The organism is Enterococcus mundtii, from assembly GCF_002947535.1.
Taxonomy (GTDB): Bacteria; Bacillota; Bacilli; order Lactobacillales; family Enterococcaceae; genus Enterococcus_B; species Enterococcus_B mundtii_B.
The window spans coordinates 1-57,671 of record NZ_PUAP01000016.1 but is presented as its reverse complement, the minus strand read 5'-3'; the positions used below and the strand labels follow the sequence as shown (position 1 = coordinate 57,671).

Here is a 57,671-nt window from a genome sequence, read left to right as displayed (position 1 = left end):
CAATGTAGATGAATTAATTGATTTTGTCGATGAAAAAACAGATCTTGTTATAGTAAACCACGGTTCAAACGTAACTGGTCAAGTACAACCAATCGCCGAGATTTGTAAGCGCGTAAAACAAAAAGGAGATATTCCTATTTTGATTGACATGTCTCAAACCTTAGGGCATATAGAAATTGATAATAATAATCTTGAAGCAGATTTTATCGTTTTTACTGGTCACAAAGCTTTGAAAGCGCTAACTGGTATTGGTGGGTTTTATATCAATCCTAAGCATACTAGTATTTCTCCTTTGAAAGTTGGCGGCACCGGTGTTTTATCAGAACTTCTTAGTCAGCCAAGGACTCTTCCATATTATTTTGAATCAGGTACATTGAACTATCCAGGAATTTTTTCTTTGTATTGTAGTTTATCAGAAATGTCTATAGAGACTTTAAAAAATAAAAAAGAATACATATATACTCTGACGGATTATTTAATAAATAAATTAACTGATATGCATGATATTGATGTTTATAGCAATGCCAATGTATTAGGAATCATTACCTTTAATATTAAAGGAATGATTCCTGCACGAGTTTCTAGCTTACTTCAAAAAGAACATATTAAGACACGCTCAGGTTTGTTATGCGCACCATTTATACACCATTATGTTCATGACAATGTATATGGTTGTGTGAGAATTAGTTTATGTGAATTAAATACAAAGGAAGAGGTGGACAAATTAATACATGTTTTGAGAGGGATTTGTCACAACGTGGAAGAATATCAAAATATTAGGCTTCCAAAAGTTTATGAATTACCCATTCCAGAGAGGAAGTATTTCAATGCAAAATAAAATGATTGATTTTTGTACATTTTGTTCCCAAGAAGAGGATAAAATTTATATCAAAACTGAAAATTTTACAGTGTGGTTATCTATCGGTCAAATTGTTGAAGGTTATTCACTAATCATGCCTAATGATCATTATCATTGTATTGGTGCTATGCCGGATATTTTCCAAAAAGAATATCTTCAATTAAAGGAAAAAGTACGAAATTTATTAACTAAGTATTATGGGGCGTGTATTTTTTATGAACATGGACGTGTAGGCTATTGTAATGTCCAACCTGGCGAACAATTATGTTACCATGGGCACTTGCATGCGGTACCTATTGCAATTGACTTATTAGAAAGTTTCAAAGCGGATGGATTATTTCCTATTGAATTAGAAGATGATCGTGAATTTTTCAAGGCGTATATGGAGTATGGTCATTATTTATATTATGAAGATGTAACTTCAAGGAAGTTTCTTGTACCGATAACACAACCTTTGCAAAGACAGTATTTAAGATTTTTAACTGCAATAAAAATTGGAAGACCAGAATTAGCAAACTGGCAAGAATATCCTGAGTGGAATAAATTTTATTCAGCGAAGAAAAAGTTAACTATAGGTGAAAATGATGAATAAACTAATTAGAACCAAATTAAGAGAAAAAATACTTGAAACTGATCCAAACGCTAAGTTCATTGAATTGACATCAGTTGAAGTAGAAATTGAACTTGAAAAGAAACTATTAGAGGAGGTACAAGAATTTATTGATGCTAAAAGTGTGTATGAAAAAAATGAAGAGATGGCAGATATTCTAGAAGTGATAGATGCATTTTATCGTTTTGACTTATTAAAAAAAGAACAAGTATTGCACGCTAAAACTAAAAAGTACGAAGAACGAGGTGGGTTTAATGAAGGAATATATTGGAAACAGTAATATTCATTCCTTTGTAACTGTAGCAATGAACAAATCTAAAGAATTGAATAGATTATTGGAATATATCGAGAAGATCATTTGCCCTGATTTATACCAATTTGAATGGATTATTGTAACAAATGACTTAATTTCAACTAGTTCTATTCCAAATGTATCTATTTATGAACATGCACAAGGAAATATTTCTCAATTAAGAAATTATGGAGCAAATTTTGCAAAAGGAGAATTTATAACTTTTCTAGACGTAGATATGATATTCAAGAAAGATTTTTTAGAAGAAATTATTCTGAAATTGAAAAAAGTTACAAAAAAAACTGTGCTTTTACACTATATTTATGCATTTAATGTAGAAGATACCATACCTAATCGATCTATTTTTAAAAAAATATCTCCGATGAATTTGGGCCAGTTCTTAAAAATATATGAGGACGTCTGGAGTGATTACAGAAAAGATGTTTTTCAACTGTACAAAAATGATTTATCAACGATGAGAGCTCCCTGGGTATATGGATGGAGTGGTGCTTTCACATGTAATAAATTCGAATTTAAAAAAGTGAATGGATTTGATGAATCGTTTAGTGGCTGGGGAGCAGAAGATACAGATTTGTCCTATCGGTTATTTCTAAATAATAATAATTTTGTGATTTCTGAAAAATCTCCTGTTGTTCATTATCCGCATCCAAGTAAGTCAAAAAACATTTCCAAGGAGTATTTTAATAATAGGTGCAAACTTTTTATGAAGAATCCAGCAATAGAAAGTGAACTATATCAATACGTTACAGGGATAAATTTGAATAACGTCCTCAATAAATTAGAAGTAACTGTTATTTGTTCGATGTCACCAGTTTATGCACACCATGACTTGAGTGCTATCAAGTCAAAAATGAAAAGCAATAATTTATTCATAGGGACTGACTCACTTGGTATATTAAAACATTTATTGCCCCAAGAAATACTAGTATGGTCCGATAGGTTTGAGCAAGTTGTGAATAATCATCTTTCGACGATCAAGACGACTAAATATTTTGGTGTTTCTACTAATTACAAGGATAACTATTTTGATTGCGTATTTCTTTTTGACGCAGGAATTTCTATACTTCCAACTTTGAAAAAAAGAATTTTTATGGAAGCATCTAGAATTGGAACAGAAGTGTATCTTGTTAAAGATCCTTTGTTTTATCCATTGGAAGAATTTAAATTAGAAACAACTGAATTTCTAAATAACGAAATAATTAATATTGAAATTTGAGGAGGCCTTTGGATGAGCTTAGCATTATGTTTAATGATGAAAAATGAAGAAGAATTTTTAGATGATTTTTTTCGAAACTGCTTTGCTGATAATATTTACGTACTTGATACGGGATCAACTGATAAATCAATTCAAATTGCTGAAAGTTATACATCTAATATTTATAGTAAGCCTTTTAATAATGATTTCTCAGCTATGAGAAATTATTTGCTAGAGAAGGTAGAAGAAGATTGGATATTATTCTTGGATGCAGATGAGTTACTATTGAAATCGGATTGGTACACAATTAGACATTTTATAAAAAGTAATAGTGATGATAGTAATATTGGTGGCTACAGATTTTTAAGGTATAACTTTTTTGGAACAGGTGGGTGGTACTCTGACTCAATGGTGAAATTGTTTCGGAATCATTGTGGATTTAAATATTATAAAAAAGCCACCGAAAAAATAGAACCATCAATTAAATATAATGGGTTTAGTGTAGACGATATTCCTATTATACTCAATCATTTAGGCCACCTAAGACCCTTCAAAGAACGTCAAAGGAAAAATGAAAAGTATATTCAAATAATGAATGAGCAAATTTTGAATAACCCAAAAGAGACACTAGCAAAATCTTATTTGGCAATCATTCAAAGAAATGCAGGAAAACTAAAATTAGCAAAAAAGAATGCGCAAGAAGCAGCAGAAGCTAATCCAAATAGTGAAATTGCTCAACTCTTTTTAGGATATATTTTTAGAAGCGAAAATGATATTCATCGATCAAAAGACCAATTTCAAAAAGTACTGATCATTAATCCTAAGAATACTAGGGCTCTAAATTCATTAGGAATAACAGAACTCTGTTGTGGAAATTATGAAACTGCTAGGAAATTTTTCGAGAAAGCATTTAAAATTTCACCTCTGTGTATACACATATATATAAATATAGGGCTAACCTACTTTTTTTCCGAGAACTATTTTCAAGCACTCTCATTTTTCAAGCATGTGCTTGAGATCAATCCTTATTTTGGTATCGCTACGACGCAAGGAATTTTAGAGATGGACATTTACAAGTCGCATTATTATGAAACAATTCCCAATTATTGGGGAGTGAGAACGTATATTACAATTTGTGAAAAGGAGTTAAGGAATGATGGATTCTCTTTTTTTTATAAGTGACATCGATGGAACGATCTATAGAGAGAAAAAAGTAACAGAAGAGGAATTGCTCTTTTTAAATTCTGTCTCTAAAAGGCATCCAATTGTTTTGGCTACAGGAAGAAATTACGCAATGTTCCATCGTTTTATACAAGAATATAACGTTGAATATGAGTATTGTATACTTAATAATGGTGCTTTAGTAATGAATAAACACGGTTCCATACTTTTAAGTTTAACTATGAAAACTAATATGATATTACCGATAGTTCAAGAAATCTTATTAAAAAATAAGACCATTGTCAATATTACATTTAGCTATCTTCAACAGAATATTTTTTTAGAAGGAATCCATAGTAATAATTTTTTGAAAAGAGTATCCAATATCCCTTTAATAACAAACTCTGTTACTTTAGAAATAAATGGTTATAAAGAATTATTCAATGAAATAGATATTTTCACAAAAGCTATAGAGCGGACAGGATTTCAGGTGAATAAAAATAAAAAATATATTGATATTTCACCACTTGGGAGTGGAAAGGCTAGTTCCGTTATTTGTTTAGGAAATTTAGTCGACGCTGATGTCAGCAACTCAATCATTGTTGGAGATGAATTAAATGATAGAGAGATGCTTATGCTTACCGAAAAGTCATATTGCATGGTTAATGGAAATAGTGAATTATTTACTGTAGCAAATAATATTATTAGTTCACTCACAGAAATCTCCTTAAAAAAGGAAGAACAAAATGAATAAAGTATACAGTACGATTGAAAATAATTTACTTTTAAAAATATTGCGAAATAGTTTTATTTCATTGATGCCAATTACGATTATCAGTTCTTTTTTTATTCTGATAGTGAATTTTCCTATCCCAACTTTTACTAAATTTATGGAAAAAAATTTCGATTTATTATGGACGACTGCCCTTCCTTCAATTCCCAATGCTTTTAATAATCTGATAGGTTTGTTTATTTTAATATCAATTGCCTATAATTATTGTAAAATAAAAGAGAAAGATTATATACTGTACATCACATCGACAATATTCGCTTATTTTATTTTTTTACCGCTTGAATCCCCAGATCAATTGATCGATTCACTTGGATCACAAGGTATATTCTTTTCGATGCTTTGTGCTCTTATGACATGCGGTATATTAACTGTAAGTTTTAAAAAGAAAAAAAAGATAAATCTACATTCTTCTGTTCCAAGAGAAGTAGCAGAAAGCTTTGAATATTTGTTACCATTGCTTACGACCACGGTAGTATTATTTTTGATAAAATTAGTGTTAGTAACTTTAAAAATAGACAATCCATCTAGTATGATCAATGGATTAATCCAAGTACCGATTACGAATTTAGGTAGTACTCTTCCAGCAGTTATCATCATAAATCTAGGAATTACGTTGTTATGGTTTTTTGGATTTAATGGGAGTTATCTATTCAATTCAATAATGAATCCGATTTATTTTTCATTAAATATGGAAAATCTTTTGAGTATAACCAAAGGAGAAGTTCCTCAAAATATTATTACTGGAACATTCCAATCTTTATTTATTAATTTTGGAGGAAGTGGCAGTACCTTCGCATTAATTCTAGCAATACTATTCTTCTCAAAGAATAGCGACAAAAAAAGTATAGCAAAAGTGTCATTTATACCAGGTTTATTTAACATAAACGAGCCTATAATTTATGGCCTTCCGATTTTACTAAACTTTAGAGTATTTATCCCATTTATTCTTTGTCCAGTAGTCAACACAGTCATAGCTTATTTTTCTATGAGTGTAGGAATTGTAGCGAAAACAAATGGCATCCAAATTCCATGGACGACACCACCTATTATTTCTGGATTCCTATCCTCTGGAGTTTCTGGAGCCTTTCTGCAAATGGCTTTGATTGCATTGAACATCATGATATATGCACCGTTCGTAACGACTAAAAAGGAAGGAACTTTTATTGGATAGGTACGATAGATTTGTTGTACTTTCATTCGTTTTAAACTAGAACTATCATAAAATATCCAAATGTCTTGTTTGATTCAAAATACTTCTCTCATCGGCTTATTGAATAACATATCTTCTTTACATGGCCATGCAAGACAGCATAAATTGAACATTGATAAAAAGCGTTGAAAATGAGGTCGGGATAGAAGTGTTCAGCCTCGACAAAGAAGGCGCCATCCACGAAAATTGTTCTTCAAATTTTTGTGGATGGCGCCTTCTTACTGAAGAGATTACTCCTGTTCCCGTCGTTTATCCGTTTTCAGGGGGGCAAGAAGACTAATGTCCCAGACACTTTTTAACGCTTTTTATGCGCACTTGAATACATCTAAGGAATAAGAGATAGAGGTAATAGGAAGCCTGATTCTTTAAATTCTATACTCGTGTTTTTTTATCATACAGTTTTAAATAACGTTTCAAATTATGATTTTTACATATTTTTGACTGGATATTCACTGGATGTTTACTGGAAATTGACAAATGATTATTATAATAGATTTGTAACATGTGAAAATAAAAAGCTAAGAGGTGTGAGATGAGAAATTTGTTAAAGATGACGATCAAAAATTGGATGATGCCAGCTTTACTTTTTACGATAGGAATCAGTGCCCTGACTTTTTTTTCTGAAGATGTCGCTTCTGCTTCACGAGAATCAACGGTGGATACAGAGGTGAAATTTTTACTTGAGCCTAGGCTCGTTTTAGATGAGGATGGTAATTTATCTTCTTCTTTTTTGCAAACACTTGATTTGACCGTCAATCGCCAGCGTCGGATCGACATGCAATTCATGGATACATTGGAGCAACGATTCAATGATCAAGGATGGATTCATCGAATCAGACAACGAAATTGGCAAAATAATTGGCAATTGACTTATAGAAAAAGATTTCCTCTTGTTTGGCCTGTGACGGAAGATAGTATCCAGACAGCCGTAAAAATAGCGGAAAATGAAGGATTTACGGAAGAGGATTGGGAATTTGAAATCGATTGGAGCTATGATTCAGCGGTACTTAGTGTCTCTTCGACAAGAGCAGTCGACTTGCCTCTTGGGGTACGTCCTGGGACCTTACCTGATACTTCCCTTGTACAGCGTTTGCTGATCGCTAATCAGCCAGCATTAGTTCCCTTTACTGACTACAACCAGATGATCAACCAGACATTGACCCATGGTCCAGTGTACTTTGATCGTTATGAGTTTACTGTACCAGAACTGGGTGGTAGTAATGCGTTAAGAATCGAAGTTTTATCTATAAAAACGGAAGACGGACAAGGAATCGAATACATTGTAGAAGCCTCTTTCGTTGGAGAAAACCAAGAATTAGCTGCAACAGAAAAACAACGAAACTATTTGTTCGACCGTCTTTCGACTATGGAAAATCTAGTCGTGCCAAAGAGTGGTTTACGAACTTCGACGATTTTACAAAGATATAAGCATACACAAAATGCCTGAAACATCGCAAATTTAGGGGGAGCAAGCGTGAGGATCACCATAAAAAATTTAAAAAAATCATTTGGCACTGCGGTTGTCACAAATATGGAAGAACTGACCTTTGAACAGGGAAAGATCACTACGATGCTTGGGCCTTCTGGTAGTGGCAAAACGACCCTTCTCAGGATGATCGCTGGTTTGGAAACACCGGATTACGGAGAAATCTGGTTCGACGAACAATGTGTTTTTTCATCAGAACAAAAGATCGATCTTTCGCCAGACAAACGAGAGTTGGGCTTTGTTTTCCAAGATTTTGCGCTATGGCCTCACTTAACAGTATTTGAAAATGTCGCCTTTGGTTTACGAGCGCGTAAACAAAAAGAGGAGTTAAAAGAGCGAGTGATGCAAGCGCTAGAGACTGTACAATTGGCTGGTTTTGAGTCCAGATATCCTCATCAATTATCTGGTGGGCAACAGCAACGTGTGGCATTTGCACGAGCGATCGTAGTAGAACCGAACTGTTTGCTCTTTGATGAACCAATGTCAGCCTTGGATGCGGTATTGCGTAACGAGATGCGGATCGAATTGAGAAATTTAGTGAACCAAATCGGTATCACTGCGATCTTTGTCACACATGACCAAGTAGATGCGATGAGCATGAGTGATGAAGTGATCGTGTTAAATGAAGGGGTTTTGCAACAAAAAGGCACACCGGAAGAGATTTATAATCGTCCGAAAAATGAATTTGTTGCACGATTTATTGGACGCTCGAATTGGCTTGACACAAAGCAAATGTTTCGCCCTGAGTCGGTCAGCTTAACTCCTGATCCGGTGGCTGAGAAGTATCAAGTTTCTGTGATTTCTAGCCAGTTTATCGGTCAAGGATATGAACTATGTTTAGAAAAGGACGATCAACGTTGGTACGCAGTATCGACACAGAAACCGCAAACAACAAATCTAGATATTTACGTAAAGAAAGAGCATATATTACAAATAATATAGAAGAATGAGGGAATTAGACGATGAAAAAATGGTTAGTTGCAGGAGTGGGTATTCTATCGATCATTTTAGCTGGCTGTGGTTCAGCAAATGGAGACACGTCAGAAAATAGTTCAAATGCTGCATCGAGTAGTGAGTCGAAAGAGGAAACAGGATCAACGGAATTATCAGGGGAAGTATATGTTTACTTACCAAGTCCGGCAAATCTTGGAGACCAACTAGCAGCAGACTTTGAAGAACAAACAGGCGTTAGAGTCAACGTTTTTCAAGGAACAACGGGAGAAATCTTAGCTCGTCTTGAGGCAGAATCGGCGAATCCAGTAGCCGATGTCATCATGCTCGCTTCTTGGAGTGATGGGCTTGGTTTGAAAGCCGATGATGCACTGATGCCTTATCTGCCAGAAGGAGCGGACAACCTTCATGAAGGGTGGGCTGATGCGGACAATATGCTCTTTGGCGCAAGTGGTTCAGCAGTCGGAGTCATCTATAATACTACGCTATTTCCAGAGTTGGATGCGGACTGGGATGAACTAGCTTCTGAAGAGTATCAAGGGGAATTAGCCTTTCCCGATCCTGAAAAATCTGGTTCTGCTAAAGACTTCTTAGCAGGTTTTATCAATAATAAAGGGGAGGAAGCTGGTTGGCAGACTTGGAAGGATCTAGCGGCTAATGGGATGACGATCCCTGGCGCGAATGCAGCAGCACTTGAAGAAGTTACTACAGGTGCGAAAGGGATTCTTGTAGGTGGTGTCGATTGGAATGCTTATGATTCGATCAGTAAAGGAGAAGCGTTAGAAATCTACTACCCTGAAGGTGGAACTGTCGTGAATCCTCGTACGGCGATGATCCTCAATTCAAGTCGAAACGTCGATAATGCCAAAGCATTTATGGACTATCTGCTATCTGATCGTGCCCAACAGCTGATCAGTGAAGCTTACTTGATTCCTGGTAGAAGTGACATCACGAGTACGCAACGTGAAAACTTATCAGATATCAACACACTTGATGTTGATTGGGACTGGATGATGGAACACGCTTCTGATATCACGAGTGAGTTCTTGTCAGTCATGGAGTCCTCTCAATGAAGATACATGCTAAAAAGTGGACATATGGGGCAGTAATCCCCATATGTCTTCTCTTATTCATACTGACAGGCATTCCTATCGGTGTCATTTTTTATCGAGCTTTAGTCTATGAAGGATCACTGGATGTCGGACAAACGATCCAAACGATCATGAATCCAGATAATCTACAAACGATCACAAATACTTTGTTTTTAGGGATTGCGGTCGTGATCTGTTCGACTGTGCTTGCTTTACCATTAGCTTTTTTGACAGTCAGAACAAAGATCGCAGAGAAAAAATGGCTAGATATCGTTTTGCTGATCCCCTTTATGACACCGCCATATATTGCTTCGATGGGCTGGATCTTATTTACGCAACGTCGTGGACTGTTTCAGCAGATGTTTCCTTTTACAGGAGATTTTTCCGAAAACTTTTTTTCATTTTGGGGTCTTGTGTTAACAATGAGTTTTCATCTATTTCCTTTTATTTTGACGATTTTAAAAAATGCGCTATTGAATATCGGAGCAAGTCTAGACGAAAGTGCAGTAATCTTTGGCGGTGGCTTTTTTTATCGTTTACGCCGAGTGACTTTACCGTTGATCACAGGAAATTATGCCATTGGGGCTTTGCTTGTGTTTGTCAAAGCAGTTTCAGAATATGGCACACCGGCAACGATCGGCCAACGTATCGGCTTTTCTGTCTTTGTTACGGCAATCCATCATCATGCAACGATTGCACCGATCAACTTCAACGCAGCAGCTAGTTTATCAAGTTTACTGATTTTCATCTGTTTTTGTATTTGGTTTATACAAAATTATGTAACGGCAAAGAAATCTTATAAATTAGTCGAAGGAAAAGGTACGAAGCGCGTGGTCAAAAAGCTAGCTCTTCACCAAAAAATCGCTGCTTGGGGCTATATCATTGCTTTATTAGTAGTAGCAATCGGCATTCCATATTTTTCAGTTGTGATGACATCTTTGATTCGGTTGAGAGGACAAGGAATGGTCAGTGGAAACTTTACCCTTGCTCATTATAGCCAACTGTTGACTGAAAATCCTCGAGCGTTACAAGCATTTAAGAATAGTCTGTTTTTGGCATTTTTTTCTGCGACGATTGCGGCAGTTTTAGGTACCATCTGCGCGTCGATCATTTACTTTAGTCAAACCAAATTTCGAAAGGTGCTACACGTGATGAGTTTGTTGCCAGACATGTTGCCGAGTATCGTTTTCAGTATCGGCATCATGATATTTTGGAATAGTATTTTCCATATCATTCCACTGTATAATCATATCGGGATCATGCTGTTGGCTTATGTGACTCTTTTCCTTCCTTTTTCGATACAGTATGTGACCTCTTCGTATACCCAGATCGCTGATTCGTTGATCTGGGCAGGTAGTGTCTTTGGTGGAAAACCTTTCTATGTGTTTCGCCGGATCATCTTTCCTTTGCTGTTGCGTGGAATTTTCGTTGGCTGGATGATGACCTTTATCATTTCATTTCGTGAATTGGTCACTGCAAGTATTCTGTCCCCGCCGAATACATTAGTCGTGTCCACTTTTATCATGCGGGAGTTCGAACAAGGCAGTGTTTCAGTTGGGATGGCGATGGCTGTATTGACTGTTCTATTTACTACAGGTACGTTGATCGTCATCAATTCTTTTTTAAGACGGGAGGAAGTATGATTGAAAGCTCTGATCGTTAGTGATAGCCATGGGGCGACAGAAGAACTGCAATTACTTCGCCAAAGATATGAAGGGATCGTTGATGTCATGCTTCATTGTGGTGATTCTGAATTACCGGAAGATCATCCAGCTTTACAGGGATTTCAAGTAGTAAACGGTAATCGAGATCTCTATGGATCGACCTTTCAAGAGGAATATCTGAATGAGATCAAAGGGACAACGATTTACATGGTCCACGGACACTGGCATGGAATCAAATATTCGTTCAAGAAAGTGGCAAACCGAGCGAAGGAACTAAATGCTACGATCGTATGTTTTGGCCATTCACACGTCCGAGAAGCATCAATGGTTGATCAAGTACTTTGTATCAATCCAGGAAGTTTCCGTTTCCCTAAGCGCTACCTTGAGAAAAGCTATGTGATCTTGACCTGTGATGAACATACAAACATCGTACGTTTTTATGATGAAAAGCATAAAGAAATCAATAAGTTTGAAATTTCTAAGTAAAAATGTGGTACAATAGCGAAGTGTTTATCACAGTAGCGAAAAAGTGAATAGAGTAAAAGAGGGAAACAGATGAATTCAAAAGAGAAAATGCTTGAAATAATCAAAAAGAAGCAAGGTGGCGGTCGAGTTGAAAAGATGGCTACGCCAAAGAATGATCGTAGTAACATGAGAAAAGGACCTAAAATCTATAATAAATAATGAACGACTGATAAATATCAGCTGAATTGTTTGTTGTTATAAACTAACACTAGTGAGTAATCGCTGGTGTTTTTTTTGTCTGAAAATGAAGAAATAGGACCCTAGTAACATAAAAATCCAAACAAATATAAAGGATTATTGGGTACAAAATCAGAAAAAAATTCTGTTTGATAAAAATACGTAAGCTATTTTTATTTTTATAAAATCACGTTAAAAAGAATATTATAAAACGATAGTTATTGTTATTTTATTATGCGGTAGTTTTTAGATTAAAATAAGGATCAATTGAAAAATACATGTAAAAGCTTTTTAAATAATGTTTTTATGCATATATGTATAGTTTTTTTATAAAAAATTCAGTTTGAAGAAAAAAATGTATTTGAAAATCAGTTATTTAATGTTAAGGTGTTGATGAAGATAGCTACGAGTAAATATAACGTAATCCTTTTTTGTTTTATGATTGGTTATCTTTTTTTTAAAAAAAATTATTTGATGATAATGCAATAGGAGGGGGAAAAATGGAAAAACATTTCTTAACGATTCCTGACGAATTAAATGAGAAAACCGGGCTGGGAGAGAGGCAAGTAGAAGAAAGGATCTTAAAAAATCAAACAAATGAATTGAATACCCGATCTGCTGGAAAAACGACAAAAGAAATTATTATGAAGAATTGCATGACCTTGTTTAATTTTTTAAATGTTTTATTGTTCATTACAGTTGTATCTATCGGATCCTTTAGAAATAGTTTTTTTATGGTTTCGATTTTAGTCAATACATCTATGGGGATTTACCAAGAAATCAAAGCGAAAAGGACGATAGAAAGACTTAGTGTTTTAAAGCAAGATCATGTGACTGTTTTGCGAGAAGGAAAAGAAGCAACGATAAAAAAAGAAGAAATCGTCTTAGATGATGTTCTTTTTTTAGCAAAAGGGATGCAAGTGCCAGTAGATGTTTGTGCGCTTTCTCAAGGGGTGTTCGTTGATGAATCGATGATTACAGGAGAATCAGACTTAGTAGAAAAGAAAAGGGGAGACACGATTTATTCTGGTAGTTTGGTGATGCAGGGGAAAATAAAATCAATCGTTACCCAAGTCGGTGAAGAAACATACATAGCAAAATTAACGAAGGAAGCCAAATCGTTCAAACCGATGCGCTCAAACATACAATTAGCCATCGATCGCATTTTGAGAGTGATCGCGGTAGGCATTATCCCTATTGCACTACTTGTGTTGATCAATCAATTTATTCTTAGTGCCATGGATCTATCCTTAGTTGAGTCCAGGAAATTAGCGATTATTGGTAGTACGACAGCGATTTCTAGTTTGATTCCAGAAGGGTTAGTATTATTGACTTCTGTCGCTTTAGCTGCGGGGGTGATCAAACTTTCTAAAATCAAGGTCTTAGCTCAAAGTTTACCAGCTATCGAGACACTTGCTCGAGTCGATGTATTGTGTCTCGATAAAACAGGCACAATCACAGAAGGAAAAATGAGTGTCGAAGAAGTGATTTATTATCATAAAACAAAAGAAGAAGTAGACGCAACCGTTGCTTTTTTACTCAAACAAGATACGGAATCGAATATGTCAACAGAAGCATTAAAGAAAGTATTTCATGAAGATACTTCTTATCGATTTGAAAAAGACAACTATGTGCCTTTTTCTTCTGAGAGTAAATCACAAGCGATTGAAATAAAAGGTCAAGGAACCTATGTACTTGGTGCTTTCGACTTGATTGTAAATAATATCGAAACATCAATAAAATTAGAGATCGAAAGTGCGTTGAAAGCTGGTTATCGTATCCTTGCCTTGGCGCATACGCCTTCTTCTATACTGGATAACCAAGTACCGAAAGATGGGCAGATCATTGCCTTGATATTCATCAAAGACAAAGCAAAACCAGATGCAAAAAAAATACTTTCCTATTTCAAAGAACAAGGAATCAAAGTAAAAATCATTTCTGGAGATCATCCTGATACCGTTGCCGGTATTGCACGAGATGTAGGGATCAAAGGAAAAGCGATCAGTTCAAAAGAGTTACCTGACACAAAAGATGCATTGCGAGACATCGTAGAAGAAACGAGTATTTTTGGGCGAATCACACCGGATCAAAAGAGGGATTTGGTTCAGGCGTTACAGGACAACGGACATACAGTAGCGATGGTGGGGGATGGGATCAATGATATCTTGGCACTGAAAAAATCAGATTGTGGCATCACTTTTGGAATAGCAAGTGAGGCGGTCAAATCAGTGACTCATTTTATTCTACTAGAAGGGAATTTCTCAGTTTTGCCACAAGTTGTCAGAGAAGGAAGAAAAGTGATCAATAATATCAATCGTGTAGCTGGGATGAATATCTTACGTGTGATCTATGCGTTAACACTGATCGTATTATTGACCTTTTCTAGACAACTGTTTCCGATTGAATCAATCAATCTTGCTCTAGTTAGTTCTTTAGCGATCGGCGTGCCTTGTGGGTTGTTGATTTTGGAAAATGACGATCAGAAAATCAAAGATGATTTCTTCGAACGAATCAAAATCTATGTTATTCCAGCAGGCGTGACGATTGGTTTGGCCATCATGGCTATGTATATGATTACATATTATGCGCCTATCTACTCAAAATTTGTCGGAAATATCGAAGTGCAATTGTATGTAGATTTTGTCGTAGATGCCACTTTGATCATTGGGTTGACCCAATTTTATTTGTTGTACTTGCTTTATCGCCCATTAACGAGTTATCGAATCAAAATCTTGTGTTTTTCTCTGGTTTTATTTTTTATTAGCTACTTTATTCCTTTTGTGAATGAATTTTTTGGTTTGACACCGGTGCATTCTTTCAGATTTTTGGTTCCTGTCGTATTAACGATTGTTTTATTGACGATCATTAGCCGTATCGTGAGAGATCGTAAACAATGGAAAAGTCCAACTGTTTTATTACTAACATTCTTTTTTGTCACCGCTGCTACAGGCGTCGGGCTATACTTACAGCAACTACACAAAGATAGCGTTGATTCAACTATTTATTGGGGGATAATCCCTCAAACGATTGAACCACTTAATGCGCCGATTGTCGACAAGGACAAGAAAACAGTACTCCAACCGCTGACCGATAAATTAGAAGGGGGGACAAACCAAACTGTTTCGATTTCTTATGAAGAAGAGGACTTAGCAACATTAGAAATCCTTCCTAATATCAGAATGTTCGATGAGCAAGGTGCTGAACGGAGATTGAATTTACCGTTATTTGAAGAAAACATAGCTAAGACACTGCATCCTGGAGTATACGTAAAAGCGAAGGCAAGCAACGTTTCTCTTCATGATTGGGTGATCGTAGATTCAAGAGATGTACCTACAGAAGTGAAAAAGAAACTTGCTGAATAATTAAAAAAGTTGAAAGGGGGTGATGCGTATGGAGTGATTAATACCTTTATCGGTCGATCCATTTAAACCTTTAGTAAAGGGGCAAGAAAGATGAGAAAAATATGTTTATTGATCAGTAGTGCATTGATGATTCTGTTTGTTGGTTACCACGAGGTGAAAAAGCAACACTTGTCTGTTTGGACTGATAAAAGTGCTGATTTTTCAGGGATCATTGATGCCGCAGACCTGCCTTCTTTAGAGTATTGGAGGGATGAAGTCATTCATGGTAAGGGGGTGAGAGATCTTGAACTCAAATTGAAGTTACAGGACATCAAAAAAAATAAGCATTGTACTTTCTTGAAACAATTGACAGAAAATGATGTGATCATCAATGTAAATGGTGATAGATGGTTTCCTGATACGGTAAGTAATAGTCGCAAAGTTTATGTCTATTTGACAAAAGAACGGAGATTTGTAGGAAGTGGTCCGACTAAAGAATTACCGATCGAATCTATTCAAGCGATACGATTCGGACAGACAAAAAATTCATATTAAAAGGAATGGTGCAAAATGATGGAAAATTCAATTCAAAAATTAGCAGGAATCTCTGCAATGTTGTTTAGTCTAGTTTTACTGGTAGGTAGAATGTTTCGGGTCATTGTTGATGGGCAAACGAATAATGCTGTCTCGATTATCTTGAACGTGATAAATGTCATGGTCATATGCTTGGTGATTTATGCTTGGCGTAAAATAAAACAACAAAATAAATCGACCCTGCCACATCTTCTTACGCTCATTGGACTTGGTGTTGCACAATCGGTGATCATCATCAATCAAGTCAATATCGTAACAAATTATGCTGGGATCTTCGTCTTATTAGTTGGGGGCTTTTTAGTATATAGCAGTGGTATCGTATATTTAGCGAAACGATGAAGAAGAATAGAATACTACAAAAAGACAATGCCACAACTAAGTAATTTATCTGGCGGAAAAGTACAAGAGTTGTCGCATTGCTAATAATTAAGTATAGCTAGATAACAGACATGAGTCAAGAATGTTCATTGAAACAATTCTTTCGTTCTTGACTCATGGCATATTCATAGGATGAAATCGACAGATGATAGGGGTGATGTTATGAAATTACTATTCCTGATACCATTGTTTATTTTTTGTGGCTGTACTGTAGAAAATCAACCGTCTTTAAAAGATCTTTATCCTAATAAAGGGGCTGAAACAACCTATCATGAGATGGTCGATTATTTTAATTCACATGTCACATACTACAAAGAATGTTGGCAATACGGAGAGCAACAAACGAATGAAGAGTATCATTACGTCACTGAGAATTTAAACAAAAATGGACACTTTCAACGGTCGAGTGTAGAACAAAATCAAGAAAATAAGGTCTATTATCGTGGGTTTATTGATGGAGATTTGATTTCTGAATCGATTTTAGATGAATCAACCAATGCGTTTCAATTCAATGAGCGCTTTTTATTGCATACCGGAACATTTATGGAAAATCTACTGAAGAACCAAGAGGACTGGACGATCTTGAAAAGTCAGCGCCAGGACCACAATGAGAAGATTGAGTTGATTTTTGATTTCAAGATAGATGAATCACTCTATCTAAAGATGTCTTTTACAATTGGAGAATCAGGTTTTTTAAAAGAAATAAGAACTCGTTATTTTGATCGCCAAGATGCGTTAGCTACCAATCAATTTATTTACTATGAAGATGTTCAAATCAACAGTATCAATGAAAAAAAAGAATTACCTGTGGAACAAATTCGACAAGAAATCATCTTTGCAGATGAGTCATATCAGACATTAATGAAAGAACTAACGGATACGAATGAGCTGACGTTAGCCGCTTTTGATGAATTTGTGACACAAAAAGAGTATCCGATCGGTTCGAATATCTACACACAGTTATTGATGATGGCTGAAGGCGATGCAAAGGAAAAATTGACGTTGCTTCTTGAACAGTTAGGTGCAACAATCGATGAATTTAATATGCTTCAATTAAATGAATTCCGTCGATTTGACGAGTTTATAGCCCCACATAGTTTCTTTTTGCACTATCTCGCAGAATTAGTGCAAGAAGCCTTTCCAAATGGTTTACTTGAAGCTTATGAAGATGGAGAACATTTCTTTGCTCGATCCGTCCATCAACTAAGGATGTACCTTGATAAATTAAATTTGTCGTATGTACGTATTCATTTTAAGAAAAACGGAATGACCGACGAAGAAGCTTTAGCTGAATATGGGAAACGATGGGGAGTTGAACAGCAGTATTCACCCGCGCGATTTCACAATAAATACCCTAAAAACAAAACATTCAAAGAAAGTATCATTGGCAGAGAAAACCGAAAAATACTGGTTAACAGGAGATTTCACTCTGAATTTATCTTGAATCCTGAAGGGGACTTTGTGAGTAGCTGGAATGTATTAAAAATGGAAAATGGTCGAGTAGATAGCAATCCAGAAAACTATTCATTTCATTTTGATTTGAGAAAAGAATTACTCGATGGAGAATCGTTTAATTATGCCAGCAAAAATGATCGACTGCATAAACTTTTAGATAGTTCCCCCTCTAAAAAGCTCGATCATCAGATTCGCCAACAAGCAAAAAAAGGTTGGATCAGTGCGAGCATGACGGAATACTTCAATCGGCACCCAAATGTCTATCCAATGATCCTTGGCTTGTTATTCTTTTTGGCGTTTCATTTTTTTGTTCTTTTTTATCATAGAAGAAAGAGCGATGAATAAAACAATCATGTGAAAGGAGAGAACCTTCTATGCAGACGAGAACAAATAAGCAGATCGATGTATTTGTTGTAATACTTGTGATCACCATTTTAAGTGTTTATCTCATACGGAATCACAGGGATGATTTATTTCAAGTGTTTCGCTATCTTTGTGTATTTTAAAAAGACTATTACATTAGGTTTTCATGCTATTCTTTCCTTGGCTGTAGTCAATAGCCCAATAAATCCATCGACAGATCAAGTAATAGCAAACATTAGACTTAGCGAAAACATTTTAGAAATCTTTCACTAAGTCTAAAGAAAAAAACGAATTGAACCTTGCGACTATGAATGATTAGAAGCACGTTCAATCAAATGTAGCTTCAAGTCGCTCCACTCCTCATGCGTCGGTATTTGAGCCATTTGGATCACTTCACAGGTCATTTTCTCCGTAAAATCGTAATTACTGACGAGGAGACAAGCGCCTAACTCATCCATTTTTGTCTGGGTGATCGGTTGATCGAAAAGAAAGAGGGGGTGATACGTTTCAGGTAGCCATTTTTGGATCATAGCCATCAAAAAACTATCGTAACCAGCATCTCCATGAAAAGAAAAAACGATCATTTGCTTGGGCTTACTTTGTGATTTCTGATAGGAAGATTGGATCATACTTAAAGATAGTGCAACTTCTTTTATGCAGGTCAATGGTAGAATTTCTTGCCACTTAAGTTGTTGCAATCGGTTTTGCCAGGAGCAATAGAGTGTTTCAAAGAATGGATCGACTAAATGATCAATCGACAATAAATGACTCTCAAAGCCATCGGTGATTTTACTTAGCAAGCGAAGGTTAGCTAAATAAGCACTCATTTGCTCAATGCCTTCCTTCGTTGTACCTTCAATAAGTGCTTCTTCTATTAGGAATTGCTTGATCCATTTCTTGGCTTGTACTTCTTCTTGATAATGTGTGGCTTTATGGGATATCATCTCTTGATAGTTAGATGAACTATAGGAAATACAGTGTAAAGCAATCAAGTAAGCCCAAGCTAGTTCATTAACTGACAGCTGTTGGATACCAAGAATCTCCTTTAAAAAAGGGATGATTTTTTTTGAGAATCTTTTGAAGCTTTTTCTGGACTGGATGATAGTCAATGTTTCTGATGGGATTTCACCTTGTTTACGACGCAACCATCGTTCCTTTAAGATAGATAACCATAACGTAGCACGAAAATTACTAATATGTAAATGAGACTGAAAGGCTTGCTGTAATTCAGCAAACATGACTCTGTATGTTTCTTGAGAGAATAGATAGGTATGATCTGTAATGATCGTTCGCCGAAAGCTTGCATAAAAGTGAAAAAAGAAAAAACGAATATCATTTTCTTTTCCAACAAGATCGCCATTTTTAGGAGAGAGTTGTATTCGATAGTTTTTTAGTTCATGGTTCATGTGTTGAATGATCTTACGCAAAGCTGAACTAGATAAATGATACTCTAAGCGCATGGCTTCGAAGGATTGAAGATTGCCGCGAAGGCTACGGTCAATGAGCTTATAAGTAATCGTTTCTCTAACAAGAGACAAAAGAGAAGTATCCAATGTTTCTCCTTCTGTTATTTTTAAGCGGTAACCGATCATTTTGATTGATTGTAACTGGATCGATGGTGGTAATTTGGTACGCAATGCCTGGATATCTGAACGTAGAGTAGGTGGTGTACAGCCTATTTCTTGGACTAGTTCAGTGATCGAAGTGATATCATTTCGTTTTCTCAAATAAGTAAGAATCTTGATTTGACGATGTAATTGTTTATTTTCATGTAGTTTGAAAAAAGGTTCCATCCGTTGCTCCTTTCATTACTTGACGCTCATTTGCTTGCTTTATTTTATCTTTCTCGTTTAACAAACACAAACCTATTTCCAAATATTTTTTTCAAAAAAAAAAAAATAAAAAATTTTCTTTCACGGATTACGGTAAAATTTAGTTGGATGTTTTTTTATCTTTCTATAATTTGAGGAGTTGAATAAACAATGGACCACAGAAAAATAGTAAAAGTGACAGCTTCAATGTTATTACTCATGAACGCATCCCAACAGAGTATCATGACGTTTGCTGATCACTTAGACAGTGGACAGATGACAGAAGAGCTAGTAAGTTCGACCATCGAAGAACCAACAGAGAACAGCGTGATGGAAACAGCAGAAAACGAAGCGATGGATGAGCAGCAAATAAGCGAAACACCAGAATCCTCAGCGACTGTTCCATCAGAAGCACCCACAGAACCTACCACAGAAACAACGGCAGATGTAAATGCTGAGGTAGAGCAATCTACTGGCGATTCGACAATCCCCACCACTGTGGAACAAGAAGTGACGGATATTTCAAGTGACCCAGTTATTCCAGATCCAAATGCCAAGACGGAATGTTTTGAGATACAAGGAACAGAAGACCAATTGGCATCTGGTGTGTTTGGTAGCAGTCCCTGGCGGATCGACCAAGAAGGTGTTTTGTACATAGATGCAGGGATATTAGGAGAAACAACGTCGGCGGCTCGTGCACCTTGGTTTCCTCACCGTTCACTTATCAAAAAAGTAGTTCTTACTGGCCCCGTGGTAGCAAATGCTGAATCATTAGGATTATTTTTTGATATGAATCAGCTAACGACGATCGAGAATTTATCCAATTTAGATACAAGTCAAGTCACGAATATGGATTATTTCTTTGCATGGTGTTCTCAGTTGACGTCATTAGACCTATCTACTTTCGACACTCAGAATGTTCGCTCCATGAATTATATGTTCAATGGGGTGTCTTCTGTCAGCACGCTCGATCTAAGCAACTTCAACACAGCGAATGTCACTGAAATGAGCCATATATTTTATGGGATGAGCGGATTGACTTCATTAGATCTATCCAGTTTTAACACGATGAACGTGTCGAACATGAGCTACATGTTTTATGATTGCTCTGCCTTGACGACATTGGATGTAACTGGTTTTCAAACAGCTAACGTGACGAATTTCAGTCATATGTTCCGCGGTTGTTCCGGATTGGCTCAACTGGATCTTTCTAGTTTTGTAACGAGTCAAGCAACAGAAATGTCCTTCATGTTCCATGGCTGTTCGGGATTACAAGCGTTAGATGTGACTCATTTTGATACGAGCAATGTTATGTTCATGCATTATATGTTCCATGGTTGTTCCGGTTTGACAGAACTCGATGTTACTCGCTTTGATACGACAAACGTGACTTCCATGTTCTATATGTTCTTCGGTTGTTCAAGTCTGACAGAGTTAGATGTTACGAATTTTTCAACAACTAATGTAACAACGATGAGTTTTATGTTTGCTGATTGCATCAATTTGAATACGATCGATGTCAGTGGTTTCGATACAGAAAATATCCGCTTCATGCGAGGGATGTTTAGAAATTGTCAAAATATCACTGAATTAGATCTATCCCATTTTAAAACTGGTAAGGTGCAGTTGCAGCAAGAGATGTTTGCTGGTACAACCTCCTTATCCAAAATTTCTTTAGGTATCCAGTTCTATTCTTTGACCGATACCAATATTCCTGAGTTGCTCGCTACAGAAGAGCATACGGGGTATTGGCAAAATGTGGGATCTGGTACAGAAGAGATCCCTCTTGGTGAGCATGTATTGAGTTCTTCGTCACTGATGACGACTTATCAAAACAGTATGGCGGATACCTATGTTTGGCAACCGATTGCCAGTGAGTCGATCCACGCAATCGATTCAACGATCTATGTTGGCGATAGTTGGGAACCGATCGACAATTTTGTCTTAGCGACCGATCCAAATGGAGAATCAATTCCTTTTGATGAAAGTATGGTCAGTGGTACAGTGGATACTACGACAGCAGGAGTCTATCCAGTGACTTATACCAATGGTTCTGCGAGTCAACAGATCAATGTCACCGTCGAAGAAAGCCAAGAATCCCTTCAAGTCATCGATTCGACGATTATTGTAGGTGATACATGGACGCCAAGTGATAATTTTGTTTCAGCGACTGATCAAACGGGTGAAGCTGTGCCATTTGATGAAAACATGGTCAGTGGCGAAGTTGATACGACACAGGTAGGCGAGTACAAAATCACCTATACCGTTGGGACGCTCAGTCGTGAGATCACAGTGACAGTCGTTGCTAGTCAAGAAGCGATCAAGGCAACCGATTCAAGGATCCATACAGGTGATGTTTGGCATCCTCGTGATAATTTTGTCTCAGCGACGAACAGAGCAGGTGAGAATTTGCCATTTGATGAAAGTATGGTGTCAGGTACCGTTGACACTGGGCGAACAGGAAACTTCATCATTACTTATACAAATGGTGAAGCTACTCAACGAATCACAGTGACCGTCGTTGAAAATAAAGAAACGATCCAAGCGCAAAATGGTAGTCTTTATGTCGGGGATAAATGGTCCCCAGGCGATCAATTTGTGTCTGCCACTAATAAAGACGGTGAGATGATCGCTTTTGATGAAAGCATGGTGAGTGGGACAGTGGATACCACAAAAGCTGGAGATTATCCGGTTACTTATACCAACGGTCGAGCGACAGAGGAAGTGATGGTCGTTGTAAAAGAAAACGGAGAAACAATGGTGACAAAAGATCTCCAGTTATATGTCGGTGATACATGGAAGCCGATCGATGGTTTCGTATCTGCGACAAATCGTGCAGGATTCACCCTTGCATTTGATGAAAGCATGGTATCAGGAACCGTTGATACCAACAAAGAAGGAACGTACACGATCACTTATACGAATGGTTCAGCTTCAGAAATAAGTCAAGTGACAGTAAGTAAACGAGGAACTGCAGGAGGGAATGCAAACACAGGCGGAGGGAATACTCAGCAAAAGAAAACAGGCAATACCCCTGCGATACAACAAAAACAAGCCCAAGGAAATGCAGCAAAAAACTTGCCAAAAACGGGTGAGATCCAATCTAGTGCAGCAGTTCTTGGTTTAGCCCTAGTTGGTGGAGCAATCGGAACTTATATCTACAATAAAAAGAAAAATCGTAAAGATTGATTCTATAAGATCAAAAAGCCAACTTAGTTTCGGAATGAACCTAGACTAAGTTGGCTTTTTGTGACTCAACTATTTTGAAATTGGCTGTTGTATAAGCTTGCGTAAAGTGTTGGTTGTTGTAATAGTTCTGTATGTGTTCCTGTTTCAATGATATCTCCGTTTTGCATCACTACGATCATATCCGCATGTTCAATCGTAGAAAGGCGGTGGGCAATCACGAAACTTGTCCGGTTTTTAGTCAAAGCATTCATTGCTTCTTGGATCAACGCTTCCGTACGTGTATCAACACTCGATGTTGCTTCATCTAATATTACGACTGCTGGATTAGCTAGAATGACCCGTGCAATCGTCAAGAGCTGTTGTTGCCCTTGGGATATTGCTCCATTTTCGCTTGAGATGATGGTGTCATAGCCTTGAGGCAATGTGCGGATAAAATGATCACATTGGGCAATTTTTGCTGCTTGAATGACTTCATCTCTGGTTGCCTCTTTTTTACCATATGCAATATTTTCTGCAACAGTTCCTTCAAAGAGCCAAGTATTTTGTAGCACCATCCCGAATAGATTCCGCAATTCATGTCGCGGAAAATCAGTGATATCATGACCATCGAATAAAATCTGTCCGTCATTGATTTCATAAAAGCGCATCAAAAGATTCACAAGGGTTGTTTTTCCGGCGCCAGTTGGGCCTACGATAGCAACTGTTTGTTTTGGTTTGACTGAGAAGTTAACATCCTTCATCAACGGTTTTTCTGGTGTATAACCAAAGCGGACATGTTTGAATTCAATAGCTCCTTGTGGTGTGATGATTGGATTTTCGACTGCCTGATCAATGGCTTCTTCTGGCTCATCCATGATCTCGAAAATCCGTTCGATGGAAGCCATTGCTGATTGTACCGAGTTGATGACATAAGAAGCGGTAGAGATTGGTTCCGAGATTTGGTTGATGTACTGCAAATAGGCTTGCAAGAAACCAATCGTGATACCACCAGATAAAACAGATATTGCGCCAATGATCCCACTAGCGATAAACGCTAATTGATTGATCAAACGAATCGCTGGATAGATCGCAAAATTCATGAATTGCGCTTTTTTGAAAGCTTGCGATTGTTTTTCATTCACTTTATTGACTTCTTCAATCGCTAATGCTTGTTGGTTGAAGGCTTTGATCACCAAATTGCCAGTCAAATATTCTTCCGCTTTATTATTCAAATCTCCCAGTTCTTCTTGGTTATGATCAGAAATTTGTTTATTCTTGTTGGCGAATTTTGTCGTGACAACCGCGCTGACAATAATCAAAACAAGGACGAGCAACGTTAATTTCATGTCGATATAAAACAACATGATACCAGCTAAGAGGATCGTTACTAGAGAAGTGAAAAATTGGTTGATCCCAGTTAACAATACTTGTGACAATTGATTCAAGCCAGTAGTTGTGCGACTAATGATATCGCCGACTTGATGGCGGTCATAAAAAGCCATCGGTAAAGCTTTGAATTTTTTCGTAACTTCTTTTCGAACACGCAATGTTACTCGTTCACTCAATGAAGCCATTGCTCGTTCCTGGATAAAAGAAGTGACGCTACTCAGTAAAGAAAAGAGTATCAGCAGGATAACGGGTAAAAGCAATGTTTCTTTCACATCAGTCGCAGTCATTTGGGGCAAGCCAACAGCTTGGATACGGGCGAGTAGTTGGTCGATCCCGATCCCCATGATCAGAGGCATTGCAACGACTAATGTATTCCCGACCAAGCTACAAAGTAATGAACCATAGAAGATTTTATGTTCAGGCTGGATCATTTTCCAGAAGCGTTTCAAACTTTGTTTTTTTATCGTTGTTTTAGTCATTTCCATCGACTCCCTCCTTCAACATACCTTGTGATTTCGCAAATTCCTGATACGAGCGATTGGTTTTCAATAGCGCTTCATGCGTGCCTTGTCCGACGATCCGTCCTTCATCCAAAACAATAATATTATCAGCATTCATGATGGTACTTAAACGTTGTGCCACGATGATCAGTGTTTTATCTGCCATTTCTCGATGCAACGCACGGCGTAATTTAGCATCTGTCCGATAGTCCAATGCAGAGAAACTATCGTCAAAGACATAGATTTCAGCAGGTTTAACTAACGCTCTAGCGATACACATCCTTTGTTTTTGTCCGCCAGAATAATTATCTCCCCCTTGAGCCACAAAGCTGTCCAATTGATCCGGTAGATTTTCTAAGACTTCATTCAATTGTGCGACGCGAACTGCTTTGGTTAGTTCTTCATCTGTCGCATGTTCATTCCCCATCAATAGATTACTTCGAATCGTTCCACTAAATAAAAAAGCTTTTTGAGGAACATAACTAATATAGCTTCGAAGGGTTTCTTGGTTCATTTCTGTGATCGGGGTGCCTGCGAATTTGATTTGCCCACATGAGACATCGTTTAGACGTAGCAGTAATTTTGCAATGGTACTTTTTCCGGAACCTGTTCCACCAACAATAGCTGTGGTTTTTCCTTTTGGGACGGCAAAATCAATGTTTTCCAACACAGGATCAGCGGTTTCGTTATAACGAAATGTGACATTCTCAAAGGATAAGAAAGTTTCATCTACTGAATCGAAGGATAAAGTTTCTGGTTGGTCGGGATCTTTGATTTCGATTTCAGCGTGTAATACTTCTTCAATCCGTTTAAGACAAGAAATTGATTTTGGCACGATAACAAGAACCATTGCGGCAATCATCAAATAGGCAAGTGTCAACATCGAATATTCTACAATGGCAGTCACTGTACCGATTTGTAAGCTACCATTAGCCACCAAACCGCCACCAAACCACAAAATAGAAGCATAAACGATGCCCATCAATAAAAAGGCGATGGGTGTGACCCAAGCAAAGATCCGATTGACACGAATCATTTGTTGCGCGTAGTTTTCAAAGGTCTTATTTGTTCTTTTTTCTTCATAGTCTTGATTATTAAAGGCACGGATCATATTGACACCTGTAAAAAATTCACGCAGCGTTGTCGTGACACGATCCATTTTCGGTTGGATACTCAAAGATAAAGGCGTTCCTTTTTTCATTAAATAATACGTGACTAGAGCATAGACGAAGATCGAGCCCAAAGTGATCAATGTCAACTTGACGGAATGCTCCAACATCATCAGAATCGTAAATAGCGAAATGATCGGTGCTGGGACGATCATCTGACAGAACATGACGATCATTTGTTGGACATTATCTACGTCATTGGTCATTCTAGTCAAAAGAGAACCGGTGTTAAATTGATCAACATCTTTCATTGATAATTGTTGGAATTTTTTAAAAAAGCTTGCTCGTGTCTGATAGCCAAATCGAGCGGCTAACAAAGCAGAATAGTAGCTTGAGGCAACTGCGGCAAAAGATCCTAATAAGGCAACGATCAACATTTGAATTCCGATTTGTTGGATTTGTTTCACTTCGCCACTTGCAATCCCTGTGTCTATGAGATCAGCTACTAACTTTGGCACACCAAGGGTTCCTAGAAGTTGTAAACAGATAAATAAAAGAGTAAGTAGAGCAATTCCTTTATTGTTTTTTATAGATTTTTTTAATAATGTCATTGTGTTTCCTCCTTTTCCCGACAAATACGCATTCTACACCTTAAAGTTACTTGAAGGTCAAGGAAAAAAAGCATAAACTATGCTTGAGGTGAAATCTATGAAAACATTGTATTCAATTGGGGAAGTAGCAGAGTTATTGGATATCCCTAGATCAACGATTCGCTATTGGGATGCAGAAGGGTTGATCCATGCAGCTCGAGAAGAGGAAAATGGGTATCGATTGTTTGATATTGATGCGATTTTTCAAGTATATGACATCAATTTTTATCGAAAACTAGATATTCCCATGAAGCAAATGAAAAATCTATATAGTAAATCATTAAATGAGATGTACGATATTTTAGCTGAAACGGAACAGCGCTTAGATCATGAGAAAAAAATCTTGGAACAAAAGCATAAAGAAGTTTTATCAAGAAAAAATCAGCTAAAAGAAATGATCGATAGTCCACCAAATGAATTTCCTGAAGAAGGAATTCCCTTCCAAAAAATCGTTGTGGCAGCATCTGATGATATCTTATATTCAAAAGAATATCTAAAAAATTATTCAAGTTTTGTGATATTTTTTCCAGAAAATACGCAGAACGGTATTTACGGGTTCTGTACGGACGAACACACGAAAGAACTCCCAGGCTCACAGACGATCTGGCAGAACGATCCTACGAAAAAATACGTACGATTTCTATTAAAAGTGCAAGTGGATCATACAAAAAATAATAATTTATTAGAAGTAAAAGAAAAGTTGTATGAGCAAGGTTATCACTCGGGACGAGCCATTGGTCAATACTTGTTGACCCATACGACAAAAGAAAATATCTCCTTTGAATATTATCGAGCATGGATCGAAGTGAGTGAGGGTGAGTAGGATTAATTGACATTCTAAAGTAAACATGGGATAGTAATTGACAATATCAAAGCGTAGAAGAGAAGAGTAACTAATGGCGAACGGTAAAAAGAGACTCCGGTGGGTGAAAAAGGAGACCAGAAACCTTAGTGAAGATGAACTTGGAGCTTGTTTTACTAGTAAATGAGTAAAACCGGACTGCGACCGTTAACTCGCCAGATATCTATTGGTATCGTTGAGGCATTATTTGTAAGGATAATGTAAATAAGGGTGGTAACACGAGGCATTCGTCCCTTTTGTCAAAAATTGGCAAAAGGGATGAGTGTTTTTTTGTTTTCATCAGGTCTTCATCTACTACGTAATCTAAGGAGGAATTTTTTAATGACTATTCGTACAACATCCCCATTTCGTTATGATATCGTAGGGAGCTTTTTGCGCCCAGAGAAATTAAAGCAGGCACGAAAAGCGTATAATGAATCGCTGATTTCTGCGACTGACTTGAAAGAAGTAGAAGATGAAGCCATCATCGATTTGATCAAAAAACAGGAAGCTGTTGGGTTACATGCGGTGACAGATGGTGAGTTTCGTCGGAGTTGGTGGCATTTGGACTTTTTCTTTGGCTTACAAGGTGTCGAGTTTTTTGTACCTGAACGAGGTTATCAGTTTCACGGAGAAGAGACACGTCCAGGAACGGTCATTGTAACAGAAAAAATCACAGGAGAGAGCCATCCTTTTGTGGACCATTTTCGGTTTACACGTGCCCATACGAGCGAGGGAATCGAAGTAAAGCAAACCATCCCAGCCCCAGCTCAGCTGTTAGTGGAGTTGTTGCGTCCAAATATCTTACCACATGTTCGTGCCATCTATCCGACAAACGAAGAACTTTTTCAAGATATCGTAACAGCTTACCGTCAAGTGATCGCGGATCTATATGAAGAAGGCGCTAGAACGATCCAATTGGATGACTGTACGTGGGGCGTACTCGTTGCACCATTACCAGAAGGGTTCTTGGCTGAGAATGGAAAAGAAGAAAGTGAGATTCGGCAAGACTTGGCGCAGATCTATGTTCAAATCAATAATGCTGTTCTTGAAGGACAACCGCAGGACCTGATTTTGAATACGCATGTCTGTCGTGGTAATTATCACTCCACTTGGGCGGCAGCCGGAGGATATGAAGCAGTAGCTGAGCCATTATTTACAGAAGAAAATGTTCATGCTTATTATTTAGAATATGACAATGATCGTTCAGGCGGTTTTGAACCACTTGCGAAAGTTAGTGAAGGAAAACTCGTAGTATTAGGATTGATAACCTCAAAATCTGGCGAACTTGAGGATCGTCAAAAAATCATCGAACGTATTTATGAAGCTACTCGCTATTTACCTTTAGATCAGCTATGTTTAAGTCCACAATGCGGATTTGCCTCCACCGAAGAGGGGAATATTTTGACGGAAGAAGCACAATGGGAAAAAATCGCACTGATCAAAAGTATTGCAGAAGAGGTCTGGAATTAAGGAATAGTCGAATAACATAGCCTTCAGAGAAGAGAGTGGGACATTAGTTCTCTCCCACCACCTAAAACCGAATAAACGGCGGGAGCAGAAGTAACCTCTTCGGAAATAAGGCGCCATCCACAAAAATTTGAAGAACAATTTTCGTGGATGGCGCCTTATTTCTCGAGGCTGAACACTTCTGTCCCGACCTCTTCTCTGCTTTTCAGTCTACCTGCTCGGAGCTGAACGGCTTTCTCACGACCTCTGATAAACGGTGTTCAATGAGCTAACCTTCAACACTAAGCTAAAAAATCGAAAAATATGAGGAGCTATTTTCCGATTTTCTATCTTACTGTTCAGGTCAGAACGCGCCTTTCACGACCTCCGATAAACGGTATTCGAAAGCCAACTCCTACGACATTAAGTCGGAACTTGAAAAAATATGAGAAGCTATTTTCCCAATTTCCGCCTTACTGCTCGGAGCAGAACGGCTTTCTCACGACCTCCGATAAACGGTGTTCAAGGCGCAACACTTCGGACATAAGCCAAAAAAATAAAAAATGAAAGAGCCATTTTCTATTTTTTTTTATCTTATGCCTCAGTGCTGAACGCGCCTTTCACGACCTCTTGGGTACAAAGCTTTCTCTTACCACTAATCGGGTGGGGTAGGTCAAAATAATGGGTTCGTCGCGGATTTGGTCGATTCTTTCGACGGCTAAGCGAACGGCGGCTTTTCCAATGGATTTGGCATTGATTTGAACGGTGGTCAAGCCAGGGGTTAGTTTACTGGCTGCTTCAATGTTGTCGAAGCTGGCGATCATCAGGTCTTTACCGATGGTCACATGGTGTTTTTTCATTGTGCGATAGACGCCGATTGCCATTGGATCGCTTCCTACTAGTAGAGCGGTTGGAAGTGGAGCTGTGCTTTGGATGAGTTCTTCTGCTAGGCGTTCACCTTCTTCTTCGGTCCAATTTCCGAGATAGTGCGCACTGTAGTCTTGTAACTGATGATCGGACATAAAATGCAGATAGGCACGTACGCGTTTTTCGTCTGGATTGATCGTCTTGCCTCCTCGTTCATCCATGTCGACTTGGTAGCCGCCGATATAGGCGATCCGTTGATGGCCATTCTCTAAAAATAACTCTAACACAGCTTTGGTCATTCGCTCTAAATCTCCATAAACCATATCGACTTCTTGTTGGATATCCGGGTTATCGACGACGATCAAATGCTGATTTTGTGCTAATAGATCAGTGATCGACTGTTTCGTCACTGTTCCAACTACGATGATCGCTCCTAATTGATCTAAATCTTTCCATTCCTTGGGATTGTCTGAGAGATTGTAGATCCGATTCATGCCAATATGGAGGCGGTTCGCTTCTTCTTCTAAACCCGTGCGTAATTCCTTATAATAGACATCCTGTGCTTCACTCGCCTTACTGATCGTCGAGATCACACCGATCGATGGCATTCGTTTTTTGATATATTTCCGTTTATTGATATCATAGTTCAGTTTTTCAGCGACTTCAAAAATTCGTTTCTTTGTTTCTGGTGCGACATGGATCGTCTTATCTTGATTCAACACGCGTGAAACAGTTGCAGGAGAGACATTCGCTTTTCGAGCGACATCACGAATCCCTACCATAAAATCACCCCTTTAAAAAATATAAAAAAAGTTATTGACAAATATGTTTAGTAAACAGTATACAGGAGTTAGTTAAAAAGTAAACGGTTTCTAAAAATTTGTGAGGTGAAGAAATGAAAAGAAAATCACTGATTGTATTCGATTCAGAAACAAATGTTTTTCATTTGTCGAATCCATTGATTTCTTATGTGATGAAAATCGAAGAATCTGGTGTGTTGACGCATGTCCATTTTGGTAAGAAAGTGAGCAATTATACGGATAACAAAAAATATCCAAGAAGAGATCGCGGTTTTTCAGGAAATGTTCCTTTGCATGATGAGCGAGCATTTTCAAAAGATACTCTGCCACAAGAATTTTCAGGACACGGAAGTATGGATTATCGCATACCTGCCACGATCATCACACGTGAGAATGGGTCTAGCTTGCTTGATTTAAGATATGAAACGTATCAAATCATCCAAGGTAAACCAAAGCTTTCCGGTTTACCACAAACCTATGTATTGGAGGAACAGGAAGCACAAACGTTGTGTATCACATTAAAAGATCGGGAGTTGCCGATCTACGTGGATCTCTTTTATACGATCTACGAAAAACGTGGTGCGATCATCCGTTCTGTGAAATATCGTAATCAAACTAACCAAACGATCTGGTTAGATAAAGCAGCTTCTTTTCAATTAGATTTGACGAATTCAGGCAGATTTACTGAAGTGATTGCCTTACCTGGAGCCCACGCTAGAGAGCGTTTGATTTCAAGACAACGGATCACTGAGGGGGTGAAATCTTTTGAAAGTCGGCGAGGAAGTAGTAGTCATCAAATGAACAATTTTATCGCTTTGACACATACCCATACGACGGAAAGTCTTGGAGAGGCAATTGGTCTACAGTTTATCTATTCTGGCAATCATGCATTCGAGATCGAAAAAGATCAAATCGACCAAGTAAGAATCGTTGGTGGCATTAATGCGTATCAGTTCCAATGGCAACTTTCAGCCGAAGCTGAGTTTCAAACTCCTGAAATGATCCTTTCTTATTCAGACGAGGGATTAAATGGAATGAGCCACATACACCATACCTTATTGCGAGAACGTGTAGCACGTGGGAAACATCAGTATGAACCACGACCAATTTTAGTCAATAATTGGGAAGCGACTTATTTTGACTTTACTAGTAAAAAAATCGAAGCACTGATCGATGAAGCAGCAGCACTAGGTATGGAAATGTTCGTCTTAGATGACGGTTGGTTTGGGAAAAGAGATGCGGATACTTCGTCTTTAGGTGACTGGTTCGAATATGAAGGGAAATTGGCGAATGGTTTGAAAGGCATTGCAGAGTACGCTCATGAAAAAGGGCTAAAATTTGGTCTATGGGTCGAACCTGAAATGATCTCGATTGATTCTGACTTATACCGTCAGACACCTGATTATTTGATGCAAGAACCGGCACGTACACCGGCGGCATCTCGCTCTCAATTTGTTCTGGATTTTACACGAAAAGAAGTGCGAGATTCGATCAGTCAGCAGTTGCGAAAGATTTTGGATGAGGTACCGATCGATTATATCAAATGGGATATGAATCGCTCCTTATCAGATGTTTACTCTGCATACGTGGACAATCAAGGAGAGGTCTATCACCGCTATGTTTTAGGATTATATGAGCTATTAGAAGAGTTGACCACAGCTTACCCAGATATCTTATGGGAGGGATGTTCAGGTGGCGGTGGTCGGTTTGACGCAGGCATCCTTTATTATATGCCACAATCCTGGACAAGTGACAATACCGATGCAATGGAACGGATCGACATCCAATACGGCACGAGTCTTGGCTACCCGATTTCTTCCATGGGTGCCCACGTCTCCGCATCACCTAACCACCAAAGTGGCCGTGTGACAGATTTAAAGACACGCGGGGATGTCGCGATGAGCGGGGTATTTGGTTATGAACTAGATTTGACCGCATTAGACGAACAAGAAAAGAGGATCATCAAAGAACAGATCAGCACGTATAAAGCAATTCGGCAGACAGTCCAGCAAGGGAAATTTGACCGCTTAGAAAATCCCTTTGAACAAAATATTGCGGCGTGGCAATTTGTTTCTCCAAATAAAAAGGAGATCGTTGTCTTTATGGCACGACGATTAACTTCTGGACAACCGCTTTTCCATGAGATCCGTTTAGTTGATTTAAAGGAGGGGATGTATCGTGAACGTAAAAGTTCATTGATTTATTCAGGCTCGGAGTTAATGACGATGGGGCTTTATTTCCCTGATTTTTATGGCGATTTTCAAACGGAAATGTTGCACTTTGAAAAAATAGCTACAGGAAAGGAAGAAGAAAATGCAAGCATCAATTGATTGGTTAGATGATCCACAAGTTTTTCGAGTGAATCAACGAAAGGCGCATAGCGATCATACGGTCTACGCTTCAAAAGAAGAAACGAGAAGTCAAAGCTCTCGCATACAGTCGCTAAATGGTGAATGGCGTTTTTGTTTTTCTGAAAATGCGGAAAAACGCCCAAAAGATTTTTTTGAACAAAAGTTTGACGATCATTCATTCGACATGATCCATGTACCTGGACACATTGAACTAAGTGATTACGATAAGATCCATTACATCAACACGATGTATCCATGGGAAGGTCATGAGTTTCGTCGTCCTGCTTATACAACTGCTTCAGAAAAGGAAATGGCAGGGATGTTCTCTCAAGCTGAAGAAAATCCAGTGGGTTCTTATGTCACGACTTTCCAATTGGCAGAAGGATTGATAGGAAAAGACATCACGATTCGTTTTGAAGGTGTCGAACAAGCCATGTATGTGTGGTTGAATGGTCATTTCGTTGGTTATGCAGAAGATTCTTTTACACCGTCGGAATTTGATTTAACTCCTTATCTAGAAGAAGAGAATCGTTTGGCAGTCGAAGTCCACAAACGTAGCACAGCTGCCTTTTTAGAAGACCAAGATTTTTTCCGTTTCTTTGGGATTTTTCGGGATGTCGTCTTGATTGCTCGTGGCAAGAATCATTTAGAAGACTTGTGGTTACGCCCTCAATTAGATGACACGTATCAAAAAGGGAAATTGGATGTGTCCTTGTCTTTTGAAAATCTCGCTGTTGAAAGTGACTTAGAGGTGAGAGTCCTTGATTTAGACAAGCAAACGATCTATGAAGAAAAGCATACGATCGCCGAAACGATGCAGCTTAGCATGGATCTAGGTGAAGTGGTGTTATGGGATCATTTTTCACCAAATCTCTACACATTGGAAATCGAAACCAGTGATGGTAACGGAGTGACTGAATATGTCGAGTATCCATTCGGGTTTCGCAAGATCGAGTTAAAAGATAAAGTGATGTATCTGAATGGAAAACGCTTGATCATCAATGGCGTCAATCGTCATGAGTGGAGTGAAAAAACAGGACGGGCGATCACTTTAGCTGACATGGAAAAGGATCTGGCAGTGATTAAAAATGCCAACATCAATGGTGTGCGGACCTCACATTATCCAAACCAGATTCCTTGGTATTTCCTCTGCGACCAAGCAGGTATCCACGTGATGGCGGAAACCAATTTAGAATCACATGGTTCGTGGCAAAAAATGGGTGCTTTTGAGGCATCTTATAACGTGCCAAGAGGAATCCCGCAATGGCGAGAAGTGGTGCTGGATCGTGCAAAAACCAATTTTGAAACCTTCAAAAACCACACCAGTATCTTGTTCTGGTCCTTAGGCAACGAGTCTTATGTAGGGGAGAATATTCGCTTGATGAATGAATACTTCAAGGAGGTTGATCCAGACCGTTTGGTGCATTATGAGGGCAATTATGTCGATCCTGCATTTGAAGCTTCTGTGTCTGATATGAAAAGTAGTATGTATGCAACACCTGCGGCGGTGGCTGATTATCTAGAGAACCAAGCAGATAAACCATATATCTTATGCGAGTACATGCACGATATGGGAAATTCGTTAGGTGGGTTAGGGTCTTATATGGCACTATTAGACAAATATGAGATGTATCAAGGCGGTTATATTTGGGATTTTAAAGATCAAGCGCTTGAAATGATCGATCCAGTGACAAATCGCAAAGTCATGCGTTACGGCGGCGATTTTGATGATCGTCCAAGTGATTATGAGTTTTCAGGAAATGGCATCGTTTTTGCAAATGGACAAGAAAAACCAGCATTACAGGAGGTAAGATACTATTATGGCAAATACAGCTCCTAAATTGAGGATCATTTATGGCGACTGCACCTTAGGAATCAAAACAGAAGGAAAACATTATATCTTTTCCTACACACGAGGCGGTTTGGAATCCCTCAAAAAGAATGGGAAAGAATGGCTTTATCGTGAAACGCAACCGACTTTTTGGCGAGCATTGACAGATAATGATCGAGGAAATGGCTTTGGTTATCGCTCCAGTATGTGGCTTGGGGCAGGGTTGTATCTAAAAGTGGAAGCAATCCAAGTTGCAATAAACGATCAAGCCATTGAACTACCGATCGCACCAGTCAATAATCGTTACAGCAATCAAGAGTATGCGAATACAGCCGAGATCACCTTCACATTAGCAATCAATACGACACCACAAACGACCGTCGATATGACATATCGTGTCAATGAACAAGGGGATCTCCACGTGAACATGCACTATCATGGCAAAGAAGGATTACCCGAACTGCCAGTAATAGGATTTCGCATGATCATGCCAACGAAAGCCACTCATTTCGATTACGAAGGGCTGTCAGGTGAAACTTATCCGGACCGAAAAGCTGGTGGCATACCTGGGATTTATCATGTAAAAGGGTTACCGATCCCACCTTATTTGGTGCCACAAGATTGTGGCGTCCATATGGATACCAAGTGGTTAGAGATCACTCGTAATACCACATTGAACAATGCAGATAAAAGTCAGGAAGAGTTTTCCTTACGATTTGAACAAAAGGATTCACCATTTGCTTTTGCGGCACTACCGTTTAAAGCAGAAGAATTAGAACAGGCGACACACATTGAAGAGCTGCCTCCAGAACGTCGAACGGTTGTCACGATGTTGGCAAAAGTTCGAGGCGTCGGCGGCATCGATTCTTGGGGAGCGGATGTCGAAGAAGCTTATCATATTAGTGGTGAAGAAGACCACGAATTCAGTTTTATCATTAAATAATTTAAATCGTAAAATCAAAAATAGTACCCTCTAAAAATCCGAAGCATGGTTTTTTAGAGGGTTTATGAGTTGCGGGTGATACTTGAAGGTCAAGAAAGAAGTGTTTCGCCCGATTTTTTTGAAGAGGTTGTTTCTGTTTCCACGTTCACTCAGTTTTATCCTCCTTTTTTATGATCGGTAACGTGATCGTTACCGATGTCCCCACGCCGAGTACCGAATCAATGTGCAAGCCATAACCTTCACCATAAAGTAATTGGATTCGTTCATGGACATTTTTGCTGCCGATGCCTGAAAAATAGTCTCTATTTTTCGTTGGCTGTTCCGTATCAAAGCCATCACCTGTATCCATGACTTCAAACGTCAATTTATCCTCTCTGATCATTCCATACAAAGTGATGAAGCCACTTTTCTTCGTTTGAAACGCATGTAAATAAGCATTTTCGATGATCGGTTGGATGATCATATTGGGCATATACAAAGAATAAAGTTCTTCAGGTACCATGATTTTGGTTGAGATCGCATCACCATAACGCAGTGTCAAGATCGCAATATAACTTTTGACACTGTTCAGTTCTTCTTCCACAGGGATAATCTCATTTTTATTACCGATCGTACTGCGCAAGAGGTCGATAAAACTGTCGATGCCTGCGACTGCTTTTTCATTTTCTTGTTGCCACACTAAAAATTTGAGGCTAGTTAACGTATTATATATAAAATGAGGCTGGATCTGGGCTTGCATCGCTTGGATTTCCAATGTCCGCTTTTTCTGTTCATTTTGTAAAGATTGCGTATGATTGTTACTGATCGTTGTTAGCAGCTGATTGATCGTAGTAGCGAGTGTCCGGATCTCATACGTCCCTTGGATCGGAACAGTAGCTGCTACGGGTTCTTTGATTTGGTTCAAGGAATCCACTAATTGATAGATGGAGCGAGTGTTGCGATTCAAATAGATCGCTACTACGATGCCACCTAAAATCAGTGTTACGATATTATAAAGGATGATCGGGATGATGACATTCATTTGATCGGCGATCGAGTGGACATTGACCTCACTGACCAAAGCCGAGTTTTGTCGGTAAAGTGGTAAGCGAGTGATCCGCTGATTGGCTTTGGTCAACGTCTCGTGTTCGACTAATTCATCAAATGAATCAAACGTCGTTCCAATGCGGTTTTCAACATTCGAAGCAAAGATTTTTTTCTCATCTGTTACAAAATCGATCTGCGTGATTAGCGGGTCGACCGATTGGCTGAATATTTTTGCTAACTCATCCGAAGTGATGGCAACGACAGCATAACCATAAGTTTGGTTCAAAGTTGATCTAAGCTTTTTGATAAACAAGACACTTGGTGAATGTTTGTCGCGTTTCGTCAGTCCAAACTGGGTAAAGACCATTTGTGTCGCTGTTGGATTTTCATTGACTTTCTGGATCAATTCTAATTGAAAAAAGTCATCGGCAGTGAGATCACTCACCATGTCATTACTAATGAACATCCGACCATTTTCCCCAAAAAGAAAAATATCATCTTTGATGTTTGGAAAGATCGGTGCCAACGAATCATTCATTTTTTGCACCGTCCGTAGTTGATTGATTTTCTCCAAAGTCGTTTGTTGCCCTTCTTTGAAATACCCCTCTACAGCAGAGCTTTCAGCCAACAGTGTCAACGTGTTCTCTATATTGTCATTCAATGTTTCAAAATCATGTTGGATCTTTTGTAAGGTCATTCGATTGGATTGATCGAATTGTTGAATGTAGGCGTCTCTTGAGCGTTGATAAATGAACAAAGAAATCGTCGCTGCTTGAGTGAATAAAGCAATAAAAAGAATGATCAAAAGTTTGGTCAAAAGCTCGTGTTCTCTTAGCTTTTTAATCATACGGTCAGTATTCCTTTACGATATTGTGAAGGGGTCAAGCCAGTTTCTTCTTTGAATACCCGAGAAAAATAGCCGATTTCAGTAAATCCCGTTTGCTGACAAATATCACTTAATGAAAGATTCGATTCTTTCAACAATCGTTTTGCTTGATTGATGCGGACTTTTTTTAGGTACTTCGTAAAATTGATCCCATACTTCTCTGTAAAAATCGTCGATAAATAACTATAAGAAAAATGATATTTTTCGGATAGCGTTTGTAGACTGATATCTTGATGATAATTTTCTTGGACATACTCATAGATCAACGTCAACACATCTGAGTTGTCTTTTCTGAATGTAGTAGTCACTTCACGCAATAACTTCGTTGTATTATTGACGATCAAGATTAGCTCATCCCAGCGTTCTGCTTGCGTGATCTGTGCTGGGATCGTGATTTTTAAAGTCATGATTTCTTTTCTTTTTTCATGTTCGTCAGCAATCCCATTGATCAAGGCATAAAGTCGATTGATGATCTCATGTTTCAAATAACTTGGTTGCAATCGTTGATCAAGTACATGACTCATATAGCTCTCCAATTCTTCGATGGCGGACGAAAAATCTTTGTTCATGATCTTTGTCAAATAACTTTTAGTTTGTTGTTCATAAGAAGAGAGAAGTGGAGATAGTAGCTCTTCATAAATAACGCAGTGATCTGTTAGATAAAAGTATTGTCCGTTACTTTTTTGCTTCAACGTAAGGAAATCAGAATAAAAATTTTCGAGATCTAGTGCTTCAGATAAAACATAGAGACAAGAATCTGATTGGTGCTCTTGCTGAAATCGTTCAATCAACTCATCGAATGCCTTCTTCGAAGCGACATTGATAAAATAACCAATATCATTTGATGTTGTAGAAAAAGGGAAGACAGAGGCGAGATCATTTGTATATCGTGGTGCTTCAGCAATCAACTGTTCACTCCGACGTTGTTTTTCCGATTGCTTTTCTTCACAATAGACTAAATAAAAGTGCTCATGTGGGAATTGTTCGCGTGACATGCCTAAATCAAGAGAAGTTCCGGATAAATAATTGCTAATTACTTGACTCATTTTTTCTAGTTCTGTCAAACGCGGTTTCTTTACTTCTGTAGATTGCTCCACCAGACTCTTCAGAGAAGCCAAAAACTCACTAGGATTCAATTTAGGTTTCAGTAAATAATCCGAAACGCCTTCTTTGAATGAATCTTTGACCAATTGAAAGTCATCGTAGCTAGATAGAACTAAGATTTTTGCTTCAGGCTGTTCCTTCTTGATCAATCGAGACAGTTCGATCCCATTTAAGTCTGGCATCATCAAATCCGTTACGATGATATCAAGTGGCTGATGCTTGATGAATTCGAGCGCTTCTAATGGTTTTGAAAAAGCCCCTTTCAAATGGAAGTCATGGGCCGGCCAATCAATCAGGGTACTTAGACCGGAAAGAATGGTCTGTTCATCATCAATCAATACGATATTTTTCAATGCTTTTCCCCCTATTCCTTTGGTACGTAAATTAAAAATACTGGGAAACGTTTACAAAAGCAAGTCTAAAATTTCATTCAACAAATCATAAAACGACAAAATTGTACTTTTTTCTTATTTTAGGATATTTTTCTTGAGAACGATTATTAATAAAGAAAACGCTTGCAAGTCTGTTATGATAGGCGTGTAAGAAAAACAAACACTAAAAAGGGTGGGTAAAAAAATGAAACTAAAAAAAATCTTAGCTAGTGCTTTCGCCTTAACAGCAGCAGTCACACTTTTTGCCGGTTGTGGCAATTCCTCCAGTGATGCTTCCGGAAACGAAGATAAAGTAACGGTCTGGGCGTGGGATGAAGCATTTAATATCAAAGCTGTCAATGAAGCCAAAGAGTTTTACGAAAATGAGGATGTTGACGTGGAAGTGGTAACGATGTCACAAGATGATATCGTACAAAAATTGAACACGGCATTAGCCAGTGGAAATACAGATGGCTTACCCAATGTCGTGCTGATCGAAGACTACCGCATCCAAGGGTACCTGACTTCTTACCCAGATGCTTTTGCTGATTTGACAGATATTGTGGACGAAAGTAACTTTGCCGCTTATAAATTTGCAGTCAATAAAGTAGACGATAAAATTTATGGTGTACCTTTTGACTCAGGTGTAACAGCCAATTTCTATCGGACAGATATCTTAGAAGAAGCTGGTTATTCGGAAGAAGATATGAAGAACTTAACTTGGGATGATTATTTACAAGTTGCACGAGACGTCAAAGAAAAAACAGGGAAAAAAATCTCTGAAGTCAATCCTTCCGATTTAGGTCGTGTGCGCATGATCATGCAACAGGCAGGAGAATGGTATACCTCGGAAGACGGAGAAACAGTAACGATTGAAAATAATGAATCATTGAAATATGGGTTAGAACTTTTTGCTACTTTGCTTAAAGAGGACTTAGTCGAACAAACATCTGACTGGAATGCTGGGGTTACGGCGGTCCAATCAGGCGCTGTTGCTTCTACACCAACTGGCGCATGGTATTCTTCCACGATCCAAGGAGCAGAAGATCAATCAGGTAAGTGGAAGATCGCACCGATTCCAGCTCTACCTGCTAACATGCAAAAAGCACAAGCTTCCAACTTGGGTGGTGCCGGCTGGTATGTGATCAAGGGCGTAGCTGGTGAAGAAAATGCGAAAGATTTCTTAGACAAGACATTTGCAACGAATGAAGAATTGATGGGCAAATTAGCAGAAGAGATCGGCTTAGTATCGACCATGTTGAGTGCAAATGATCAAGAAGCTTATCAACAGCCCTCTGAGTTTTACAGTAATCAAAAAGTATTCGATGATTTCTCAAAATGGACAGCCGAAATCCCTGAAGTGAATTATGGACATGAAACTTATGCCATTGAATCTGTTGTGGCAGAATCCTTGAGCCGAATCATCAATGGTGAATCAGCAGATAAAGTTTTGGCAGATACGCAAAAACAAGTTGAAGCTCAGTTAGCCAATTAAGTCATAGTTTTAGAAAAGCAACAGTTGGACTATCATAACTAGAACAACAAAGAAGCAGGTGACGATATTTTCAAACGGATCAACGAATGTGTTCTTTCGTTTGAAGGTATCGTTTATGGAATAAGCAATTAATTGAAAAACGTATGGAGGACATTCACACCGTTAGCTATCCTGTATCACTTTAGCAATGGTATTCGAAAAAATAAGAAGTTCTGCTCGTTTTCTATTCTCTGTCCGATGGAACCAATCATTGGGGCAGTGGTTCAAAGCTTAGAAGAAAATAACAATCTATTTTGTCTGACTTTCTGTGAGGCATGTATTTCTTCAACATATGTGTAATGAAAGTGGGGAATAATATGAAACAAAAGGATCTATTCAGAAATGGTAATGCGTTTTTAGTTCTGCCAGTGATCATGATTTCGATTTTGGTTTTTATTCCAATGGTGTTAGCGCTGATCACTTCTTTCCAAAGTGGCCCTCCGGTAAACATGACATTCAACGGATTAGGAAATTATCAACGAATGTTGGGAGATTCGACTTTCCGTAAAGCATTTTTCAATACCTTTTTATACTTATTAGTACAGGTTCCTGTCATGTTGTTTTTGGCATTGTTTATTTCAAATCTTCTGAATGATAAAAAGTTGAAGTTCAAAGGATTGTTCAGAACAGCGATTTTCTTGCCATGTATCACCTCAATGGTCAGTTATTCATTGATTATGAAAAGCTTATTTTCCCAATCAGGTTTAGTCAATAATCTGCTAGTTGGAATCGGAATGATCGATAATCCGATCGGCTGGTTGACTCATCCATTCTGGGCAAAAGTATTGATCATCATTTCAATCACATGGCGTTGGACAGGGTATAATATGATCTTCTTTTTATCTGGTATGCAAAACATCGATCCAGAGATTTACGAAGCTGCTGATATTGATGGCGCATCAAGGTGGCAACAATTCGTAAAAATCACGATCCCTAACTTGAAACCAATCATTTTGTTCACATCGATCACTTCAACGATTGGTACCTTGCAATTATTTGATGAGGTACAAAATATCACTGGTGGTGGGCCAGCAAATGCCACGACGACATTGTCACAATATATCTATAATTTGAGTTATAAATTCACCCCGAATTTTGGTTATGCCGCAGCTGTTTCTTTCGTTATCGTACTATTTATCGTCTTGTTATCAGTGATTCAAACTAAAATAGGGAGTGAGAGCAAATGAGAGAAATGACAAGTAGTCAACCCCGGTCAATGACGAAAAAGCAAGTGAGTATTGGACAGTTACTTTTAAGCATTTTTAAATATACCTCTTTAGTCATCGTTTCCTTTATTTCAATTTTCCCGTTTGTTTGGATGATTTTAGGGATGACGAATACAGCAGTCGATATTAGTTCAGGTAAACTGATGATCGGTGAGAATTTAGTGATCAATTTCCAAAATCTTTTTTCAAATGACTTGAATTTTTCACGCTCTTTACTTAATTCTGCAATGATCGCTGTCGTTACAACGATTTTTGCTTTATTGATCTCCTCCATGGCAGGTTATGGTTTTGAGATCTATAAGAGTAAAAGAAAAGAGGTAGTTTTTAATATTTTGTTATTATCGATGATGGTCCCTTTTGCGGCATTGATGATTCCGCTGTATCGGATGTTTTCTCAATTGAATGGTACAATATTAGGAATCAATAGTTTTCTAGTCGTCATCTTACCTTCAGTAAGTACCGCCTTTTTGATTTTCTTTTTCCGTCAAAACGCGAAATCTTTTCCTAAGGACTTAGTAGAGGCAGCACGTTTAGACGGTCTTAAAGAATTAAGTATTTTCTTTCGTGTCTATTTACCAACGGCTAAAAATACGTATGCCGCAGCAGCAATCATCACATTCATGAGTAGTTGGAATAATTATCTTTGGCCTTTAGTGGCGTTACAATCCCCAGATAAACGAACGGTTCCATTAGTATTATCTGCCATGGGGGCATCGTATACGCCAGACTATGGCATGATCATGAGTGGGCTGGTGATTGCGACCTTACCAACTGCACTTGTCTTTTTCATCTTACAAAAACAATTTGTTCAAGGGATGATCGGTTCTGTGAAATAGACTGAAAGTCTGGAATATCATTTTTCAGATACTATCACTTGAATGATCGAAAATAGGATAATCGTTATCATCCGACCTTCAATATACGGATAACTTCTGTTATTAAATATGCTTCTTAGAAATAAGCGATAAAAGCTCGAAATAGTTTAGCTATTTTTGGTTTTTATCGCTTATAGCATATACTTGAGACTTATTTCTACAAAGCAATAAAGCATGTTTGTTGACTAATTCAAATACTTCAGCTAGTTGATCACTGTTTTTTTACAGTTTTTACATAAAATTGGTATCGCTTACGGTTTTTCCTCGTAAACTTACTTTTAATCAGGTAAACTAGAAGTAAGGAGGAGGATATATGAAGAAAAATTTTAGAGAAGTAATCATTGCGATCATGCCCATGACGGTATTGATCGTTATCCTGACCTTTGTATTTGCACCATTAGATGTTGAAACCATGGGAAGATTCATTTTAGGAGCAATCATGATGATGGTTGGCATGAGTCTCTTTTTATTTGGTGCAGATTATTCGATGATGGAAGTTGGCGATTTGGTTGGTAAATATATGATCAAAAAGAAAAGTCTGCCAATCATCATTAGTTTGGGGTTTCTGATTGGCATCGTGATCACGATTGCCGAACCGTCTGTGCAAGTGTTAGGTCAACAAGTATTTGATATTTCTGATGGAGAAATCGGCCGAGTCTTATTGATCGGTATAGTTAGTGTCGGAACAGGTGTATTTTTAGCCTTTGCACTACTACGAGTCGTATTTAAACTATCTTATTATAAATTGATGGTGATCGGCTATCTTGCCGTTCTAATTGCTTCTTTTTTCACTAGTAATGAATTTATGCCGATCGCTTTTGATGCAGGTGGGGTAACAACTGGACCTGTGACAGTTCCATTTATTCTAGCTTTGGCTGGCGGGATGACTAGTATGATCCGTCAAGGGAAAAATGAAAATGACAGCTTCGGGATGGTCGGTATTGCGTCGCTAGGCCCTATCTTGGCTGTCATGATCTTGGGGGTGATCTTCCAATGAACTTTTTGATCACGTTTTTTGCTGGTATCGGACAAGTCGGATATGAAGTCATCCTTGCGGTGGCACCGATCGTGATACTATTTGTACTAATGAACTTTCTTTCATTTAAATTAAGAAGAAAACGTTTTTTGGATATCATGAAAGGTTTTTTGATCACGACTATCGGACTAGTTTTATTTTTACATGGTGTAAATGTAGCTTATGTACCAGGAGGACAACATCTGGGGACTGCGATTGCATCTTTAGCAAATAACCAGATTTTGATTCCTTTAGGTTTTGTTATGGGATTTTTAGTTGGATTTGCAGAGCCAGCCATCCATGTGATGGTCAAACAAGTCGAAGAATTAAGTGAAGGTAGGATTCATGCAAAGGTGATGTTAGCGGTGATCTCGATTGGGATCGGTTTAGCGGTCGGATTGTCTATGTGGCGCCTATTAGCTGGTTTTTCACTTTATTATTTCCTAGTTCCGGGCTATGGCTTAGCATTTGTCCTAGGTGCAAAAGTGGATAAGATTTTTCTATCAATGGCTTTTGATAACGGAGGTGTCGCAACAGGTCCGATGTGTTCCACCTTTATTTTGTCCATGAGCGTGGCGATCGCCACACAGATCGACGGTCGAGATCCAATCATTGATGGATTTGGAGTGGTGGCAATGATCGCTTTGACACCAATATTGTCAACATTGGTCTTAGGTTTCATCTATAAACAAAAAGATAAAAGAGATCAGAGAAGCAAAGAAAAATTACAAAAATTGGAGGAACAACAATGAATGATTTAGTCGCACTGAATCTTGAGATGATCGTTACGATCGTCGATGGCGGCATCGGAGAAGATGTTATCGATTACTCAAAAAAAGCTGGGGCATCCGGTGGGACGATTTTACACGGACGAGGTTCTGGTGTCCATGACACAGGGAAATTTTTAGGGTTGGATATTTCACCAGAAAAGGATATCGTTTTGACATTAGTTCCAGATAGTTTGACAAACGAAGTGATGGATGCAATCGGAAAAGGCATCAAGATCGATGTTCCGGGCAATGGTATTTGTTTTAGTATTGATGTCGATAAAGTGATTGGTATCACGAAAATCCATCAATACCGCGAAGTCGTTGAAATGAAAGATTTATTAGAAGATAATTGAAACTCATCCAAATGCAAGTTGCTAAATTCGGAATAGGACTTACCTTGAAATATACTAAAATTTGATAATCTTATTTTGACAATAAGTCGAAAAAAACAAAATAGACCTTGTGCTATTTTAAGTTTTTTACGGCTTTTTCTTTTACCAAAAATTCTTGTCTATGTTGCTGGATCAGCATTTTTTCAGGTTATAACTTAAAAAATTGTGAATAAAGAAACTTCTGACTAGATAAACTTTTTTTCAATTTTTAATTGGAAAAAGGTGAGGTAGACTTCTTGTATTTACTTATAATTAGCCTTGAGACAGATTAAATATAGGATCGATGGATGTATGTGCTACTAAAGTAGTTAAGTCGATCAAGAGAAATCGCTCGGATACTAAAACAATTGTAACAGTTTAAGTAATGGCTCTAAAGTGTGTGTTATTTTTTTTAATGTAGAAAAAAAAATAAATTTGAGGAGTGAAAATAGTGACTAAAGACAGTTATTTCGAAGAGATTGGTCAATTGTACAATAGACGTCACGAGGATTTTAAACAGTTAAATGATCAAATGTGGCCGAATTATAGTACAAATCAAATGGGAAATACGCTTACGCCAAAAGGTCTAAAGAGTTTAGCAGGTTACCTTTATATTTGTAATATCTTAGGAAACTTTCAAATAGTAGGGGAAGTCCCACTGACACGTCAGCAAGTGGGAAAGAAACAGTCAGCTGCTTTTAAAGAAGATACTCATTTAAAGGTTCGCCAAAAAGAAAAGAAATTCACGATGGATAGCCCCTCATCAAGTTCAAGTGCAGACCTCAAACGTTTCAGCTATCCAGACTTTCATGAAACAGTCAATCCCCTCATTGAGCAACTATCCTCAACTAATCCAATGATTTATCTAACGGCTAAAGCACATCAATGGAATCTCAACATGCAACAGCTTGCCCAGCTATTCTCAAAACGCGCCAATTATACGACGAATAGAGAACTTTCTAATCAAAAGCAACATGGCTCCCAGAAATCTTTGAATCATACTCAAAACCAGTTTAGCAAAATCCGCCAAGCAGCTGTTCTGAGAGCACAGCAATCAAATGAACAGCACACCCTAACTCTCTCCCAAAATCACTTTGAGCAACGTACAGAAGAAACCGACTCCTCCTATTCTATAGCAAAAAATTCAGCTGAGAAATTAAAAAATGTATTTGAAGCCAATGTTAACTATCAGTTTAGATCAACTGACATAGTTCCTTCAGGCAGTACCAGCGAGATAGTTTCGATCAATAAGGATTTGGTAATTGCAGCTTTTTGGAAAGATATGACCGATCAATTCACTATTTTTTTTAGCGTTCCTGAAAATGCAACCTTCACGGAACAGATGAAAGATTTAAACGGTACTTCAGTGCTCGATCTTTTTCTGGAAATGATGAATCGAGTATTTTACATGAACGATGAGCAACAAATTCTATCGGATGATCAACCCAAGAATGCAGAGTCAGTATCTGCATCACTAGTTGATTTCTTACCGGAATCTTTTCAAAGACTGTTTTTTTCAAAAAACAGTTCGATCACACATGTTAGAGAGGAAGGGATCTTCTCACAGCTTTGGAGTTTAACAAATAAACTATCAGATACTTTGAATTATTATATTGATAAATGGGATGTTCTGAAAGTAAAGGGAGTTGAAGCAGCTCCATGGTTTGATATTAGCCCATTGAATCCACGGTCTGATCATCGATTGGAATCTTCGTTGAAATCTTATGAGACTTTGCAAATGGCAACCACTAATATTGTTTTTTTAGCTACTAAAAGATACATTCAAAATAACTTGCCTGAGTACGAGTTGAGTGAAAACCAACTGCCATTTTGGTTTAATTACGCTCTTTTTCAAGAACGGAATGAGACGGAAAAAATCAATACAGCGGTCAAAAAATATCTACGAGAGGAGGGTTCTGGGTGGTTGCTGGAAGACGATACCTCAATGCGTTATGTATTCGCAAATCTACAAAAATTAGAAAATAGTGAAGTAGTTGAAAAAGTGATTGCTAGAAGAACACAGATTGCACATATCATTTTTGATACTTGTCGCCTCTCAACTCACGGAATGTCTGATGAGCGAGCAAATGCTATTTTCCTTCAATGGCGAAATAATAATATATTTAAAAATGTTCAATTTAAAATAGTAAAAAAAATTACTTGGACACCCACAAAGGTTCTGAGTAATGAAGAAAAAAACAAGCCTGTGAGTGAGACTACACCTGCCACAATTTCCTCTAAGAAAACAGACTTAGAGCGAATTGATGAACTTGTGACAGATCTCATGAATAATCGTAACCCTCTTGTAAGCGACGGAGAGATATTACCGATTTTTTATTACCAATATGATCTTTTTGAGCATAGGGCAAAAACTAGTGAGGTGAATCAACAACTAAAGAAACTCCTTGAAAAAAGTGGTATTACACCCTCTTCTGACAATGGATTGGCACTGGTAAAGGCAATCGAAAAGTATAGCCAAGAAGATTGGGGCTCAGAGAAGTCATATAAATCAAGAAAAACACAGTATCTTGCTTATGTTATTTTGAAAGCTTATGGAGTGGGACAAAGCAGACTGGGAGATTCCCTATCAGCCAATCAGTTATTCGGAATTTTCATGCAGTGGAAAACCAATACCTTACTTGAGAAAAATAAGTATAAGAAAATGGATCAGCAAACGATTTATTATAATTTATCTCCATGGGAAGATTCTTTATTAGCCCGTAATCAAGAACAAAAAAGTGAAAGTAATCAAATCTATGATGATTTCATCAAGGAGCGCTATGACTTGATATCTCATGAACATCCATTGATTCCCTTTGTCTATTATCCGCCACTTTTTGATTTAAGGGGTAACCTAGTAAAAGCATTTCATGATTTGAAAAAGATATTAGATGAAAAGGGAATCCCAACTCAGGGAGCGTACCTGGCGGATGTATCAAAAGCGGTAGAAAATTGGATTATTGCTGGAGAGACCTATAAAAAAATGATCAAACGAGTAAAAAAAATAGCAAAAATCATTGTAAAAACGTATAAACTCGAGGAAAAAGATTTATCGATCGATAAAGCTTTTGCCATCTATCTTCAATGGGGGAATAATAATGCGTATTATGGATATACAATTGAAAAAGACAAAAGAAACTATGCCTATGAGTGGAACAAAGGAAATAAAAGGGAAGAACTAGATAAGAAAATCATCACTTTTTTACGTGAGAATGAGATTGATTCCTCAAAACCAACGATTAGTGAACCATTGGCTTTTTCTTTACCCAATTTTACTATTGAACAAAATGAGGTTATATGCAAAAGTATGAACAATTTTTTATCAGAAAGAGGTTTTGCTAACGATCTAAGTAATAAAAATATATTGGTGAAAAGTGCCGCTAGATGGGCATTAGTAGAAGGGTTAGAGATTGATACGATCGATTGGGGGAAATTGAAAGAATTAGTTCGGGTAATTCTAGGGGATGAAAAAGAGAGGGTGATCTCTAACGAAGAAGCGCAACAAATATTTGTCAAGTGGATGAAAGATACAATAGAAATGGCTACTCCATCTTTGGAAGTGAAACCTAAAGAAAATACTTTAGAGCAAAAACAATCTCAGTCTATGAGTAAAGCGATAGTTTCAAAATGGCAATCTGAAAATATCAAGAACCAAATTGTACTTTTTTTTCGACAGAAAGGATTGCTATCTGAACGACCCACGAAAGAAGACCTTTTACTTGCAGTCGGAAAATGGTTTACGCAAGAAGGTGTTGGGACGGTGCTAATGCCAGAGAAAGTTCAGGCAGTTGCGAAAGTAATCCTTAATGAGATGGATCTTTATGGAGGGAAGTCAGACGAGAAGATTTCAAATAAGGACGCTGAAGCAACAGTCATGAAGTGGGTATTTGAAACAGTTCTGGAAAAATCGGTGGAAACCTACATCGTCCAAAATATTATTTCCGCTCCTGATCCGGTAACGTTTACTATCGGCCGTCTTAGAAAGTTATTTGAGGTGCATGAGCTAATTGAAGCAGGTCTGATCAAGCAACGACCTAAGAAGGAAGAACAAGAGACTATAACCAAACTATGGATCCTATTGACAAAAAAAATGCTCCCAAATTATTTCCTAGAAACAAGTCAGTTAGGTGATGAGCTTTTGATTTCTGACTATGAATCTTTGATGCAATTGATTGGTTCAAAATTTTTAGAAGATACAGGTTATCGTTCGAATTTCAATAAAAATGAAACGAATACTTTAGGAATGTTTTTGTTTGATATTGCCACACATCAAGGGATAGACAACTTAAATGAATTGAATTATTTTTTTGTGCCAGCCTTACTAGCTACAGCACAACTAGAGCCAGAGCGGTTAAATATGGCGATGGAGTTAGGGATTCATAAAGAATTTGCATTAAGTAGTTTTATGAGTTATTACCAAAAAGGCTATTTCAATTATATGGAAAATCAAGAAGATGTTGAGCATCTGTATGAGGAGTATGAAGAGGCTTTTATAAACTGGCGTCGTAAAAAAGGGTTAGTGAATGAAGTGTTAGCAGAGTGTGAACGACTCGGGATAAGAGTGAGTTTATTTGGAGATCAAGTGTATCTTGATGGTGGAAACCCATGCCCCGGGCCATGGATCCCAAGAGATATAGAAAAATGGTACACCGAATTAACGGAAGAAGTAGCAGACAAGCACCGTGCATTAAATAAGAAGTTGATGGAGTATGCATTTCATTCACTCAATATAGAAGATTTCAATTTTATCATTTCTCCAGAGACACATATTTATGAAGCATCTACTCAATTGAAAAATGAAGTGCGCTATTATGCACCTTCCGCACCAGGATCAATTCCTCCAGTATTCTTTGGGAATCGAGAAACTTGGCTGGATACAACTCTTAATTTAGAAAAGACGAATATTTTGGTAGCTGTCAACGAAAAAGAAGAACGGTGGTATGCCTTGAAAAACCTAGATAAAGAGGGAGGGTATGCCATCTATCGTGTAGATAAGGATCCTATGCTCTATCTTAAATATGGCTTGTTTGATAAAAAAAATGTCTGGGGAGGAGGATATTCGAAAGCCGGGGAAAAGATTCGAATCGGCAACAAGGACTACACTTTTTCTAGTCAAGTTGATCGAATGAATGCAATCACTTCTAAAGGGGATTTGAGAACAGTTATTGACAGGATTGCTCAGAAACATCGGGACCAGTTGTATCGCCAATTATATGATTCAGGAAATGATAAAACAGTTGCTAGTGCTGTTTGGGATGGTGTCAAGCATTTTATTCCATTTTATGATTGCATTGTTGGGATCAATAATCGAGATACGAAAGGAGCAGCTATTTCTTGCACAATCGATGTGGTGCTTTTACTACCTGTACTGGGACAGGTCACTTCTCTTAATCTGAAATTCGGTTTATCCGTGGCAAAAGCAGCAATAGTGGGTGGTGCAGAAGGAATTGTTAAAAATAGTGTGCGGGCCCTTCCAAATGTCGCCGAGATAGAGTCTCTAGTAATAGGTGTGATCCGTTATATTGATCCGGGAGTTGAGCTGGTAAAAGGGAGTAGTCAGTTAGTCCTCCAGAAGCTGATCAATATGAAAACACGGGCATTTATTCGAAAAGATATCAAACCACTATTGGTAAAGCTAGATAAAATAAAAATACCGTCAGAACCTTTGTCGAAAGAGCTGATTTCCGCTCAGCTGAAAAAAAATGGTCCCAGGGTTTTCGTCAAACGGGTGAAAGCTCAACTATACATGCGAGTAACCAATTTGAAAACGAGAGATGTTTTTGGAGAATATTATACGTTGCGAGGAGAACAATTAAGAGTGTTTGAAGGACAAGCCTCCTTTACCTCTGAGCAACTTGATTTGATCAATCGTCTATCCAGTAAAGTGGATATTGACCAACAGTTTGTCGAAGAAAAGAATCTAAACGTCAAGTTTTATGGTGACGGAATGATTCTAACAGGAAGAAAACAAGGAGAGCAAAGTAGTCGTTACATTATAATGAAAAATAAAATTACACCTATAAGAGAAACGGTCATCAAGGATCAAGGTGTGCGTTATGATATCTGTGAAGGAGAACAGGTTTTTCCGGTGAACTACAACGGCATTGAATGGTATTTCGAACCAGCCACTTCGCGAACGCTCTCCGAAGAAGCATTACAAAAAGTAAGCAAAAATATCGATAAATTTCAATCATTGAAAGAGCCAAGTACGCTCTCACCACCAGATGATTTGGGATTGATGATTTCAGAGACAGGTAGAACCTATATCAAGATTAATGAACGTTATGTACCATTGGTTTTATTCCATAAAGAGAAACAGCGCTATCATTTAGTTAAAAACGATATTCTTGAACCGATGACAGTTTTACGCTTAGATTTAGCAAATGATCAGTTCCGATTTGAAACGGAACTAGAAAAACGTTCCCTCAATTTTCAATCTTATGCGCAACCCGCAGGTGGGAAAGACGATGTCCCAGATGACCAAATTCCTAGCACTTCAAAAGGTGCTGATTCACTTTTTGATCATCTAGCGTCATCTTCATCACAAGTATTAGTTGATAATCGGTACCCACCATATTTCCAGCTTCCAGATACACTACCTTATGCGAAGGAGTGGAATAAACTTCGCCAAGCAATACAACTTCCTGATGATACAGATATAGTGGAGGATCCAAAAGTGACAGTACCGGTTTTATCGGAGTTTGTCCCAGAATTCCCGCCTTATGTAATCAGTGATGAAGCTAAATTAAGAGAACAAATTACTTCAGGGATTAAAGGGTATTTCCCCGAAGATTCAAATCCGCATTATCGTGTATTTTCTGGTATCGATATCACTAAGGCACCTGAATCACTCAAACCATTTCTAAAACAATTTACTGCAGAGTTTAAAAATGCGCACGAAAATTTCCAGAAATTTATAGATAAGGAGAAAGAACTATCAAAAGAAGGGACACTTGCAACTACGACTGCGGGAGCTTACTTAATCGAAATGTTTAGACTAGGTGGTGCGGAAAATCAAGAACAAATTTTAAAAGAAATTATGAAGCGCTTGTTATCAGTTGCAAAAAAAGGTGCGCAGCTTCTTCAACAAACGGAGGATTTTAATTTTAAAAATATTTGGCTTGTTTCTACTGATTTATTGCGTGATGAGGTGACAAAGAATTACTACTCACAAATTAAAGGACACATGGGTGCACATGCGTTTGTCATGCGGTTTGACCCTGAATGTCGAATTATTTTCATGCTTGATAGTTTTCATGTGGATCCAGCTACTAAACCAGGGAAACAAGCGCAGCCAAGTCCCAAGGATACTCTGATGCACGAAGTGACCCATATTGTCGCGTCATCGGACGATTTGATAAGTTATCCAATGAGTCCGATAGGTTTCAGGAATAGTGGAGAAGATCTTCGAAAGAGATACGAAAAAAAATTTCTGAAGCTAATTCATGGCGAGGGGTTTAATTCTTTTGTGGAGAATGTAAGTGACATGTTAAAATTGCCGACTGTCACAAAACAAGCTGTCTTGGATGCTGTACTGACTGACAAGATGTTGAAAGCAAACCTTCAAATAACCGATGCTGAGATGCTGATGGCTTGTATTCGTGATATTGGATTGGGACGAAACTTTTTTGAGCGCGCACGCATAAAAAGAAGTCTAGCTGACCAACTAGGAAACGGCGACCTATTGTTTGCTCTTGCTGTGATTGAAGCAGTTAATGTGGAGAATTTAGTAAACGAGCATCAATTGGAAACCACCCTAGAAAACGCGGAAATAACGACAGAAATCAACGTTTCACAGCATACACAGGGCCCTTCGGGAAATAGAAGTTTTTCAACAATTAAAAATATAGGTAAAACAAATAGTAATGATACGAATACAAGGCTTATGCACAAGCAAGAAATCAGAAAGCGCGCCGAATTGAATCTATAAGTTGGTTGACACCTTTAGATTCAGATACTAGGTTACGGTCAAAGAATCACCTATAACATCAAATACATGAATAAAAAAACTATTATAGCCATAAAAAAGTTTTTTATATGCGCATAAAATTCAAAGAATAAGATTTTATGAAATCTCCTGCATATTTGCACACAAATAGTTGAAAATATGCTATTTTGTAGTAGAAAAAAGGGGGAGAAGAATGAATTTTTTAGTTGTTTTAAAAGATACGATTCTCAAACGGTCGACATTCATCTATACACAAATCGATGAACAAAAAACAGTGTTGCATTTTTCGCCGGAGTTTCATTTAGAAGGGTTGACAATTGGGGAGATTTACGAACAAGGCGGTATTGAAGCCGCTAAACAATTTTTTGTTCAAGAACTCCAGCTTCCATTGAATGACTATCTTGAAGTATCATTAAATGAGTGGGACAAAGCGATCTCAGAACTTTTCCCTCAAGGAATCAATGTAGAATCAGGTACAACTGAAGTGCATCTAACGGTGAAAGATTTACAACGTCAGATGCGTTACCAGATCGATGAAGAAGGCTCTCTTTCGATCTTTCAGCGACAGCAAAAGATTTTAAAAAGTTTTTTAAAACAAATCAGCCGAAAAAGAAATTTGTTTAAAACAACGCAGTTATTAAAAAAATATCCAGAATTATTGCACACATCGATCCAGTTTCCACAATTACTCTCATTGATCCGTCGCTTTGTTCGTTTGAAGGAGATCCAATCTAAAAAGCTGACACTGCCTTTACAAGATACCTTTCGAGTAGTAAAACGTGAGAATGAAAAAAAATTGATCGTGATCGATTTTATGAGGAACCGTCATGTGTTACAACAAATGACGATGGAAAAGGCCAACTAAGGCTTTTTCTTTTTGAAAAAAAGAAATGGAGAAAATAATGGGACCTATTTGGATACAACGTATGATGAAAGCTCAACAAAAATACCAACAAGTGATGAAAGGGAGATATGCGCGTCTTGATCCATTGAATCGTTTATTTTTGGTTTTAGGATTATTTTTCTTTGTCGTGAGATATTGGTTGCCTTTCAGTTTAGGCTATCTACTCTTCTTCGTTTTTATCGCTTTAACTATCGCTCGGTTTAGCTCAAAGAAAATCTATGTCCGTTCAAACGAAAATCAAGCGTATTTACAAAAAACAGTGGCGATCAAAAGCTGGTTTGCGAAAATAAAAAACAAACTGAAACGTCAACCTGAACAACAAGCTAGCGCTGCCTACACGATTTTTTCATGTCCAACTTGTCAACTCAAGCAAAGGGCGCCGAAAGGCAAGGGTGAGATTCGAGTGACTTGTAAGAAGTGTGGCACGCAATTCACGACAAAGGTATAAGAAGAAAATAGTAGTCAAATGTCTAATGAAATGAGTACAAAGGAGTAAAAGAATGATTAAAAATTACATTTGGGATTTTGATGGGACATTGTTCGATACGTATCCGGCGATGGTTGAAGGCGTATTTCAAGCATTGCATGATTTTGGTATCGAACGACCAAAAAAGGAAATCTATCGTGTGATGAAGCAAGAATCGGTGAGAAAACTACGAGAAAGCTATCAGTTGGAAGAAACTTCTTTCAATCAATTGTTTCATGAATATGAAGAACAATATCAAGAACTTTCAGTCCCCTTCAAGGAGACTGAAATGGTTTTATGTCGCTTAAAAGAGAACGGAGCCAAACACTATATTTTGACACACCGTGTAACGGCTTCTACTTGGAAACTTTTAAAAGTTTTTGGATTAGCAGATTTGATTGAAGAAGTGATCGGCATCGACCAAGGTTTTGCCAGAAAACCAGCTCCTGATGCGATCAATCACTTGATCGATCGTTATCACTTAGACCCTGAAAAAACGATGATGGTAGGGGACCGAAAATTGGATATTGAAGCGGGGATCAACGCGAAGATCCATACTTGCTTATACGATATCGATCATTTCTTAGGTGAGATTCCTGCCGATCATATAGTGGCGAATCTAGCGGATATTTTAGTAATAGAAAAGAATGCAGAATAAGTATCCCCTTTCAACTTTAGTTATGCTATAATTTAAACAGAGGAGTGATAAAATGGAAATTAGAAGACAAAAAGAAGTAGTAGAAGCTTTTCATTATGATTTTTTAAAACCTGATCAAGAGGTACAAACAGACTTAAAAGTAGGGTTCTCACCACTAAAAGAGACAATTGAAAACTATCCGAAAGAACATAGCATCGTGGGTGCACGTTTAGAATTTCGTTTAGTATTTGATACATATGTGTTATCTGGAAGCGTTAGTCAAATCAACCACATCTTGAATCGCAAGGTCCAAGATCAAAATGATGTGACGCAAGAAGAGGTGGATGAATTAGTGGCACCACTTTTTGAGATGGTCAAACGTCTAGCCTATGAAGTAACAGAGATTGCTTTAGACGCACCAGGCGTAAAATTGAACTTCCAGTCAGAAAAAGAAGAAAAAACAACAGAAGAAAATTAACTAAAAAAACACCAGTGATAGTTATTAGCTATCACTGGTGTTTTTTTCTATTACTAATTGTAAGCAAAAGTAAGGAAAAATTTCGGAAAATAGTCTAGAATGAATAAGTCACTGAAAAAATATTTTCAGGAGAAGAGCTGAAGAGTTCTTCTCGGGAACCTTTACTTCCTTAGATGGACTTGTCATTACAAATTAAGAGGAGGATGAAAATGACAACACTCATCACAGTTTTAGTGGTTCTAGTTTTTGCGGCATTATTATATGTGTTTTATCGTATGCAAAAGCGCCATGCAAAATTTTCAACGCGGGTTTACACTGCGCTAGCTGCCGGTATCGTATTCGGGGGCGCGTTGCAACTGATTTTTGGAGTAGAAAACGAGGTTATTACGCAATCCATGGATTGGATCAGCATCGTTGGGAACGGCTACGTTAGTTTCTTACAAATGTTGATCATGCCTTTAGTCTTTGTTTCAATCGTTGCGGCTTTTACAAAAATGAAAGTATCAGAAAAATTAGGTAAAATCAGTGCAACGGTGCTGACCACTTTATTAGCAACAACTGCTATTTCCGCATTGATCGGGATCGGTGTGACGATCGCATTTGGTCTTCAAGGTGCTGAATTTACGCAAGGAGCAGCCGAAACTGCTCGTATTTCTGAGTTAGCGACACGACAAGAAACAGTGGAAGGACTAAGTATCCCACAACAAATCTTGTCATTTATTCCTAAAAATATTTTTGCAGACCTTGCCGGAACTCGTGCAACAAGTACGATTGCTGTCGTGATCTTTGCGGCATTTGTTGGGGTTGCTTACTTAGGAATCAAACGAAAAGCACCAAAAGAAGCATCATTCTTTGCTGATATGATCGATAGCTTGTACCGCATCGTGATGCGTATCGTGACGTTAGTCTTGCGTTTGACACCTTATGGCGTGTTCGCATTGATGACGAACGTGATGGCAACAAGTGATTTTGATGCCATTTTGAACTTAGGTAAATTTGTATTAGCGTCTTATCTTGCATTGTTTGCAGTGATGATCGTTCATTTCTTGATTTTGATCGGTGTGAAAGTCAGCCCGATCGACTACTTGAAAAAAACATTTCCAGTACTAAGTTTTGCATTTACTTCACGTTCAAGTGCGGGTGCTTTGCCATTGAATATCGAAACACAAACAAAAGCACTTGGTGTGGATGAAGCTACAGCAAACTTTGCTGCCAGCTTTGGTCTGTCGATCGGTCAAAATGGCTGTGCGGGTGTTTACCCAGCCATGCTAGCGACAATCGTTGCACCAGCAGCTGGAATGGATGTCTTTAGTATTCAATTCATCTTGCTTCTTGTAGCCATTGTAACGATCAGCTCATTCGGAGTAGCTGGTGTCGGTGGTGGGGCAACCTTTGCCTCATTGATCGTATTAGGTTCAATGAACTTACCAGTAGCGATCGTTGGTTTAGTTATCTCCGTTGAACCATTGATCGACATGGCTCGTACAGCTGTCAACGTAAGTGGTAGTATGGTAGCAGGTATTGTTACAAGTGCACGTATCAATGACCTTGATCGAGATGTGATCAAAGATGAAGCAAAAGTCGTTGACGTGAATGCGTAATCGAAAAAACGAAAAGTGAGAGCAGATTGCTCTCGCTTTTTTTATACTAAAATATATTCCGAAAAGTGAAAGTGTGTAACAATAGATTCACAAAAATATAAGAAAATAAGGTAACAAGACCTATCTAATACAATTCTCATCCAACAAAAGGTTATGTATTGTTATAATGAATATGTAAGCGTTCTATCTAAACATTATGGTAAAGGAGGAAGTTATGGTCACATTCAGCAGTAATTCTCAACAAGCCCAACAGTCCACTTCAAGAATCACCAGTGCAACCACCCCTTTAAACCAAGCATCATCGATTCAAAATGACACACGTACCACGCTAATTGGCAATCAAGACATTCAAAGTAGCATATCGTCCGCTAAAAACTCAGCCAATCAAATTGCCTCAGCCATCTCAGGCGCTGCTAATCATTTGCAAACTGCTGCTCAAGGATTTTCTACACTAGACACTCAATTAAGTCGAGATCTTTTTAAGGAGAGACGCTAATGGATCAATGGACAAATCTTGATACCGAGGAAACGTTGCTGCAAGCAAAAAGAGAAGAACAGGAAAAGAAAATGAAACAACTTGATGC

At 38.0% G+C, this 57,671-nt stretch carries 41 protein-coding genes, 1 pseudogene and 1 other annotated feature (1 of these 43 running past the window's edge); of the genes and pseudogenes, 36 read left to right on the top strand and 6 right to left on the bottom strand.

Annotated features, from left to right (window positions below; translation table 11 throughout):
- The 17 genes from CUS89_RS04545 to CUS89_RS04470 form a co-directional block, all read left to right on the top strand.
- A protein-coding gene (locus tag CUS89_RS04545; protein ID WP_104871213.1) for an aminotransferase class V-fold PLP-dependent enzyme crosses the window boundary here: on the top strand, positions 1-838 show its 3' portion. The gene continues 374 nt to the left of window position 1, outside the view; the window shows 838 of its 1,212 coding nt (coding positions 375-1,212); the start codon falls outside the window, past its left edge; its stop codon occupies positions 836-838.
- Positions 828-1,451 carry a hypothetical protein gene (locus tag CUS89_RS04540; RefSeq protein WP_104871212.1) on the top strand — a complete coding sequence of 208 codons (624 nt, stop codon included), beginning with the start codon at positions 828-830 and terminating at the stop codon, positions 1,449-1,451. The genes CUS89_RS04545 and CUS89_RS04540 overlap by 11 nt, the downstream gene beginning before the upstream one ends.
- Positions 1,444-1,749: a nucleoside triphosphate pyrophosphohydrolase gene (locus tag CUS89_RS04535; protein ID WP_104871211.1), complete on the top strand. Its 306-nt coding sequence runs from the start codon at positions 1,444-1,446 to the stop codon at positions 1,747-1,749. The genes CUS89_RS04540 and CUS89_RS04535 overlap by 8 nt, the downstream gene beginning before the upstream one ends.
- Complete coding sequence (locus tag CUS89_RS04530) at positions 1,724-2,998, top strand: glycosyltransferase family 2 protein (RefSeq protein WP_104871210.1); 1,275 nt, start codon at positions 1,724-1,726, stop codon at positions 2,996-2,998. Before CUS89_RS04535 ends, CUS89_RS04530 begins: the two co-directional genes overlap by 26 nt.
- 12 nt (positions 2,999-3,010) lie before the next feature.
- Positions 3,011-4,159 carry a tetratricopeptide repeat-containing glycosyltransferase gene (locus CUS89_RS04525; RefSeq protein ID WP_104871209.1) on the top strand — a complete coding sequence of 383 codons (1,149 nt, stop codon included), beginning with the start codon at positions 3,011-3,013 and terminating at the stop codon, positions 4,157-4,159.
- Positions 4,131-4,892, top strand: coding sequence for an HAD-IIB family hydrolase (locus tag CUS89_RS04520; RefSeq protein WP_104871208.1), 762 nt, complete (start codon positions 4,131-4,133; stop codon positions 4,890-4,892). Before CUS89_RS04525 ends, CUS89_RS04520 begins: the two co-directional genes overlap by 29 nt.
- Positions 4,885-6,102 (top strand): PTS sugar transporter subunit IIC, encoded by a 1,218-nt coding sequence (locus CUS89_RS04515; protein WP_104871207.1) that lies wholly within the window; start codon positions 4,885-4,887, stop codon positions 6,100-6,102. The genes CUS89_RS04520 and CUS89_RS04515 overlap by 8 nt, the downstream gene beginning before the upstream one ends.
- Before the next feature lie 571 nt (positions 6,103-6,673).
- Positions 6,674-7,588, top strand: a complete 915-nt coding sequence (locus CUS89_RS04510; protein WP_104871206.1) for a hypothetical protein — start codon at positions 6,674-6,676, stop codon at positions 7,586-7,588.
- 27 nt (positions 7,589-7,615) lie between these two features.
- Positions 7,616-8,569, top strand: a complete 954-nt coding sequence (locus CUS89_RS04505; RefSeq protein ID WP_219843335.1) for an ABC transporter ATP-binding protein — start codon at positions 7,616-7,618, stop codon at positions 8,567-8,569.
- A gap of 20 nt (positions 8,570-8,589) precedes the next feature.
- Entirely contained in the window at positions 8,590-9,651 is a 1,062-nt protein-coding gene (locus CUS89_RS04500) for an extracellular solute-binding protein (RefSeq protein ID WP_104871205.1), read from the top strand.
- Positions 9,648-11,312, top strand: a complete 1,665-nt coding sequence (locus CUS89_RS04495) for an ABC transporter permease (RefSeq protein ID WP_104871204.1) — start codon at positions 9,648-9,650, stop codon at positions 11,310-11,312. Before CUS89_RS04500 ends, CUS89_RS04495 begins: the two co-directional genes overlap by 4 nt.
- Positions 11,313-11,819 (top strand): metallophosphoesterase family protein, encoded by a 507-nt coding sequence (locus CUS89_RS04490; RefSeq protein WP_104871203.1) that lies wholly within the window; start codon positions 11,313-11,315, stop codon positions 11,817-11,819. It abuts the gene before it with no gap.
- A gap of 69 nt (positions 11,820-11,888) precedes the next feature.
- A complete protein-coding gene (locus CUS89_RS16320) occupies positions 11,889-12,017 on the top strand; it encodes a hypothetical protein (RefSeq protein ID WP_010735268.1) in 129 nt (42 codons plus the stop codon).
- 518 nt (positions 12,018-12,535) lie between these two features.
- On the top strand, positions 12,536-15,397 hold the full coding sequence (locus CUS89_RS04485; RefSeq protein WP_104871202.1) for an HAD-IC family P-type ATPase: 2,862 nt from the start codon (positions 12,536-12,538) through the stop codon (positions 15,395-15,397).
- Between the two features lie 90 nt (positions 15,398-15,487).
- Complete coding sequence (locus tag CUS89_RS04480) at positions 15,488-15,931, top strand: hypothetical protein (protein WP_104871201.1); 444 nt, start codon at positions 15,488-15,490, stop codon at positions 15,929-15,931.
- A gap of 18 nt (positions 15,932-15,949) precedes the next feature.
- The gene (locus CUS89_RS04475; RefSeq protein ID WP_146103404.1) at positions 15,950-16,309 is read left to right on the top strand and encodes a hypothetical protein; all 360 of its coding nucleotides are present in this window, start codon (positions 15,950-15,952) and stop codon (positions 16,307-16,309) included.
- 201 nt (positions 16,310-16,510) lie between these two features.
- Positions 16,511-18,148: a DUF3114 domain-containing protein gene (locus tag CUS89_RS04470; RefSeq protein WP_181055305.1), complete on the top strand. Its 1,638-nt coding sequence runs from the start codon at positions 16,511-16,513 to the stop codon at positions 18,146-18,148.
- Positions 18,149-18,471: 323 nt separating this feature from the next.
- Here the strand turns inward: CUS89_RS04470 and CUS89_RS04465 are convergent, their stop codons facing one another.
- Positions 18,472-19,959, bottom strand: coding sequence for a helix-turn-helix domain-containing protein (locus CUS89_RS04465; RefSeq protein WP_104871198.1), 1,488 nt, complete (start codon positions 19,957-19,959; stop codon positions 18,472-18,474).
- Positions 19,960-20,148: 189 nt separating this feature from the next.
- Between CUS89_RS04465 and CUS89_RS04460 the strand changes: the two genes are divergently transcribed.
- A complete protein-coding gene (locus CUS89_RS04460; RefSeq protein WP_104871197.1) occupies positions 20,149-23,166 on the top strand; it encodes a bacterial Ig-like domain-containing protein in 3,018 nt (1,005 codons plus the stop codon).
- A gap of 65 nt (positions 23,167-23,231) precedes the next feature.
- Here CUS89_RS04460 and CUS89_RS04455 read toward each other — a convergent pair whose 3' ends face one another.
- Both CUS89_RS04455 and CUS89_RS04450 read right to left on the bottom strand, forming a co-directional pair.
- Positions 23,232-25,019, bottom strand: a complete 1,788-nt coding sequence (locus CUS89_RS04455) for an ABC transporter ATP-binding protein (RefSeq protein ID WP_104871196.1) — start codon at positions 25,017-25,019, stop codon at positions 23,232-23,234.
- Positions 25,006-26,754, bottom strand: a complete 1,749-nt coding sequence (locus CUS89_RS04450; protein ID WP_104871195.1) for an ABC transporter ATP-binding protein — start codon at positions 26,752-26,754, stop codon at positions 25,006-25,008. The genes CUS89_RS04455 and CUS89_RS04450 overlap by 14 nt, the downstream gene beginning before the upstream one ends.
- A gap of 97 nt (positions 26,755-26,851) precedes the next feature.
- Here CUS89_RS04450 and CUS89_RS04445 point away from each other — a divergent pair, with 97 nt between their 5' ends.
- Together CUS89_RS04445 and CUS89_RS04440 are read left to right on the top strand one after the other, a co-directional pair.
- Complete coding sequence (locus CUS89_RS04445; RefSeq protein WP_104871194.1) at positions 26,852-27,616, top strand: MerR family transcriptional regulator; 765 nt, start codon at positions 26,852-26,854, stop codon at positions 27,614-27,616.
- Between the two features lie 45 nt (positions 27,617-27,661).
- Positions 27,662-27,893, top strand: a binding site (T-box leader).
- 83 nt (positions 27,894-27,976) lie between these two features.
- Positions 27,977-29,107, top strand: coding sequence for a 5-methyltetrahydropteroyltriglutamate--homocysteine S-methyltransferase (locus tag CUS89_RS04440; RefSeq protein WP_104871193.1), 1,131 nt, complete (start codon positions 27,977-27,979; stop codon positions 29,105-29,107).
- Positions 29,108-29,703: 596 nt separating this feature from the next.
- Here CUS89_RS04440 and CUS89_RS04430 read toward each other — a convergent pair.
- Complete coding sequence (locus CUS89_RS04430; RefSeq protein ID WP_104871192.1) at positions 29,704-30,732, bottom strand: LacI family DNA-binding transcriptional regulator; 1,029 nt, start codon at positions 30,730-30,732, stop codon at positions 29,704-29,706.
- A gap of 113 nt (positions 30,733-30,845) precedes the next feature.
- Here CUS89_RS04430 and CUS89_RS04425 point away from each other — a divergent pair, with 113 nt between their 5' ends.
- The 3 genes from CUS89_RS04425 to CUS89_RS04415 are packed head-to-tail and all read left to right on the top strand — an operon-like array spanning position 30,846 to position 35,875.
- Positions 30,846-33,080, top strand: coding sequence for an alpha-galactosidase (locus CUS89_RS04425; protein ID WP_104871191.1), 2,235 nt, complete (start codon positions 30,846-30,848; stop codon positions 33,078-33,080).
- Positions 33,064-34,941, top strand: a complete 1,878-nt coding sequence (locus CUS89_RS04420; RefSeq protein WP_104871190.1) for a glycoside hydrolase family 2 TIM barrel-domain containing protein — start codon at positions 33,064-33,066, stop codon at positions 34,939-34,941. Before CUS89_RS04425 ends, CUS89_RS04420 begins: the two co-directional genes overlap by 17 nt.
- Positions 34,922-35,875, top strand: coding sequence for a beta-galactosidase small subunit (locus CUS89_RS04415; protein ID WP_104871189.1), 954 nt, complete (start codon positions 34,922-34,924; stop codon positions 35,873-35,875). The genes CUS89_RS04420 and CUS89_RS04415 overlap by 20 nt, the downstream gene beginning before the upstream one ends.
- A 145-nt stretch (positions 35,876-36,020) precedes the next feature.
- Here the strand turns inward: CUS89_RS04415 and CUS89_RS04410 are convergent, their stop codons facing one another.
- A complete protein-coding gene (locus CUS89_RS04410; RefSeq protein ID WP_104871188.1) occupies positions 36,021-37,748 on the bottom strand; it encodes a cache domain-containing sensor histidine kinase in 1,728 nt (575 codons plus the stop codon).
- Positions 37,745-39,244, bottom strand: a complete 1,500-nt coding sequence (locus CUS89_RS04405) for a response regulator transcription factor (RefSeq protein WP_104871187.1) — start codon at positions 39,242-39,244, stop codon at positions 37,745-37,747. The genes CUS89_RS04410 and CUS89_RS04405 overlap by 4 nt, the downstream gene beginning before the upstream one ends.
- Before the next feature lie 223 nt (positions 39,245-39,467).
- Here CUS89_RS04405 and CUS89_RS04400 point away from each other — a divergent pair, with 223 nt between their 5' ends.
- The 13 genes and pseudogenes from CUS89_RS04400 (at position 39,468) to CUS89_RS04340 (ending at position 57,583) form a co-directional block, all read left to right on the top strand.
- A complete protein-coding gene (locus CUS89_RS04400; RefSeq protein WP_104871186.1) occupies positions 39,468-40,757 on the top strand; it encodes an ABC transporter substrate-binding protein in 1,290 nt (429 codons plus the stop codon).
- A gap of 356 nt (positions 40,758-41,113) precedes the next feature.
- A complete protein-coding gene (locus CUS89_RS04395) occupies positions 41,114-41,983 on the top strand; it encodes a carbohydrate ABC transporter permease (protein ID WP_104871185.1) in 870 nt (289 codons plus the stop codon).
- Positions 41,984-42,051: 68 nt separating this feature from the next.
- Positions 42,052-42,858 (top strand): annotated as a pseudogene (locus CUS89_RS04390) (carbohydrate ABC transporter permease); the annotation flags it as partial.
- Between the two features lie 352 nt (positions 42,859-43,210).
- Positions 43,211-43,894, top strand: coding sequence for a DUF1538 domain-containing protein (locus CUS89_RS04385; RefSeq protein WP_104871183.1), 684 nt, complete (start codon positions 43,211-43,213; stop codon positions 43,892-43,894).
- Positions 43,891-44,664, top strand: a complete 774-nt coding sequence (locus tag CUS89_RS04380; protein WP_104871182.1) for a DUF1538 domain-containing protein — start codon at positions 43,891-43,893, stop codon at positions 44,662-44,664. The genes CUS89_RS04385 and CUS89_RS04380 overlap by 4 nt, the downstream gene beginning before the upstream one ends.
- Positions 44,661-45,035, top strand: coding sequence for a P-II family nitrogen regulator (locus CUS89_RS04375; RefSeq protein WP_104871181.1), 375 nt, complete (start codon positions 44,661-44,663; stop codon positions 45,033-45,035). The genes CUS89_RS04380 and CUS89_RS04375 overlap by 4 nt, the downstream gene beginning before the upstream one ends.
- A 469-nt stretch (positions 45,036-45,504) precedes the next feature.
- The gene (locus CUS89_RS04370; protein WP_104871180.1) at positions 45,505-52,983 is read left to right on the top strand and encodes a QWxxN domain; all 7,479 of its coding nucleotides are present in this window, start codon (positions 45,505-45,507) and stop codon (positions 52,981-52,983) included.
- Positions 52,984-53,194: 211 nt separating this feature from the next.
- Positions 53,195-53,866, top strand: coding sequence for a hypothetical protein (locus CUS89_RS04365; protein ID WP_104871179.1), 672 nt, complete (start codon positions 53,195-53,197; stop codon positions 53,864-53,866).
- 37 nt (positions 53,867-53,903) lie between these two features.
- Positions 53,904-54,353 (top strand): hypothetical protein, encoded by a 450-nt coding sequence (locus CUS89_RS04360; protein ID WP_104871178.1) that lies wholly within the window; start codon positions 53,904-53,906, stop codon positions 54,351-54,353.
- A 55-nt stretch (positions 54,354-54,408) separates the two neighbouring features.
- Positions 54,409-55,029: an HAD-IA family hydrolase gene (locus CUS89_RS04355; protein ID WP_181055309.1), complete on the top strand. Its 621-nt coding sequence runs from the start codon at positions 54,409-54,411 to the stop codon at positions 55,027-55,029.
- 52 nt (positions 55,030-55,081) lie between these two features.
- Positions 55,082-55,486 carry a DUF1149 family protein gene (locus CUS89_RS04350; protein ID WP_104871176.1) on the top strand — a complete coding sequence of 135 codons (405 nt, stop codon included), beginning with the start codon at positions 55,082-55,084 and terminating at the stop codon, positions 55,484-55,486.
- Positions 55,487-55,695: 209 nt separating this feature from the next.
- The gene (locus tag CUS89_RS04345; RefSeq protein ID WP_019724480.1) at positions 55,696-57,087 is read left to right on the top strand and encodes an L-cystine transporter; all 1,392 of its coding nucleotides are present in this window, start codon (positions 55,696-55,698) and stop codon (positions 57,085-57,087) included.
- 214 nt (positions 57,088-57,301) lie between these two features.
- Positions 57,302-57,583, top strand: coding sequence for a TIGR04197 family type VII secretion effector (locus CUS89_RS04340; protein ID WP_104871175.1), 282 nt, complete (start codon positions 57,302-57,304; stop codon positions 57,581-57,583).
- Positions 57,584-57,671: the final 88 nt, after the last annotated feature.

Bases quoted from the DNA above. Each gene is read 5' to 3' on its own strand.
- CUS89_RS04400 (WP_104871186.1), top strand. From the start codon at position 39,468: ATGAAACTAAAAAAAATCTTAGCTAGTGCTTTCGCCTTAACAGCAGCA.
- CUS89_RS04530 (WP_104871210.1), top strand. From the start codon at position 1,724: ATGAAGGAATATATTGGAAACAGTAATATTCATTCCTTTGTAACTGTA.
- CUS89_RS04385 (WP_104871183.1), top strand. From the start codon at position 43,211: ATGAAGAAAAATTTTAGAGAAGTAATCATTGCGATCATGCCCATGACG.
- CUS89_RS04395 (WP_104871185.1), top strand. From the start codon at position 41,114: ATGAAACAAAAGGATCTATTCAGAAATGGTAATGCGTTTTTAGTTCTG.
- CUS89_RS04515 (WP_104871207.1), top strand. From the start codon at position 4,885: ATGAATAAAGTATACAGTACGATTGAAAATAATTTACTTTTAAAAATA.
- CUS89_RS04350 (WP_104871176.1), top strand. From the start codon at position 55,082: ATGGAAATTAGAAGACAAAAAGAAGTAGTAGAAGCTTTTCATTATGAT.
- CUS89_RS04410 (WP_104871188.1), bottom strand. From the start codon at position 37,748: ATGATTAAAAAGCTAAGAGAACACGAGCTTTTGACCAAACTTTTGATC.
- CUS89_RS04430 (WP_104871192.1), bottom strand. From the start codon at position 30,732: ATGGTAGGGATTCGTGATGTCGCTCGAAAAGCGAATGTCTCTCCTGCA.
- CUS89_RS04535 (WP_104871211.1), top strand. From the start codon at position 1,444: ATGAATAAACTAATTAGAACCAAATTAAGAGAAAAAATACTTGAAACT.
- CUS89_RS04380 (WP_104871182.1), top strand. From the start codon at position 43,891: ATGAACTTTTTGATCACGTTTTTTGCTGGTATCGGACAAGTCGGATAT.
- CUS89_RS04455 (WP_104871196.1), bottom strand. From the start codon at position 25,019: ATGGAAATGACTAAAACAACGATAAAAAAACAAAGTTTGAAACGCTTC.
- CUS89_RS04360 (WP_104871178.1), top strand. From the start codon at position 53,904: ATGGGACCTATTTGGATACAACGTATGATGAAAGCTCAACAAAAATAC.
- CUS89_RS04365 (WP_104871179.1), top strand. From the start codon at position 53,195: ATGAATTTTTTAGTTGTTTTAAAAGATACGATTCTCAAACGGTCGACA.
- CUS89_RS04465 (WP_104871198.1), bottom strand. From the start codon at position 19,959: ATGGAACCTTTTTTCAAACTACATGAAAATAAACAATTACATCGTCAA.
- CUS89_RS04470 (WP_181055305.1), top strand. From the start codon at position 16,511: ATGAAATTACTATTCCTGATACCATTGTTTATTTTTTGTGGCTGTACT.
- CUS89_RS04525 (WP_104871209.1), top strand. From the start codon at position 3,011: ATGAGCTTAGCATTATGTTTAATGATGAAAAATGAAGAAGAATTTTTA.
- CUS89_RS04460 (WP_104871197.1), top strand. From the start codon at position 20,149: ATGGACCACAGAAAAATAGTAAAAGTGACAGCTTCAATGTTATTACTC.
- CUS89_RS04520 (WP_104871208.1), top strand. From the start codon at position 4,131: ATGATGGATTCTCTTTTTTTTATAAGTGACATCGATGGAACGATCTAT.
- CUS89_RS04415 (WP_104871189.1), top strand. From the start codon at position 34,922: ATGGCAAATACAGCTCCTAAATTGAGGATCATTTATGGCGACTGCACC.
- CUS89_RS04345 (WP_019724480.1), top strand. From the start codon at position 55,696: ATGACAACACTCATCACAGTTTTAGTGGTTCTAGTTTTTGCGGCATTA.
- CUS89_RS04480 (WP_104871201.1), top strand. From the start codon at position 15,488: ATGAGAAAAATATGTTTATTGATCAGTAGTGCATTGATGATTCTGTTT.
- CUS89_RS04375 (WP_104871181.1), top strand. From the start codon at position 44,661: ATGAATGATTTAGTCGCACTGAATCTTGAGATGATCGTTACGATCGTC.
- CUS89_RS04510 (WP_104871206.1), top strand. From the start codon at position 6,674: ATGAGAAATTTGTTAAAGATGACGATCAAAAATTGGATGATGCCAGCT.
- CUS89_RS04540 (WP_104871212.1), top strand. From the start codon at position 828: ATGCAAAATAAAATGATTGATTTTTGTACATTTTGTTCCCAAGAAGAG.
- CUS89_RS04495 (WP_104871204.1), top strand. From the start codon at position 9,648: ATGAAGATACATGCTAAAAAGTGGACATATGGGGCAGTAATCCCCATA.
- CUS89_RS04425 (WP_104871191.1), top strand. From the start codon at position 30,846: ATGAAAAGAAAATCACTGATTGTATTCGATTCAGAAACAAATGTTTTT.
- CUS89_RS04440 (WP_104871193.1), top strand. From the start codon at position 27,977: ATGACTATTCGTACAACATCCCCATTTCGTTATGATATCGTAGGGAGC.
- CUS89_RS04500 (WP_104871205.1), top strand. From the start codon at position 8,590: ATGAAAAAATGGTTAGTTGCAGGAGTGGGTATTCTATCGATCATTTTA.
- CUS89_RS16320 (WP_010735268.1), top strand. From the start codon at position 11,889: ATGAATTCAAAAGAGAAAATGCTTGAAATAATCAAAAAGAAGCAAGGT.
- CUS89_RS04420 (WP_104871190.1), top strand. From the start codon at position 33,064: ATGCAAGCATCAATTGATTGGTTAGATGATCCACAAGTTTTTCGAGTG.
- CUS89_RS04340 (WP_104871175.1), top strand. From the start codon at position 57,302: ATGGTCACATTCAGCAGTAATTCTCAACAAGCCCAACAGTCCACTTCA.
- CUS89_RS04445 (WP_104871194.1), top strand. From the start codon at position 26,852: ATGAAAACATTGTATTCAATTGGGGAAGTAGCAGAGTTATTGGATATC.
- CUS89_RS04475 (WP_146103404.1), top strand. From the start codon at position 15,950: ATGGAAAATTCAATTCAAAAATTAGCAGGAATCTCTGCAATGTTGTTT.
- CUS89_RS04485 (WP_104871202.1), top strand. From the start codon at position 12,536: ATGGAAAAACATTTCTTAACGATTCCTGACGAATTAAATGAGAAAACC.
- CUS89_RS04450 (WP_104871195.1), bottom strand. From the start codon at position 26,754: ATGACATTATTAAAAAAATCTATAAAAAACAATAAAGGAATTGCTCTA.